This is a genomic window from Methylobacterium oryzihabitans (assembly GCF_004004555.2).
In the GTDB taxonomy this organism is placed as follows: Bacteria; Pseudomonadota; Alphaproteobacteria; order Rhizobiales; family Beijerinckiaceae; genus Methylobacterium; species Methylobacterium oryzihabitans.
The window spans coordinates 55711-111978 of the sequence record NZ_SACP01000010.1; the positions used below are offsets into that span (position 1 = coordinate 55711).

Consider the following 56268-nt stretch of genomic DNA (forward strand, 5'->3'; position numbering starts at 1 on the left):
ACGCACGACTCGACTCATCCCTGCACCCGTTGCCGCCACGCCGGCCCGGAGACGCGGCATCAGCCGTCCTCCAGGTAGAGAAGCGTGAGCGTACCGAGCAGACTCCCTACCACGGCGGGGAACCATGCCGCCACCGGAGTCGCGACGAGTCCGGCGGCGCCGAGCCCTTCCATGACCTGGCGTGCCACATAAAGCACGAACCCGGCGGTGACTCCGCCGAGCACCATCTTGCCGACACCACCAAAGCGGAAGAACCTTAACGAAACCGACGCCGCCACCAGCACCATGGCGAGGAACAGCAGCGGGCGGGCCATCAGCACGTCGTATTGCAGGCGGTAGCGCGTCGAATCGAGCCCGGCCCGCTCGGTGCGGGCGATGATGTCGTCGAGCTGCCAGAACGGCACCGAATCCGGCGGGGTGAAACGGCGGCGGATCTGGGCCGGCTCCAGGGTCGAGGCGACGAGGTAGGTGTCGTAGGTCTCGGGCTGGGCGTCCTTGGCAAGCACCCGGACGTTCTGCAACTCCCAGTAGCCGTCGTGCAGCACCGCCCGGTCGGCCTCCAGCCGCTCGGTGAAGGCGCCGGCCTCGTCGAAGGCGAAGACCGTGACGCCCGAGAGGGTGGTGGTGCCCTCGATCGCGGTGTCGGCCCGGATGATCGCCTGCCCGTCGAGGCTGCGCTGGCGCAGCCACAATTCCTTGTCGGTTGCCGACTTGCCGGTGCGGGCGAAGATCTTGGCCTCGATCTCGGTCGAGAGCTGCTTCAGGTGGGCCGAGACCGGGTTGTAGACCCCGACCGTGAACAGGCCGATGCCGAGGGCCACGAAGGCGCCGGGCTGGAGGAACTGCCAGGCCGAGATGCCGGCGGCGCGGGCGACCACCAGTTCGAGCTTGCGGCTGAGCTGGAGCAGGGCGGCCATCGCCCCGAACAGGATCGCGAAGGGCAGCACCTGCTCGGCCACCGCCGGGGTGCGGAACAGCGCGAGCCGCGCCATCGCGGCGGCCGAGGCGCCGGGCGCGTCGCCGGCCCGGCGCATCAGCTCGACGAAGTCGAGGGTGTAGACCAGGGCGAAGACGGTGAGGAACACGCCGAGGATCATGCGCAGGAAGCGCAGGGCGAGGTAGCGCCCGAGGGTCGCGCCGATCAGCATCGTCAGTTCGCCCGCACCGCGCGCCGCGGCAGCGCGGCGGCGAGCGCCCGGCCGCGCGCCGCGACCCGGGCGTTGAACGCCCGCACCCGGCCGCCCTGGAACGCCACGAGGAGCGACAGGCCGATCGCCAGCAGCGGCGCGCCGTAGACCGCCGCGACCGCTCCGGGGCTGCGCACCGCGGCGCTCGACGCCGCGAAGCCGGCGATGCGCAGGCCGACCACCGCCAGGATCGCGCCGGCCATCGCGAGGCCGCGGCCCTGGCGCGTGGTGCGCGGGTCGCCGAGCGCCGCGAAGGCGATCAGCCCGAGGGCGACCGGATAGAGCCACGACGACAGCCGGTCGTGCAGCTCGGCGCGGAAACGGCCCTTGGTCAGCTTGTAGTAGGCGTCGTTGGGGTTGGGGAACAGCAGTTGCAGCGTCGAGCGCTCCCGCGGCTTGTAGACCACCTCGGCGTCCGGCGGCGTGAAGGCGGCGAGGTCGACGGCGTAGCGCTCGAAGGTGATGATCGAGGCGTCGCGGGTGCCGGGCTGCTGGCGGTGGACGCTTCCCTTCTCCAGCACGAGGTAGGTCTGGCCGTCGAGGTCGACCGCCTGCCCGCGCTCGGCGAGGTAGGTCACGGTGCGCCCCGCCTCGCGCCGGTCCTGCATGAAGATGCCGAGCAGGGCGCCGTTGGGCGCGCGCTCGCGGAAATGGAACGTGATGCCGTTGTCGAGGCTGGTGAACTGCCCCTCCTTGACCACGTTGGCGATGAAGTCGCCCCGCACCCGGGTCAGCAGGTCGCGCAGTTCCTGGAAGCTCGACGGCATCACCTGGATGGTGAGGAAGCCGACCGCGGCGCTGACCACGAGGGCGAGGGTGAGGAACGGCCGCATCAGGTGGCGCGGCGACATGCCGGCGGCGCTCATCACGATCAGCTCGGAATCGCCGTTGAGCTTGTTGAGCGCGTAGACCACCGCGATGAACAGCGCGATCGGGGCGATCACCGTGACGAGGGTGGGCAGCGACAGGCCGGTGATCAGCAGGAAGATCAGCAGCGTCTGGCCCTTGGCGGTGATGAGGTCGAGCTCGCGCAGGGCCTGGGTGACCCAGATCACGCCGGTGAGGCCGATCAGGCAGGACAGGAACGCTCCCAGGGCGATCCTGAAGATGTAACGCTCGATCTGCTTCATCGGCCGCCGCGGTCGGGCCCCCTTCCGCTGCGCCTCCTTACGGCCTCGGTCGGCGTCGGCACAAGCGCAGCGGATCCTCAGGCACCCGGAAACCGGCGTTTTGCGGGCATTGTCCCCACGGCGCTGGAGGCCGGCTGGGCGCGCGCGCTCCGTTTACACCCGGCGGCGGCGGGGCTATCAAGCCGGCCACCCTCTGAACGAGCGAACCACACCAGATGCGCGCCGAGATCGAGCAACTCTCGGATGCCGCCAAGCAGTCGATCGGACTGCTGAGGAGGCATCTTTGACTGGGATACCGTCGACAAGCGTCTCGCGGAGCTGAACGCCGCGTCCGAGAACCCCGACCTCTGGAACGACCCGGAGGCGGCCCAGAAGGTCATGCGCGACCGCACCCAGCTCGAGGAGGCGGTCACATCGATCCGCCGCCTGGAGCAGGAGCTGGACGACGCCGCGACCCTGATCGAACTCGGCGAACTCGAAGGCGACGCCGCCACGATCCAGGAGGGCGAGGCGGCGATCCGCACCGTCCAGGCCGAGGCCGCGCGCCGGCAGATCGAGACCCTGCTATCGGGCGAGGCCGACGGCAACGACACCTATATCGAGGTCCATGCCGGCGCCGGCGGCACCGAGAGCCAGGACTGGGCCAACATGCTCCAGCGCATGTATGCCCGCTGGGCCGAGCGCCGGAAGTACAAGGTCGACATCGTCGAGTGGTCGGACGGCGAGGAGGCGGGCATCAAGGGCGCCACGCTCCTCATCAAGGGCCACAACGCCTATGGCTGGCTGAAGACCGAGTCGGGCGTGCATCGCCTCGTGCGGATCTCGCCCTACGATTCCAACGCGCGCCGGCACACCAGCTTCGCGAGCGTCTGGGTCTACCCGGTGATCGACGACCGGATCACGATCGAGATCAAGGAATCGGACTGCCGGATCGACACCTACCGGTCCTCGGGCGCCGGCGGCCAGCACGTCAACACCACCGACTCGGCGGTGCGCATCACCCACAACCCGACCGGGATCGTGGTGGCGTGCCAGCAGGAGCGGTCGCAGCACAAGAATCGGGCCACCGCCTGGAACATGCTGCGGGCGCGGCTCTACGAGCTGGAGCTGAAGAAGCGCGAGGAGAAGGCCAACGCCGAGGCCGCGTCGAAGACCGACATCGGCTGGGGGCACCAGATCCGCTCCTACGTGCTGCAGCCCTACCAACTGGTGAAGGACCTGCGCACCGGCGCGCAATCGACCAGCCCCGACGACGTGCTCGACGGCGAACTCGATCCGTTCATGGAGGCGTCGCTGGCGCAACGGGTCTATGGCGGCAGCGAGGCGGTCGAGGACATCGACTGACCGGCTGGCTTCGGACGCCGGAGTGATGCCACCGCTTTCCTGACGCTCTCCCCTCTGCGGGGGAGGGTGCCCGGCGGAGGCCGGGCGGGTCGGGACGAAGTCCCGCACGGGACGAAGTCCCGCAAGAGGGGAGCGCGACGGTGATCCAGGGTGCGCCCGTCGCCGCTGTCGCGACCTTTCCGGAAGCGTGGCTCCCCTCTCGGCGGGACTTCGTCCCGCTTCGCTCGCCATCCTCCCCCGCAGAGGGAAGGTGGTTTGAGCGCGCCTTTTAAGCCGCGCGCACCCGCACGGTATCCCCGCCGTTGCCGATCGTGCGGGTGTACAGGCTGGCGTAGTTCAGCGCCGCCTGATCCCAGCCGAAGGCGCGCGACATCGCGGTGCGGCGCATCGCGTTGAGGCGGCGCTTGGAGCCGAAGGCGTCGAGGGCGCGGCGGACCGCGCCGGTGAGGCCGCGCAGGCTCGCCTCGCCAAACAGGAAGCCGGTGACGCCGTCCTCGACCGTGTCGGCGAGGCCGCCGGTGCGGTGGGCGATCGGCAGCGAGCCGAAGCGCTGGGCGTACATCTGCGACAGGCCGCAGGGCTCGAAGCGCGACGGCATCAGCAGGAAGTCGCTGCCGGCGAACATCCGGTGGGCGTCGGTCTCGTCGAAGCCGATGCGCACGCCGACCGAGCCGGCATGGCGCCGGGCGAGGTCCGTGAAGGCCGATTCGAACCGCCCCTCGCCCTGGCCGGTGACGACGATCTGCCCGCCCTCGGCGACGATCGATTCCGCCGCCGCGAGGGTGAGGTCGACGCCCTTCTGGTGGACGAGGCGCGACACGATGGCGAAGAGCGGGCCGCGGGAGATGCCGAGGCCGAAGCGCTGGCGCACCGCGTCGGCGTTGGCACGCTTGCCCTTCCAGTCGTCGGGCTCGAACGGGGTGGCGAGGTGCGGGTCGGTGCGCGGGTCCCAGATCTCGTCGATGCCGTTGAGGATGCCGGCGAGCCGGCCCTGATGCGCGCGGGTGCGCAGCAAGCCGTCGAGGCCGCAGCCGAATTCCGGCGTGGTGATCTCGTGGGCGTAGGTCTGGCTCACCGTGGTGACGTGCGAGGCGTAGAACAGGCCGGCCTTGAGGAAGGACAGCTTGCCGTAGAACTCCACGCCGTCGATCTGGAACGCGCTTTCCGGCACGCCGAGGCGGCCGAGATTCTCCCACGGGAACAATCCCTGGTAGGCGAGGTTGTGCACCGTGAGGATGCTCGGCACGCGCAGGTTGCGCCACGCCAGGAAGGCCGGCGCCAGGGCGGTCTGCCAGTCGTTGAGATGCAGCAGGTCGGCGCGCCAGTCGGGATCGACCCCGAGGGCGAGTTCGGCGGCGGCGAGGCTGAGACGGCCGAAACGGATGTCGTTGTCGGCGAAGTCGCCCGATTGGTCGCCGTAGGGCGAGCCGCCGCGGTCGTAGAGATCCGGGTTCAGGAGGATGTAGACCGGCAGGCCGTCGGCGGTCTCGACGAGGCCGATGTCGCAGGGCGGGATGCCGTCCTGGCCGGGCGCCTGCGCGACCACCGGTATGTCGTCGAACTGCTCGGTGACCTGTCGGTAGCCGGGGATCAGGATGCGGACGTCGAAGTGCTGGCGCAGCGCCCGCGGCAAGGACGCCGACACCTCGCCGAGGCCGCCGGTCTTGAGAAAATCCGCCATCTCGGGCGTCGCGAACAGCACCTTCGGCTTCAGCGAGCGCCGCACCGCCTCGGCGGGCTGGAATCGTCGGGGGCTTTCGGTAACGGCGGTCGGTTCATGGGGCAGCGATCGGACCGACGCCGGAACATTCATGGTCAAGCCCCTCGTCCGCGCGCTCGCGATCGGCAGGACCGACGGCGCTGCGGTTTGCATCTGAGCCGTCAACGCGTGATCCCCCGATCGGTTCCGGTGCGGTGCACAATAACCGGGCGTTTTCAAATAACAAGTAAAATTCGCAGCTTAAGCTTCAGGGATATTCAAGAATGCTGCAACGCCGCGCTTAATCCAAGTTGTTGCGGGCGACCGCCGGAATCGCCGGCGTCCGTGCCGACGCGGTGCAGCGCCGGGCGACCGCGACGGATCACGGCCCGAGGATCAGCGCCTCCGATCCGGCGAGCGCGAAGCCGCCCTCCGTCGGCGCCTCGCCGGCCCGTCCCCCGGAGGTCGAAAGCAGGATGCGCCAGGGCTCGTCGGACACCAGCGCCGTGCAAGCTTCGTGCCCGAAGTTGAGGACGACCCGCAGGCGCTCGGTCCCGTGGATGCGTTCGTAGGTCAGCACGTCGCCGTCGGTCCCGACGGCACGGTAGCTGCCCACGCTCAGGGCCGGGTGCTCGCGGCGCAGGGTCAGGAGGCGCCGATAGAGCGTCAGGATCGAGCCCGGATCGTCGCGCAGGCGCTCGACGGTGCGGCGCCCGGCCTCCGGCGCCAGCGGCAGCCACGGTTCGACGGAGGAGAAGCCGGCATGCTCGCCCGCATCCCACTGCATCGGCGTCCGCTCCGGGTCGCGGCCGCGGCCCGGCTCATTGTGCTCCCACGGGTCGCGGACCCGGTCCGGCGGGATCGGCACCGCGCCGAGGCCGATCTCGTCGCCGTAATACAGCGTCGGGGTGCCGCGCAGGGTCAGCAGCAGCATCGCGGCGACCCGCGCCTGCGCGTCGCCGACCCGCGCGGCGATGCGCGGCTGGTCGTGGTTGCCGAGCACCCAGTTCGGCCATCCGCCGGGCGGCACAAGCCCCTCGTACCCCGCCACCAGCGCCGCCACGGCGTCGGCCCGCCACGGCGTCGAGATGAGCTGGAAGTTGAACGGCAGATGCGCCCCCGACAGGTCGGCGCCGTAATAGGCGACGAGGCGTTCGAGAGGCAGGTAGATCTCGCCGATCAGCACCCGCTCGTCGTATTCCTCCAGCACCCGCCGCATGCCGGCGATGACCTCCATCACCTCGGGCTGGTCGGCGGAGTATTGCTGCAGCAGACGGTTGATGTCGGCCTGCCCGGGTTGGTAGTCCGGATTCGGCGGGTTGTCCCGCAGGGTCTCGTCCTTGATGAGATGCCAGATCACGTCGACCCGGAACCCGTCGACGCCGCGGTCGAGCCAGAACCGCAGCACGTCGTGCATCGCCGCCCGCACCGCCGGGTTGCGCCAGTTCAGGTCCGGCTGCTCGCGCAGGAAGGCGTGATAGTAGAACTGGCCCGTGGCCGGATCGAGGGTCCAGGCCGGGCCGCCGAAATTGCTGATCCAGTTGTTCGGCGGCCCGCCGTCGGGGCCGGGATCGCGCCAGATGTACCAGTCGCGCTTCGGATCCTCGCGCGAGGACCGGCTCGCCCGGAACCACGGATGCTGCTCGGAGGTGTGGTTGGGCACGAAATCGAGGATCACCTTGAGCCTGTGGCGGTGCGCCTCGGCGACGAGCCGGTCGAAATCCTCCAGCGTGCCGAACAACGGGTCGATGTCGCAGTAATCGGCCACGTCGTAGCCGTAATCGGCCATCGGCGAGCGGAACACCGGCGACAGCCAGACCGCGTCGACGCCGAGCCACGCCAGGTAGCCGAGCCGTGCGGTGATCCCCGCGAGGTCGCCGACGCCGTCGCCGTTGGTGTCCTGGAACGAGCGGGGATAGACCTGGTAGACGGTCCCCGCCCGCCACCACAGGTCGTCCGCTTGGCTCCCTTCGGACATGGGTTCCGCTCCTGTTGGCCGACATGCCGCAAGGCAAGCCGCTCGGGCGTCGGCGGTTCCCGCATGTCCGCGTGTCGGCTTCGTGTCCCTGCGGAACGTCGTGCAATCCGGCAAGGAAGCGGAAGCCAAGACGGACGATTGCTGCGTCGCAACAAGGTGATGCACGAAGGGCACGCCGTTTCGTTCACCATCGCTTCAGATCCCGCGGACAAAATCAGGTCGTGTTTGCGTGCGAGCCCTGGTGGCGGAACCGCAAGCGCAGCCAGGGATTTGGAAGACGTTCCCCGAACCTTGCGGCGAGGACGGACTGATCCGAGACGACCGGCCATGCGCCGTCAGCAACGCGACGACGAGAGCGCGGGACGGCAGGGGAACAGGCCGGTTCAGAGAAGGGGGTTACCCAAGTGTTGAACGAGTCTCTGCTTGCCGGATACCGGCGCGACGACACCCCGAACGACGACGGCGCGCCGGCGTGGAAGCCGCCGCTGCCGCCGGCTCCCGCCGTCTCTGCGGGAACCGACGTCGAGGCGATGCGCGACGCGATCCTGGCCAAGCTCGCCTACGCGCTGGGCAAGTCGCCCGCCACCGCCCGCGGCCGCGACTGGTACGCCGCCACCGCGCTCGCCCTGCGCGACCGGGTGGTCGATGCCTGTCTCGCCAGCGGGGCCGAGGCGGTGCCGCCCAAGCGCGTCTACTATCTCTCGCTCGAATTCCTGATCGGCCGCCTGCTGTCCGACATGATGGGCAATCTCGGCCTCGCCGCGACCGTGAAGGCGGCACTCGGCCAACTCGGGGTCGACCTCGACGCCGTTGCCGAGGCCGAGCCCGACGCGGCTCTGGGCAATGGCGGCCTCGGCCGCCTCGCCGCGTGCTTCATGGAGAGCATGGCGAGCCTCGCGATCCCGGCCTACGGCTACGGCATCCGCTACGACCACGGCCTCTTTCGCCAGGAGCTCCATGACGGCGTCCAGCGCGAGGTGCCGGAGAGCTGGCTCGCCGAGGGCAACCCGTGGGAGTTCGAGCGCCCGGACGTGGCCTACGCGATCAGCTTCGGCGGCGACGTCGGCATGACGATGGGGCCGGACGGCGCGATCCGCCGCGTCTGGCGCCCGGCCGAGACCGTGCGGGCGGTCGCCTACGACACGCCGGTGATCGGCTGGCGGGCCAAGCACGTCAATGCGCTCCGCCTGTGGCAGGCCCGCGCCGCCGAGCCGGTCGACCTCGCGCTGTTCAACGGCGGCGACCATGTCGGCGCCGTGGCGGCCCGCGCCCGGGCCGAGGCCATCTCGCGGGTGCTCTACCCCAGCGACGGCACGCCGGCCGGGCAGGAACTGCGCCTGCGCCAGGAATACTTCTTCACCGCCGCCTCGCTCCAGGACCTCGTGGCGCGCCACGTCGCCGAGCGCGGCGACCTGCGCTCGCTGCCCGACCACGCCGCGATCCAGCTCAACGACACCCACCCGGCGATCGCGGTGCCGGAGCTGATGCGGCTCCTCGTCGACGAGCACGGCCTGTCGTGGGAGGACGCCTGGCACGTCACCACCCACACTCTGTCCTACACCAACCACACCCTGATGCCGGAGGCGCTCGAGACCTGGCCGGTGGAGCTGATGGAGCGGCTGCTGCCGCGCCACATGCAGATCATCTACCTGATCAACTGGATGCACCTGGAGCAGATCACCAAGCACCGGAAGATCGGTGCCGAGGAACTCGCCACCCTGTCGCTGATCGACGAGGAGCACGGCAAGCGGGTGCGGATGGGCCACCTCGCCTTCCTCGGCGCGCGCCGGGTCAACGGCGTCTCGGCGCTGCACACCGAGCTGATGCGCACGACGGTGTTCAAGCCGCTGCACCTCCTCGACACCGACCGCATCGTCAACAAGACCAACGGCATCACCTTCCGGCGCTGGCTCCACAACGCCAATCCGGGCCTCACCGCGCTCGCGGTCGAGGCGGTGGGGGAGGGCGTGCTCGACGACCCGACCCGGCTCGCCGGCCTCGCCGCCTTCGCCGACGATGCCGGCTTCCAGGCCCGCTTCGCCGCGGTGCGGCGCGAGCGCAAGGAGGCCCTGACCCGGGTGGTGCGCGAGCGGACCGGCATCGCGGTCGATCCGGCCGCCCTGTTCGACGTCCAGATCAAGCGCATCCACGAATACAAGCGCCAGCTCCTCAACATCCTGGAGACGGTGGCGCTGTATCAGGCGATCAAGGCCGAGCCCGGCCGCGACTGGCCGGCGCGGGTGAAGCTGTTCGCCGGCAAGGCGGCGCCGAGCTACCATCAGGCCAAGCTGATCATCCGGCTGGCCAGCGACGTCGCCAAGCGCGTCAACGCCGACCCGGACGTCGCCGGCCGGCTCACCGTGGCGTTCCTGCCGAACTACTCGGTCAGCCTCGCCGAGGCGATGATCCCGGCCGCCGACCTGTCGGAGCAGATCTCGACCGCCGGCCTCGAAGCCTCCGGCACCGGCAACATGAAGCTGGCGCTGAACGGCGCGCTGACGATCGGCACGCTCGACGGCGCCAACATCGAGATCCGCGACCATGTCGGGGCCGACAACATCTTCATCTTCGGGCTCGACGCCGCCGGGGTCGAGCGCACCAAGGCCGAGCCGGGCTACGCCGCCCGCGCCATCGCGGCCTCGCCGCGGCTGAAGGCCGCCCTCGACCTGATCGCCTCGGGCGGGTTCTCGCCGGCCGAGCCGGGCCGGTTCCTGCCCCTCGTCGACGAGCTGCGGCACGGCGACCGCTTCCTGCTCACCGCCGACTTCGACGATTACTGGCGCGCCCAGCGCGAGGTCGACGCGGCGTGGTGCCGGCCGCGGACGTGGTGGCGCTCGGCGATCCTCAACACGGCGCGCACCGCGTGGTTCTCGTCCGACCGCACCATGCGCGAATACGCCGACGACATCTGGCGCGTGCGCGTGGCCTGATCCCCGGGCCGGGCGCCCGCCGCCCGGCCCGCGTCCCCCGCGCGAATGCCTGACCCGCCCCGGTCGCTCTTCCGGGGCGGGCGCATTTCGTGCATGGATCGGACAAGGGGAGGTTGCACTCGGCAGGGAGCGGATGGCGGCGCGCCGTCCGGGCATCCGCGTTGTCGGCCGACCCGCCCGGCAGCCCGCGAGACGAAGAGCCCGATGTCCTCGATCAAGTCGCCCACCGCCCGTCCCCCGTCCCCGGCGTGGCGCGAGTTCAGCCACTCGCCCGTCACCTGCATCGAGGACCTGCGCAAGCTCGCCGAGCGGCGCGTGCCCAGGATGTTCTACGACTACGCCGATTCGGGCTCCTACACCGAGGGCACCTACCGGGCGAACGAGTCCGACTTCGGCAAGATCCGCCTACGCCAGCGCGTCGCCGTCGACATGACCAACCGGACCCTGGCCTCGACCATGGTCGGCCAGCCGGTCGCGATGCCGGTGGCGATCGCCCCGACCGGGCTCACCGGCATGCAGCACGCCGACGGCGAGATCCACGCCGCCCGCGCCGCCGCCCGGGCCGGGGTGCCGTTCACCCTCTCGACCATGAGCATCTGCTCGATCGAGGACGTCGCCGAGCACAGCGACCGGCCGTTCTGGTTCCAGCTCTACGTGATGCGCGACCGCGGCTTCATCGACCGCCTGATCGACCGCGCCAAGGCGGCGCAATGCTCGGCGCTGGTGCTCACCCTCGACCTCCAGATCCTCGGCCAGCGCCACAAGGACGTCCGCAACGGCCTCTCGACGCCGCCCCGGATGACGATCCCGAACCTCGTCAACCTCGCGACCAAGCCGCGCTGGTGCCTCAACATGCTGCGGACGCAGCGCCGCACCTTCCGCAACATCGTCGGCCACGCCCAGGGCGTCGGCGACATGCGCTCGCTGTCGTCCTGGACCGCCGAGCAGTTCGACCCGGCCCTGAACTGGGACGACGTCAAGCGCATCCAGGACCGCTGGGGCGGCAAGCTCATCATCAAGGGCATCCTCGACGAGGAGGATGCCGAGATGGCGGCGAACTCGGGCGCCGACGCGCTCATCGTGTCGAACCACGGCGGGCGCCAGCTCGACGGCGCGATGTCGTCGATCGCCGCCCTCCCGGGCATCGCCGCGGCGGTCGGCGACCGCATCGAGGTGCTGATGGACGGCGGCATCCGCTCGGGCCAGGACGTCATCAAGGCGCTGGCGCTCGGCGCCCACGGCGTCTTCATCGGCCGCGCCTTCCTGTACGGCCTCGGGGCCGGCGGCGAGGCGGGGGTGACCGAGTGCCTCGACATCATCCGGCGCGAGCTCGACGTCACCATGGCGATGTGCGGGCTGCGCGACGTGACCAGGGTCACCTCGGACATCCTGGTCGACAAGCCGGAGATGCCGCGGAACGTGTGATCCGGACGTCGCGCCGGCTGTACACTCCCCCTCTGCGGCAGGTCTGTCTGGGAAAATTCCCATGCAAGATCAAGCGCGGGATCCCCTCTCCCGAGTGGGAGAGGGGTAGGGGTGAGGGTGGAGACGGTGCCGGGTCGGGCTACAATGGTAGAGCCGCGCACCTCCACGCTCAGTGTTCATTACTCAAGCCGAGCCACCCTCACCCCCGGCCCCTCTCCCACTCGGGAGAGGGGAGGCGCGCCTCAACTTGTCCCGGATAGCTCTGCCGCTGCGCGGGGAAGGGCGACGAGAGCGCCATGCTCAAGCGGGCCCACCCCGCCAACCGTGAATTTTTTCTTGCCGCCCCGCGACCTTCGCCGTGGCTGCCGCGTTGCTCCCCCATAACCAGCCGGAACCACGGGGAGCGCGGCGATGAACGAGGGCGTCCAGATCAGGGCCGACGGCGACGGCACCTTCAGCCTCTACAGCGACGAGCGCGTCATCCTGCGCGGGCTGACCCGCGAGAAGGCCTACCGGCTCGCCTCGCGTCTCGGCGGGCTCGCCATCGCGTACTGAGCATGAGCGAGGACGACGTCCAGACCCTCAACGCCGCCCGCCGCCGCCTCGTCGCGCGGCAGGTCGCCCTCGCCCGCTCGATCGCGGTATCGGCGGCCGTGGCGATGGCGGAGGTCCACGACCTCACGGCGGTGACGGTCGCGATCGAGCATCTCGACCGCACGCTGGTCGATCTCGGGCGCCCGCACATGCCCGGCAACTACGACGAGCCGGGCTGACGCGCACTCTGGCACGCATCTTGTTAACGCCTGCACCGTGGCGCTTCCCCCGCGCGCCGCGGAGGTCGAGCCGATGCCGGTGTTTCTGATCGCGGTGCTGATCGTCGTGGTGCTGTTCGTCGTCGGCGTCAGCGCCAGCCAGCCCGACCGCCGGCAGGGCTCCGAAACCCGATACTGAGCCGGCGACGCGGTGCTTGACACCGCGGTCCCGGCCCGCCACACCCGTCCGCTCCCAGGGGAGCCTCGCGAGGAGGCTGAGATTCCGCCGGCACGGACGCGGTCCGGGCGACGCGGTGACCCTATGAACCTGATCCGGGTCATGCCGGCGTAGGGATGCGGGACCGCCGGCCGTCCAGGCTCACGACGCCGACCTTCGCGCACGTCTCCCCGTCATGATCTCCCCGGCCGGCGCCGGGGCGAACGGGGGTGGCCATGGCGGCAGAGACGACGGAGCGGGCCGAGATCGTCGGCGCCCTGCTGGACTTCCTGGCCCGGCCCAGCGCGACCGACGCCGAGTTCGAGGCGATGGCCCTGCGCGTCTTCGCCCACCAGTTCCGCCACAACGAGCCCTATCGCCGCTTCGCCCTCCGGCGCGGCCGCACGCCGCTCGCCGTCCGGCGCTGGCGCGACATCCCGGCGGTGCCGATCAAGGCGTTCAAGGACCTGATCCTGAGCTGCTGCCCGCCCGAGGCGGCCGAGCGGGTGTTCATGACCAGCGGCACGACCGGCGATGCCCGTGGCCGCAGCTACCACCCGACCATGGCGGTGTGGGACCGCTCGATGCGCGACAATTTCCGGGATCGGGTGATGCGCGGGCGCGCGCCGATCCGCATGGGAATCCTGTTTCCCGACGACGAGGCGCTGCCGAACTCCTCGCTCGCCCGCTACCTCACCCTCGCGCGCCGGGAGTTCGGCACGGCCGGCAGCGCGGGCCTCGTCGGCCCGTCAGGGCTCGACCTCGCCGGCCTCCTCACCGCCCTCGCCGACGCCGAGGCGGCGGGCGAGCCCTACGCCCTGCTCGGTGCCAGCTACGCCTTCGTGCCGGTGCTCGACGCCCTGGCGGCCTCCGGCCGGCGCTTCGCCCTGCCGGAGGGGAGCTTCGTCCTCGACACCGGCGGGTTCAAGGGCCGCTCGCGCGAACTCGACCCCGATGCGTTCTACGACGGACTGTCGGCGGCCTTCGGCATCGCGCGCTCGGCCTGCCTCAACATGTACGGCATGACCGAACTCAGCACGCAGTTCTACGACGACGGCAACGCGGTCTACCCCTCGGTGAAGTCCGGCCCGCACTGGATCCGCAGCCGCGTCGTCGATCCGCTCACCGGTGAGGATCTGCCGGCAGGCGAGCGCGGCGTGCTGGTCCACCACGACCTCGCCCATTTCAACGCCGTGTCGGCGATCCTGACCGAGGATGCCGGCGAGATCGTGCCGGGGGGCTTCCGCCTGCTCGGGCGGGTCGACGGCGAGGCTTCCAAGGGCTGCTCGGTCGCGGTGGCCGAATTCCTCGCCGCCGCCCGGGCCTGACCGGATGGCCGAGTTCGCCGGCCATTGCCCGGGCCTCGCGCGCGACGAGATCGGCTGGCGCATCGTCCGCCACGCGGCCTGGGGCGAGACCGTCGAGGTCGCGCTGCCGGAGCTGAGCGAGGCCCAGGCCGCCGCCCTGTGCGGGCAGATCCGCGAACGGGCGCGGACGGCGCTGCGGCGGATGGCGGTCGCCCGCATCGTGGAGGCCATCGACGGCGCCACCGCCCGCCTGCTCGACCGGAGCCACCCGGTCCGGCGCAAGGCCGAGGCGCTGCTGCCGGTCGTCACCGGCTATGACCGGGAGACGGTCCGGCTCGGCCTCACCGGGTTCCTGAAAACCTTCCGGCGGCCGCAGCTCCTGCGCTTCCTCGCCGAGGATTTTTCCGATCCCGGCCTGCTCGACGGCTTCCGCCCGGCGCCCAAGGGCGGCTTGGTGCGGGCACAGGGGCCGGACCTGCTGCTGCACGTCTGGGCCGGCAACGTACCGGCCCTGTCGCTGTGGAGCCTCGTCTGCGGCCTCCTGGTCAAGGCCGGCACGGTCGGCAAGCTCGCCTCGGCCGAGCCGCTGACCGCCGGCTGGTTCGCCGGCCTGATCGCCGAGCAGGATCCCGAACTCGGCGAGTGCCTCGCCGCCGTGTGGTGGAAGGGCGGGGAGGGCGCCTCCGAAAAGGTCTTCCTGCGCGAGGCCGACACGGTGCTGGCCTACGGCGACGACGCCACCCTGGCGGCTCTCCGCGAAAAGCTGCCGATCGGCACCCGCTTCCTGTCCCACGGCCACCGGATCGGCTTCGGGGTGATCGCCCGCGAGGCGCTCGACAGACGCCGCGCGCCGGCCCTGGCGCGGCTCGCCGCCCAGGACGTCGCGCGCTACGAGCAGCAGGGTTGCTACTCGCCGCAGATGCTGTTCGTCGAGCGCGGCGGCCTGGTCGCCCCGGCCGAGTTCGCCCGCTACTTGGCCCACGACCTCGCGGCGCTCGCCGCCCGCCATCCCCGCAGGCCTCTCTCTCCCGGAGAGGCCGCCGGGGTCGCGGCGTGGCGGCAGGCGCAGGAGCTCCGGGACACCGCCGACCTCCTCGGCGAGCCCGCCGACCCGTGGGGCGTCGTCGTGCTGGACGGCGACGACACGCTGCGCCCCTCGGGCCTCAACCGCACCGTCGCGGTGGTGGCGGTCGACGACCTCGACGCGGTGCCGGCGCGAGTGGCGCCCCACCGCGCCTTCCTGCAGACCGCCGGCGTCGCGGCATCCCCCGAGCGGCTGTTGCGCCTCGCCGACGGTCTCGCGGCAGTCGGGGTCAGCCGGATCACGGCCATCGGCGCCATGACCCGGCCGGAGGCCGGCTGGCACCATGACGGCCGCTTCAGCCTGCTCGACCTCGTCACCCTGACCGAGATCGAGGCCGGCGCCGAGGCGGCGGCAGAAGGCTTCGCGCCCTATGCCGACTGACCCGGATCCCGAAGGCTTCGTGGCGATCGAGGGCGTGCGCTACCGCTACGACGCGGGCGGGCCGGCGATCGTCAACGGCGTCGACTGGACCGTTCCGCGCGGCGCGATCCACTGCCTGCTCGGCCGCAGCGGCTGCGGCAAGACCACCCTGCTCAAGCTCGCCGCCGGGCTGCTGATGCCCGACGAGGGCCGCGTGCGCGTCGCCGGCGCGGTTTTGCGCGGACCCGCCCCGCGAGTCGGGTTCGTGTTCCAGGCGCCGACGCTGCTCGAATGGCTGAGCGCCCTCGACAACGTACTGCTGCCGCTCTCGCTCAAGCGCCGCCCCGGCCCCGCCGACCGCGAGGCCGCCCGCGACCTCCTCGCCCTGGTCGGGCTCGCCGACCATGCCGGCCGACACCCGGCCGCGCTGTCGGGCGGCCAGCAGAGCCGCGTCGCGGTGGCGCGGGCGCTGATCGGCGGGCCGGACCTGCTGCTCCTCGACGAGCCCTTCGCCGCCCTCGACGCGCTCACCCGCGAGGAGTTGCAGGACGACCTGCTGCGGCTCTGCGCCCTGCGCGGCACCGCGGCCCTGTTCGTCACCCACGACATCGCCGAGGCGGTCTATCTCGGCGACCGGGTCGCCGTGATGGCGGCCGGCCGCATCACCCATTCCGGCCCGGTCGCGCTGCCGCGCCCCCGTCCGCCGGGCCTGCGCTACGAGCCCGCCTTCGCGGCGGCCTGCCGCGCGTTGCGCGAGGCGATGGACCGCGGCGAGACCGTGCGCGAGCGGGCGGCGTGAGCGCCCGCCTCGCCTCCGGCCTGCTCCTCCTCGCCCTGCTCGCCGCCTGGGAGACGTGGTGCCGCGCCGCCGCGGTGCCGGCGCTGATCCTGCCGCCGCCGTCCGCGGTCGCCGCGACGCTGTGGGGCGAGGTGGCGTCGGGCCGGCTGTGGCCGCACCTCGCGGTCACGGCGGCCGAGATGACGCTCGGGCTCGCCCTCGGCGCCGCGGTCGGGCTCGGCGCCGGCATCCTGCTCGCCGAGAGCCCGGCGCTCGGCCGGGTGCTGCGCCCCTACATCCTGGCGAGCCAGCTCGTGCCCAAGCTCGCGCTCGGCCCGCTCCTCATCATCTGGTTCGGCTTCGGGCTGACCCCGACGGTGGTCGTCACGGCGCTGATCTGCTTCTTCCCGCTGATGGAGACCACGCTGACCGGCCTCGCCGAGGTCGATCCCGCCCGGCGCGAGCTCTTTCGGATGCTCGGCGCGAGCCGCCTCCAGACCCTGCTGCGGCTCAAGCTGCCGGCGGCCCTGCCGGTGATCCTCGCCGGCCTGCGGGTCGCGGTGGTGCTCGCCCTGGTCGGGGCCGTGGTGGGCGAGTTCGTCGCCGGGCGCGCCGGTCTCGGCGCCTCGATCATCGCCGCCCAGAGCGTGATGGATTCGAGCCTCATCGTCGCGCTGTTCGTCGTCATCACGGCGCTCGGCATGGTGTTCTACGAAGCCGTGCGGGCGCTGGAACGCCTCGCCCTGCGGCGCTACCGGAAAGGCTAGACATGCCGGGTTTGTCCCGCCGCCGCCTGCTGCCGCTGCTCGCACTGCCGTGGCTGCCCGTTCCGGCCCTGGCGCAGGCGCCCGAGAAGGTCGTGGTCGCCGGCTGGAGCCAGCCGATCAGCGAGATCACCAACCTCCTCGCCGAGCCCGACCACGGCCTGTTCAAGGCCCGCGGCATCGCTCTCGACTACGTCCCCGGCACCGGCGGCGGCTCGGCGATCCAGAACATCCTGACCGGGCAGGCCGACGTCGCCTTCACCGATCCGGCCGCGCTCTACCTCGCCCTCGACAAGGGCGCGGATCTGGTGGCGATCTACAACATCTACCCGCAGAACGTGTTCAACGTCGTGGCGCCGAAGGGCAAGGGCATCCGCTCGGTCGCCGACCTCAAGGGCAAGCGCGTCGGGGTCTACAGCCTGTCCAGCGGCACGCGCCAGAACCTCCTGCTGCTGCTGCACGAGGCCGGCCTGAGCGAGTCCGATATCCGGATCGAGGTCACCGGCCTCCTCAACTTCGCACCGCTGATCCAGGGGCAGGTCGACGCCACCGCGGCGACCGATACCGGGCTCCTCGTCGGCCGTGCCCGCGGCCTCGGCGAGGTCGAGGTGATCGAGGTCCGCGACCGCCTCAACCTGCCGAGCGACCTGTTCGTGGTCACCCGGGCGACCTACGAGGCGCGAAAGCCGGTTCTGGCCCGCTTCCTCGCCGGCTACCGCGACTCGGCCGCCTGGATGATCGCCAAGCCCGAGGAGGCGGCCCGGCTCGCGGTGACCCGCGCGATCAACGGCCGCGACGAGGCGGTCAACCTCGAGATCATCAAACTGCGCAACCTCGCCACCGTCTCGCCCACCACCGAGCGCGAGGGGCTGGGCCGCTTCGACCTCGACGTGCTGCAGAAGGGCGCCGACACCTTCCGCAGCCTCGGGCTGATCGCCCGCCCGATCGACATGAGCCGGGTCGTCCTCAGCGACCTGATCCCGCCGAAGGTGTCCGCGCCATGAGGTTCAGCGACCGGGTCATCCTCGTCACCGGCGCCAGCCGCGGCATCGGCGCGGCGATCGCCACCGCCTTCGCGGCCGAGGGCGGCCTCGTGATCGTCAACTTCCGCGAGAACGCCGCGGCGGCCGAGGCCGTGGTCGCGGCCTGCCGCGCCCGCGGCGGCGCGGCGCTGGCGATCGCCGCCGACGTGACCTCGCCCGAGGCGGTCGCCGAGATGGCGCGGCGGATCGGCGAGGAGGCCGGCCGGCTCGACGCCGTGGTCAACAACGCCTTCGCGCCCTACCGCTTCGACCCCGACAACCGGGTCCGCTTCGCCGAGACGCCGTGGTCGGCCTACCAGACGCAGTTCGACGGGGCGGTGCGGGCGGCCTACACGGTCGTGCAGGCGACGCTGCCGCTGCTGCGTGGCGGGGCGAGCATCGTCAACCTCGCCAGCGACCTCGTGTCCCGGCCGAGCATTCCCTACCACGACTACACCACCGCCAAGGCCGCCCTGGTCGGGTTCAGCCGCAACCTCGCGGCCGAACTCGGGCCGCTGGGCGTGCGGGTCAACTGCGTCGCGCCGGGCCTCGTCGAGGGGACGCAGGGCAGCCGCTTCACCGGCGAGGCGGTGCGCGAGACGCTCGTCGCCCAGACGCCCCTGCGCCGCCTCGCGACCCCGGAGGACGTGGCCGGGCCGGTGCTGTTCCTCGCCGGCGACGACAGCCGGTTCGTCACCGGGCAGGTGCTGCACGTCGATGGCGGGCTGGTGATGGGTTGACCGCCGCCCGGCTGCCCATCGTCGCATCATGGTCGAGCAGAAATTTTGCCGGCTCTTCCACCGAAAGAATGACGCGCGCCGCCAATCCCGGACCTACCAAGTCCTGGGAGAGGAGATCCTGAAATGCGTCTTCTGTTGAGCTTCATCCTGCTGCTTGCCGCGACCGCGGTGCCGCGCGCGAACGACCTCGACGATATGCCGGACCTCGCGTGTGCGCAGGCGTCGTCGGACGTCGAGCGGCAGCAACTCAAGTGCCGCGAGACGACCGGTTCGCTGGTCTTCTCGCAAGGGGCCGCGACCTCCGACCGCGCGCCGACGCGCTGGCAGAGCGCCTCGCCGCTCGATCGTTCGGAAGACGATTGATCCGGTCAGGCGCCGGCGCGATGTGCTGAGCTCGCGTCGGCGTCCGACGGCCCCGGCCGGGAGCGGCCGGGGCCGTGATCCGTTCCGGGCAGCCTGAGGGGGAGCGTGCCGCCCGGAACGGGGTTCAGAACGGCAGCAGGATGTCGAGATACTGCTGGCCGTAGCGCGGCTGCTGCACGTCGGTGATCTGGCCGCGGCCGCCATAGGCGATGCGGGACTGGGCGATCTTGGTCGAGTCGATGGTGTTGTCCGACTCGATGTCCTCCGGCCGGATCACGCCGGCCACCACCAGCTCGCGCATCTCGAAGTTGATCCGGATCTCCTGCTTGCCCTCGATCACGAGGTTGCCGTTCGGCAGCACCTGGGTGACGATCGCCGCGACGCTGGTGGTCACCGTCTCGGCGCGCTGGATCGAGCCCGAGCCGTCGTTGGCGGTGGTCGCGTCGGTGGTGAGGAGCTTTTCCGGGGTCGCCCCGCCGAGAAGCTTGGTGTTGGCCTCCAGGCCGAAGGCGTTCGGCACGCCGAAGGACTCGCTGCTGGAGCGCGAGCGCTTGGTCTCGTTGTTGAGGTTGGCCTTGTCGGTGACGTTGACCTTCACGGTCACGAGGTCGCCGACCCGGGCGGCGCGCTGGTCCTTGAAGAAGGCGCGCGAGCCGGTCCGCCACAGCGAGTTCGGGGCGTAGGACACCGCCTGCACCTCCGGCATCGGCAGGCGCACCGGCTTGTAGCCGGCCTGGGCGGTGGGATCCTCGATCGCCGACAGGACCGGGGCACGGCCGACATTGGCGAGGCGGTCGGCGGTGTTGCAGCCGGCGAGCGACAGCCCGAGGAGGGCCGGGGCGGCGAAGCGGGAGAGGCGCGGGCGCATGTCGGCCTTCCGTCAGCGCGAGGGCAGGGCTTCGGCGACGCGGCCGGGGGCCTGACCGCCCGGCGGTCCGACCATCACCCGGCCCGGCCCGATCACGGTGGCCTGGATCAGCTTCTTCGAGGCCGGGTTGAGCACCGAGACGACGGCGCCCATCGGCCCGCCCTCCTTCGCCTGCCCGCGCATCGACAGGGCGACGCCGGGCGTCTCGTACACGATGGTCACGGCCTCGCCGCGGGCGACGAGGTCGGGCCGGGCGAGGTCGCCGGCGCGCAGCGGCATCGCCGCCGGGAGCGGGCGCTGCGCCACCTGCCCGACCAGGGCGGAGGGGTCGGCGGCCGACTCGGCCGGCAGGCCGTCGCGCGGCCGGCGCTCGACCGCGACGTCGCCCGCTGCCACGGTCTCGCCGCGGGCGAGCGCCCGGACCAGCACCGCGACCTCGATCGTCTCGACCACCTGGCCGGCGACGCGCAGGGTCGCCTGCCGGTCGCCGACGCTGACCAGCGCCGTCACCCGGCGCAGGCGCGGGTCGTAGACCACCTCCGAGGCGGCGAGCGCGCCGTCGAGTTCGAGCGGCACGCTCAGGGACGGCGCCTCGCCCTCGAACAGCACCGAGACCGTGGCCGGGTCGAGCCCGCGAAGCCGCGCGAGCGACGCCTTCACGGCGGCCTCGATCTCCGGCGCGCCGATGCGCCGGGCGGCGCGCTGCACGCTGACCTGGAGCCGGCCGCCGCTCTCCGGCGCGTCGAGCCCCAGCGCCGCCACCGCCTCGGCGATGCGCCGGACCTGGATCGTGCCGGTGGCGCCGATGGCGGGCGCGCGGAACAAAGGCCGGTCGGCAAGGTCGGCGGGCGCGTCGGCGACGAGGTCGCCGAGGGTGATGACGTCGCGCTTTGCCGTGATGTCGCCGCGCAGGCTCGGGCGGGCCGGCTCGGCGAAGGCCGGAACGGCGAGGATCAGGGCGAGGCCGGTGGCGAGGAGGAGTTTCATGGCGAGCCTCAGCCGCGGAACATCTGCGAGGTGGTGGAGAGCATCTGGTCGGCGGCGGTCACGACCTTCGAGTTCATCTCGTAGGCGCGCTGCGCCGCGATCAGCGACGAGATCTCGGTGACGGCGTTGACGTTCGCCTCTTCGAGGTAGCTCTGCTGAAGCGAGCCGAACCCGTCGGTGGTCGGGTTGCCGACGACCGGCGGGCCGGAGGCCAGGGTCTCGACGAACAGGTTGTCGCCGACCGACTCGAGCCCGACCTTGTTGACGAAGCGGGCGACCTGGATCTGGCCGATCTGCTGCGGCGCGGTCTGGCCCGGCACCGTCGCCTGGACGATGCCGGAGCCGCTGATGGTGACGCCGGTGGCGTTGTTCGGCACCGCGATCGCCGGATTGAGCAGGTAGCCGTCGCGGGTGACGATCTGCCCCTGCGGGTCGAGGTCGAACGAGCCGTCGCGGGAATAGGCCGTGCGGCCGTCCGGCAGGGTGACCTGGAAGAAGCCCTCGCCGCGGATCGCGACGTCGTAGGTCTTCTCGGTCGAGGACAGGGTGCCCTGGGACATCACCCGGGCGGTCGAGGTCGTCTTGACGCCCGAGCCGAGGGCGAGCCCCGCCGGCAGCATGTTGTTCTGGTCCGAGGTCGCCGAGCCGGCCCGGCGCAGGTTCTGGTACAGCAGATCCTGGAAATGCGCCTGCTGGCGCTTGTAGCCGGTGGTGCGCAGGTTGGCGATGTTGTTGGAGATGACCTGGACGTTGAGTTCCTGGGCCGCCATGCCGGTGGCGGCGGCGTAGAGGGCGCGCATCGGGCCGGCTCCTTACGCGGTGCCGACATCGGCGAGGCGCTGGAGCGCCGTGCCGTGCAGCGTGTCGAGGCGCGACACCGCCTCGGCGATCATCGCGTAGGTGCGGTTGACCTCGATCAGCCGGCTCATCGCCAGGACCGGGCGCACGTTCGAGCGCTCCAGCGCCCCGGGCTCGATCCGGGCCTGCGCACCGGCCGGCACGGCGGGGGTCGTCGCGGCGTAGAGGTTGGCGCCGGCGTGGGTCAGGCCCTGCGGGTCGGCGAAGGTGACGAGGCGGACCTTGTCGCGGTTGCCGAGATTGGTCGAGACCGTGCCGTCGGTGCCGATCGTGGTGCCGGTCTCGCGGCTGTTGATCTGGATCGGCCCGCCCTGGCCGAGCACCGGGTAGCCGTCGCTGGTGACGAGCCGGCCCTCGGCGTCGAGCTCGAAGGCGCCGTTGCGGGTGTAGCGCTCGCCCTGCGGCGTCTGCACCGCGAAGAAGGCGTCGCCGCGGATCGCGACGTTGAGCGGGTTGCCGGTGCTCTCGATCGCGCCCTGGCTCATGTCGAGGGCGGTGCCGGCGTCGATGACGTAGGACAGGCGCCGGTCGGGGCGCTGGAACGTCTCGGCGCTCGCCTTCGGCATCAGGTATTCCTGGAACCGGGTCGAGCGCGCCTTGAAGCCGGTGGTCGAGGCGTTGGCCACGTTGTTGGCGATCACCTCCAGCTCGCGGCCGAGGGCGACCTGGGCCGACAGCCCGATCAGTTGCGCGTTCTGCATCGCGGTCCGACTCCCCGGACGTTGCGGTCACTCGCCGACCCGCCCCGCTCCCCAGCGGCCGGTCAGGCCCGCACCTCGTCGCAGGGCCCGTGCCAGCGGCGGATTTCTTATTTTCTCTCGCTGTCTCAGGGGTTTGGCGACTATCGCGATGGTGCCGGCCAGGGAGCGTCCCCCGCCGCCCGGCAGTTGCGTCCCGGCAGAATCTGCCGCCTTAACGAGGCGTTAACCATGATCGCCTACCCGTGGAGATCACCTCCCGGCGGGTCGCGCGGCGGGGGATCGAAGGACCTCAGGGGATGGCCAGGAAGCCGACGAAGGCGCCGGAGACCGAGGGCGACGAGGCCCCGGACGCGCCGCCGGCCGGCACCGGCCGCAGGAAGAAGCTGATCCTCGCCGGCCTCGCGGCGCTCCTGCTCGCCGGCGGCGGCGCCGGCGGGTTCATGGTGTGGCGCGGCCGGGCGGCGCATGCCGAGAAGCCGGCGGTCGAGACGAAGCCGATCGTCGCCTTCCTCGACATGCGCGAGATGATCATGAACCTCGCCTCCGACCCGGGCGGCGGGCAGCCGCGCTTCATCAAGCTGCGGGTGACCCTGGAGATGCGCGACGCCAAGGTCGCGTCCGAGGTCCAGCCGCTGATGCCGCGGGTCGAGGACACGTTCCAGGTCTACATCCGCGAATTGCGCCCGCCCGACCTCGAAGGCTCGATGGGGACCTACCGCCTGCGGGAGGAATTGCTGCGCCGGGTCAACGTGGCGGTCTACCCCGCCCGGGTCGACGCAGTGCTCTTCAAGGACTTCGTGATCCAGTAAGGACCCGCCGTGGCCGGACCCGACGACGACATCATCGACGACGACGACTGGGCGGCGGCGCTGATCGAGCAGGGCGGCGGCGGCGGCGACGCGTCCCTGGCCGAGGAGTGGGGCGCGGCGCTGGCCGAGCAGGGCACGGCGACCCACGCCAGCGACATGGCGGCCGAATGGGCCAACATGATCGACGAGGGCGAGTCGGACAACCTGCCCGAACTCGCCGGCAACGACCGCATCCTCAACCAGGAGGAGATCGACCAGGTCCTCGGCTTCTCGCTGAGGGAACTCACCGCGTCGGGTGCCGGCGGCATCCGCGCCATCGTCGATTCGGGCGTCGTCAGCTACGAACGCCTGCCGATGCTCGAGATCGTCTTCGACCGGATGATCCGGTTGTTGTCGACGAGCCTGCGCAACTTCTTCCAGGACAACGTCGAGGTCACCCTCGACAACATCACCTCAGTCCGGTTCGGCGACTACCTCAACTCGATTCCCCTGCCGACGCTGCTGGGCGTGTTCAAGGCCGAGGCGTGGGAGAATTCCGGCCTCGTCACGGTCGACTCGAACCTCGCCTACGCGACCCTCGACCTGCTGCTCGGCGGCAAGCGCGGCGGCACCACCGCCCGGCTCGACGGGCGGCCGTTCACCTCGATCGAGATGCAGCTCGTGCGCCGGATGCTGGAGATCATCCTCGGCGACCTCGAATCCTCGTTCCAGCCGCTGTCGCCGGTGCGCTTCGTCATCGACCGCATCGAGACCAACCCGCGCTTCGCCACCATCACCCGGCCGGCCAACGCCGCGATCCTGATCGACCTCAAGCTCGACATGGAGGGGCGCGGCGGCCTGCTCCAGATCCTGTTCCCCTACGCCACGATCGAGCCGATCCGCGACCTGCTGCTCCAGAGCTTCATGGGCGAGAAGCTCGGCCGCGACCACATCTGGGAGAGCCACCTCGCCACCGAGATCTGGCAGGCCGACGTCGCGGTCGAGGCGGTGCTGCACGAGATGATGCTGCCGCTCAAGCGCGTCCTGTCGCTGGAGGTCGGCGACACCATCATGTTCAACGCCAAGCCCTCCGACCTCATCACCCTGCGCTGCGGCGACTGGGCGATGTCGCAGGGGCGGATCGGCCGGCTCGACGACAACATCGCGGTGCAGGTGACGCGGCCGCTGCGCCGCGCCCGCACCACCTTCGCGGCCTTCGAGGCCTCGATGAAGAACCAGAAGGACGGCTGACCATGGCCGTCGCGCACGAGGAGCCCGGCCGGTGAGCCCGATCGTCAACATCCTGGCCGACGCGATGGTGGCGGTGCTGCTCGTCGCCAGCATCGTCTCCTCGGTGGCGCTCAGCCGGCGCATCACCCGGCTCAAGGCCGACGAGGCCGCCCTGCGCCACACCATCGGCGATCTGATGATGGCGACCGAGACCGCCGAGCGCGCCATCGCGGGGCTGCGCACGACGCTGGGCGAGTGCGACCGCACCCTCGCCGAGCGCCTGCGGGTCGCCGAGCGCTACGCCGCCGACCTCGCCGGGCAGGTCGCGGCCGGCGAGGAGGTGCTCGGCCGCATCGGCCGCATCGTCGCCCAGGCCCGGCCGGCGGCGCCGGCCCCGCGGCCGCCGCCGCGCGGGCGTTGAGCGAGCGCGCCCTGACCCGGCTCCAGGGTCAGGCGGCGTGACCGTCGCCGATCTCCTGCGCCGCCTCGCGGCCCTGCGCCTGCCCGGCACCGCGCCGCCGGCCCGGCCCGGCCGCGCCGTCGCCAAGTCGGCGAGGAAGGGATCGCCGACCAAGAAGGCATCCTGGCGCCCGCCTGCCCTGCGCCTGCGCCTCATCGATGCCGTGGCGCTCGCCGCCGGCGGGCTGCTGGTGCTCAAGCTCGGGGGCCTCGCGGTCGAGGATCCCGGCGGCCAGCCCGACTTCGCCCGGGTGCTCGCCCACGCCCGCAGCGGCTACCCCGATCCGGTGGTGACCGGCTCGACCGCGCCCAAGGAGCCGGCCGCCGGCGCGATCCGCCAGGGCCCGCAGGAGACGCCGCCGCCGGCGGCCCCGGACGTGTCCCTCACCGAGCGGGCGCTGCTGGAGAAGCTCGGCGCCCGGCGCGACGCGCTCCAGCAGCGCAGCCGCGACCTCGAGGCCCGCGAGCAGCTCATCGGCACCGTCGAGCGGCGGATCGAGGGGCAGATCGGCGACCTGCGCAAGCTGGAGACCCAGGAGGCCGAGGCCGCCAGGCCGAGCGAGGCCGAGGCCGCCGCCCTCAGGAACATCGTCACGATGTACGAGACGATGAAGCCGAAGGAGGCCGCGCGGGTGTTCGACCGGCTCTCCCTCGACGTGCTGGTGCCGGTGGTGCTCGGCATGAACCCGCGCAAGATGGCCGAGGTGCTGGCGGTGATGCAGCCCGAGGCCGCCGAGCGGCTGACCGTCGCCCTCGCCCAGCGCACCCGCAAGACGCCGCCCAAGGCCCCGGCGGCGAGCGCGAGCGCGCTGCCGCCGACCGAGCTCCCGGCGATCGGGCCGTCGGGGCGCTGACGCAAGCCGTCATCCGAAGCCGGATCGATCGCCAGGCGATCTCTGCGGGATCGTGGCGATCCTGCCGGATCGCATTCGCAAAGCGGAAATCGGCTTCGCTCCTGCGCCGCGCGGGCTTCGATGGGGTTTCCGGAACGGGTTGTCCGAACATCGTCTCGTACGACATCAGATTGATCGCTTCGCATCCGGACCGGGTCATTCCTCCCGCGACGGTACCGGCCCCGGCGCGGCGGCGACCGTCGCCTCGATCCAGGCCGCCGCGGCGCGGATCACCGGAACTCCGGCATCCTCGGGATGGCTGAGGAGATGGATCGGCCGGTCGAGGGTGAGACCGCCTTCGAGGCGCACGAGGCGCGGATCGGCCTCGGCCATGATCCGCGGCAGCAGGCCGCGCACGCCCCCGGCGAGGACGAGGCGGCGAAGGCTCTCCAGCCGCCCGGCCCGGTGCCGCGGCCCGGCCCGGCCGGCCGCCCGCTCAGTCGCGCGCACCTCCGGCAGATGGCCCAGCGCCCCGTCGAGACAGGCCCACGGCAGGACATCCGGCGGTTCGGCGCCGGTGGCCGCATAGGTCGCGTAGGCGAGGCGCCCGATCTCCCGGGCCTCCCGCGGCACGGCGCTCAGGGGGCCGAGCCGGAGGGCGAGGTCGGCCTCGCGGCGGGTCAGGCTGAGGTTGCGTTCCTCCGGGATCAGATCGACGCCGAGACGGGGCCGATCGGCGACGAGGCGCGGCACCGCGGGGGCGAGGAGGTGGTCGCACAGCACCGGCACGGCGGTGATGCGGATCCGCTGCCAGCCCGGCGCCTCCGCCGCGCCGCTCACGCCGCTTGCCGCCTCGCCGACGCCGCGCAGCGCCCGCTCGGCGGCGTCGAGCCCCGGCATCAGGTCGAGGCAGGCACGGGTCGGGACAAGCAGGCCGCCGCGGCGGGCGAGCAGCGGCCGTCCGATCCCGGCTTCGAGCCGCCGGATCCGCCGTCCCGCCGTGGTGGCGTCGATGCCGAGCGCGGCCGCGGCGCTGCCGAGCTGCCCCGCGCGGGCCACGGCGAGCAGCGTCTGCCACCCGTCCCAGTTCTGCATCCGGCGCCTCCGACCTGCATCCATGCAGGTCGCGGACCGTAACACGCCGCTGGTCCGGCGCAGATGCCCGTGGGACGACGAGGCCGCCGGACGCGCGATCCACTTCGTCCGGCGGCGCGGAGCCTCCGATGAGCGAACCCACTACCCTTCTCCAGCGCGCCGGGCTCAGCCTCGGCCCGGCCCGCCTCGCCGAGGCGACGCTGATCGTCATCGACGCCCAGGCGGAATACGCCGCCGGCGGCGGGGTGCCGCTCGCGGGGATCGACGCGGCGCTGGCCTGCCTCGCCGATCTGCTCGCCCGCGCGAGGGCGGCCGGGGCGCCGGTGGTCCACGTCGTCCATCGCGGCCGGCCCGGTGGCCTGTTCGACGGCGAGCGCGCCGCGATCCTGCCCGAGGCCGCGCCGCTTCCAGGGGAGGCGGCCGTCGCCAAGACGCTGCCGAACGCCTTCACGGGCACCCACCTCGCCGCGCACCTCACCCGTCACGGCCGCCGCGACCTCGTCCTGGCGGGCTTCATGACCCACAACTGCGTCAGCGCCACCGCCCGGGCGGCTCTCGATCTCGGCTACCGCGTCACCGTGGCGGCGGATGCGACCGCCACCCGCGACCTGCCGGATCCCCTCGGCGGGGCGCCGCTGACGGCCGACGCGATCCAGCGGGCGGAACTGGCGGCGCTCGCCGACCGAACGGCCCACGTCGCCGCCGCGGCCGCCGTCGTGTGACCATGTCCCGGCATGACCGGCTCCCCCGGGTCGGCTATGCCTCGGCTGGCCCGAGGAGCGAGGAGCCAGCGATGCCGGACTACGACCCCCGGATGCCGACCCGGCGCGACCTCGTCGAGCAGGCCCTCGCCCGGCTGGCGCCGCGGGTGCCGGATTTCGAGGCCGAGGCGATCGTCGACCGGGCGCTGGCGAGCCCGGGCCTGCGCGGGGCCGCGCCGGAGACCGGGGCGTGGCTCGCGATGGTCGCCTATGCCCGCCACGTCTTCACCGAGTACGACGCCCTGCTGGACGAGGGCTACGACCAGGACAGCGCCCGCCACTTCGTCCTCGACGACCTCAACGCGGTCCTGGCCGAATGGGGCGTGCGCCGGCGCATCGGCGAGGAGCCGGACGAGGCGTGAGCCGCGGGCGCCTCGTGCCTATATGAGGACGATCCGCGTCCGACCCCCGCATCCCCGATGAATGCCGCTATCGCCGACGTCCTGATCCCGCTCGCCCTCGACACCGCCTACAGCTACGCGGTGCCGGCCGGGCTCGACCTCGCCGAGGGCGACGTGGTGCAGATCCCGCTCGGCCCGCGCGAGACCGTCGGGGTGGTGTGGGGCCTGCGCGACGGGGCGGCGGGCTCCAACCTGCGCAAGGTCACGGCGCGGATCGCCGACGAGGGCATGGCGCCTCCCCTGCGCCGTCTCGTCGACTGGATCGCCCGCTACACCCTGGCGCCGAAGGGCTCGGCGCTGGCGATGGCGCTGCGCCTGCCCGAGGACGGCCCGCGCACCGAGACCGCGAAGGTCGGCGTGCGGGCGACCGGCGCCGCGCCCAGCCGGATCACCGCGGCCCGGTCGAAGGTGGTGGCGGTGGCCGCCGACGGCGCGGTGCGCGGCAAGCGCGCCCTGGCGCTGGAGTCCGGCGTCAGCGCCGGCGTGATCGACGGGCTGATCGACGACGGCGTGCTGGAGACGGTGACCCTCGCCCCCGAGCGCGTCGCCGAGCCGCCCGATCCCGATCATCCGCACCCGCCGCTCTCGGGCCCGCAGCGGACGGCGGCGGAGGCCCTGATCGCGACGCTGACCGCGCCGCCGGCCGGCGGCGGGCCGGCTGGGGAGGGGGGCGTGACTCTGCTCGAAGGCGTCACCGGCTCGGGCAAGACCGAGATCTACTTCGAGGCGGTGGCGGAGGCCGTGCGCCGGGGCGTGCAATCCCTGGTGCTGATGCCCGAGATCGCCCTGACCGCGCAGTTCCTCGACCGCTTCACCGCCCGGTTCGGCGCCCGTCCGGCGGCGTGGCATTCCGGCATCGGCGGGCGGCGGCGCGAGCGCATCCGGGCCGGGGTGCTCGCCGGCGAGATCCCGGTCGTGGTCGGCGCCCGCTCGGCGCTGTTCCTGCCGTTCCGCCACCTCGGCCTCGTCGTCGTCGACGAGGAGCACGAGGCCGCCTACAAGCAGGACGACGGCGTGTGCTACCACGCCCGCGACATGGCGGTGGTGCGCGGCAAGCTCGAGAACGCCGCGGTGGTGCTGGCCTCGGCGACGCCGTCGATCGAGACCCGGGTCAACGCCGCCCGCGGCCGCTACCGCCGCGTCGTGCTGCCCGAGCGCTTCGGCGGCCGGCGCCTGCCGGAGATCCGGGCGATCGACATGCGCCGCGAGGCGATCCCGCGCGGGCGCTACCTGTCGCCGACCCTGACCGCCGCGGTCGCCGAGACCAATGCCCGGGGCGAGCAGGCGCTGCTGTTCCTCAACCGCCGCGGCTACGCGCCCCTGACCCTGTGCCGGGCCTGCGGCCACCGCTACCAGTGCCCGAACTGCTCGACCTGGCTCGTCGAGCACCGATTCCGCCGCGCCCTGGTCTGCCACCATTGCGGCCATGCCGAGCGCCGGCCGGACGCCTGTGCCGAATGCGGCACCGTCGACAGCCTCACCGCCTGCGGCCCCGGCGTCGAGCGCATTGCCGAGGAGGTCGCCGCGACCTTCCCGGACAAGCGGGTGATCGTGCTGTCGAGCGACTTTCCCGGCGGGGCCGAGCGGCTGCGCGCCGAGTTGCAGACCGTCGCCGAGGGCGGCTGCGACATCGTCGTCGGCACCCAGCTCGTCGCCAAGGGCCACAACTTCCCGCTCCTGACCCTGGTCGGCGTGCTCGACGCCGATATCGGGCTCGCCTCCGGCGACCCGCGGGCGGCGGAGCGGACGTTCCAATTGCTGCAACAGGTCACCGGCCGTGCCGGCCGCGGCGAGAAGCCCGGCCGGGCGCTGGTCCAGACCTACCAGCCCGAGCACCCGGTGATCGCGGCGCTGATTTCCGGCGACGCCGAACGGTTCTACGAGGAGGAAACGGCGGCCCGCGAGGTGGCGGGCCTGCCGCCGTTCGGCCGGCTCGCGGCGCTGATCGTCTCGGCGGCCGAGCGCGAGGCGGCGGAAGCCCACGGTCAGGCGCTCGCCCGCGTCGCCGAGCCTCCGCCAGGGGTGATGGTGCTCGGCCCCGCCGAGGCGCCTCTCGCCCTGGTGCGCGGGCGCCACCGCTTCCGCCTGCTGGTCAAGGCGGAGCGCGAGATCGACATCCAGAGCTACCTGCGCGACTGGATCGCCCGCGGGCCGAAGCCGAGGGGCAACGTCAGGGTGGCGATCGACGTCGACCCGCAGAGCTTTCTGTGAAGGGGCGCACTACTCCGCCAGCGGCCGGGCCTCTTCCGGCAGCATGATCGGGATGCCGTCGCGGATCGGATAGGCGAGCTTGGCCGAGCGGCTGATGAGTTCCTGGCGGCCGGCATCGTATTCCAGCCGGTCCTTGGTCAGCGGGCAGACCAGCAGTTCGAGCAGCTTCGGGTCGATCCGGGTCGCCTCGACCGGAGCGGGGTTGTCGGCCATCGGGTGTCCTCACGCGAAAAATTCGGCTGGGCTGTGCGCCTTCCTGCCGGCTCTGACAAGCCGGAGCCGGCTCCGACGAGCCGTCGGCGGCTCCGTCACTGCAGGGTCGGCTCGGAGCCCGAGCCACGCACCAGCTCCATCTCGGTCACGGCGATCAGCACCTCGGCCCGGGTCTTGAGGTCGGGAGCTTCCAGCATCGCCTGCTTCTCGCGGGCGCCAAACGGGCTCATCATGCAGAGTGCATTGACCAGCGCCTCGTTCGGCGCCTCCTCGATCCCGGCCCAATCGACCCGCAGGTCGTTGGCCTCGACGAAGTCCTTCAGCGCCCGCAGCACGCCGGCGCGGTCGACCGCCTCCTCGCCGGCGCGAGCCTGGAAGTCGGTCGCGAACGGCTCGAACGAGACCCGGCAGCGCCGGTAGATCGAGGTCGTGGTCAGTTCCTCCTCGACCCGGAACCGCGCCACCCCGGTGAGCGAGATGAGATAGCGGCCGTCGCCGGTCTCGGCGAATTGCGTGATCCGGCCGGCGCAGCCGACGCGGAACAGCTTCGGGCTCAGCGGCGACTCGCCGGTCTCGGCGTCGGGCTGGATCATCCCGATCATCCGGTCGGTGCGCAGCGCGTCGTCGATCATCGCGAGGTAGCGCGGCTCGAAGATGTTGAGCGGCATCTGCCCGCGCGGCAGCAGCAGGGCGCCGGGGAGCGGGAAGACCGGGATCGCGACGGGGCAATCCGCCGGGCCCTTGTAGGCGACGTTCATGCTCATGGCGTGCGGCTCCCTCGATCGTCGCACTTCGAGCCGGGCGTTCCCCGGCGGAGGTGGCTCGCACGTCCTCGCCGGAGGCGGTGTCGTCCGATCGCCCGGGATCGGCGGCGCCCCGGCGGGGCGCCGGACCGGACGTCAGGCGAACATCAGCGTCGACAGGCGGCGGCGGCCGCGGATCGTCATCGGATCCATCGGCCCCCAGGCCTCGAAGAACTGGAGCATTTGCTTGCGGGCGCCGTCGTCGTTCCAGCTCCGGTCCCGGCGCACGATCTCGATGAGGTGGTCGATCGCGTCCTGGCGGCGGTCGAGGGCGGCGAGGCCCAGCGCGAGATCGAAGCGGGACTGATGGTCGGCCGGATCGGCCTCGACCTGCCGCTGAAGCGTCCCCAGGTCGCCGAGCGAGGCGGCCTGCTCGGCCAGCTCGATCGCGGCGCGCACCCCGGCGATGGCCGGATCCTTCGCCTTCTCGGGCGGCACCGCGTCGAGGAAGCGCTTGGCGCCCTCGACATCGCCGCGGTCGAGGACGAGCTTGGCCAGGGCCGCGATGGCGCCGACATGCTCGGGCTCCTGGGCCAGCACCGCGGCGTAGAGCTCCGCCGCCGCGTCGGCGTCGCCCTCCTGCGCCACCGCCGCCGCCTCGGCCATGATCTCCTCGACCTGCGACACGACCGGGCCGACGAGGCGCTCGATGAACGCCTTCACCTGACTCTCCGGCAGCGCGCCCATGAAGCCGTCCACCGGCTGGCCGCGCTGGAACGCGATCACCGCCGGGATCGACTGGATGCCGAGCTGGCCGGCGATCTGCGGATGCTCGTCGATGTTCATCTTGACGAGCTTGACCTTGCCGCCCGCGTCGCGGACCGCCTTCTCGATCACCGGCGTGAGCTGCTTGCACGGCCCGCACCACGGGGCCCAGAAGTCGACCAGCACCGGCTGCTGCAGCGATTCCTGCATCACGTCCTGACGGAACGTGGCCGTGGTGGTGTCCTTGATGAGGGCGTCCGCGGAAGCCTGTCCGGCGAGACTGGCCGGAGTCGTGTCGGTGAGCATGGAGACCTCGAGAAACGTCGCGCGGCCCGGAGACTACGATTCGGGCAGAGATGGGGCCGGAAGCCCGGCTTGACCAGTGCGACATGCCCGGTTCGGTGCCCGCCGTCGAGGTCGGCGATGCGCCTCGGGCCCGTGGGCGACCGGGCACGCGGGCGGAGATGATCCCGGTCGACGATCGGCGGATTTGTAGAACTTTATTCTCTTGATCCGCGAGTATTCCCCGTAACGCGGATGGAGAAGCGCCGATATCTCGACGGCTGTAGGGTTTTGGTCTACCGCTGCGGCCGATCGGGCCTCGACGGCCCCGACTGGCAGGAGCATTCGAGACATGGCCGACGCCGCTTCCCCGACCAAGGCCGGACACGGCAGGGTCTACGAATCCATCACCGAGACCATCGGCAACACGCCGCTGGTGCGCCTCAACCGCCTCGCCAGGGAGCGCGGCGTCGAGGCCGACATCCTCCTGAAACTCGAATTCTTCAACCCGATCGCCTCGGTCAAGGACCGCATCGGCGTCAACATGATCGACGCCATGGAGGCGGCCGGCGCGATCAAGCCCGGCGGCACGCTGGTCGAGCCGACCTCCGGCAACACCGGCATCGCGCTGGCCTTCGTGGCGGCGGCCCGCGGCTACCGGCTGATCCTCGTGATGCCCGAGACGATGTCGCTCGAGCGGCGCAAGATGCTCGCCTTCCTGGGCGCCGAGCTCGCCCTCACCCCCGGCCCCCAGGGCATGAAGGGCGCCATCGCCAAGGCCGAGGAGCTGCTCAAGGAGATCCCCGGCTCGGTGATGCCGCAGCAGTTCAACAACCCGGCCAACCCGGAGATCCACCGCAAGACCACCGCGGAGGAGATTTGGAACGACACCCACGGCGAACTCGACGCCTTCGTGTCCGGCGTCGGCACCGGCGGCACCATCACGGGCGTCGGGCAGGTCATCAAGGGCCGGCTGCCGCACCTGAAGGTGTTCGCGGTCGAGCCGGTAGATTCCCCGGTCCTGTCGGGTGGCCAGCCCGGCCCGCACAAGATCCAGGGCATCGGCGCCGGCTTCGTCCCCGGCGTGCTCGACCGCGGTGTGATCGACGAGGTGCTCACCGTCTCGAACCAGACCGCCTTCGACACCGCCCGGCTGCTCGCCCGCGTCGAGGGCATTCCCGGCGGCATCTCGACCGGCGCCAACGTGGCGGCGGCGCTCGAGGTCGCGGCGCGGCCCGAGTTCAAGGGCAAGCGCATCGTGACCGTCGCGTGCTCGTTCGCCGAGCGCTACATCTCGTCGGCGCTGTTCGAGGGCGTGGGCGCGTAAGCCGATCCGGCCCTCCCTCGGCTGCGGGGGAGGGCCGGCGCGGGATGGGCACGAGACCTTTCCGTCTCCCGCCCCGCCGGTCTCACCCCCGGAACCGCCACACGCTGCTGCGCTTGATCTCGGCATCCTCCAGCGCCCGGGTCACCGGCACCGCGTAGGTCGCGAGCGGCTCCAGCCGGTCGCGCGGCAGGTAGGAGCGGCCGGGATCGCCGATCACCACCCGGGTGCCGCCGGCGTGCAGGCGGGCGAGCCAGTCCCCGACCCGGGCCGCGGTGTCGCGCTCGTAGAAGATGTCGGCGGCGAGCACGCAGTCCCAGCCGCCGTCCTGCCCGACGAGATCCGAGCCGTCGGGCACGATCCTCCCGGCGACGTCGTTCTCGGCCGCGTTCAGGCCGATCGCCGCCAGGGCGAAGCGGTCGAGGTCGCTGGCGACCACCGAGGCCGCGCCCGCCTTCGCCGCCGCGACCGCGACCAGCCCCGACCCCGAGGCGAAGTCGAGCACCCGCGCCCCGGCCACCGTCTCCGGATGGTCGAGGAGGTAGCGGGCGAGCGCCTGCCCGCCCGCCCAGGCGAAGGCCCAGAACGGCGGCGGCAGCCCGATCTCGCCGAGTTCCTCCTCGGTCCGGCTCCACAGCTCGGTCGCCTCGTCGGCGACGTGCAGCCGGATCTCCGGCGCGTGCGGCACCGGGCGCAGGCGGGTCTGGGCGAGGATGAAGGCGGTCGGATCCGGCGCCATCACAGCAGCTCCGCGTAGATCCGCATCACCGCCGCCGCGACCGCCGCCTCGGTGAAGCCGCCCTCCAGGATGCGCTGCCGGGCGGAGGCTCCCATCCGGGCGACGAGATCCGGGTCGGCGGCGAGTGCCGCGATGGCGTCCGCCAGGGCGCCGGGATCGCCCGGCGGCACCACGCGGCCGTCGAGGCCGTCGCGGACGAGCGTGCGGCAGCCCGGCACGTCGGTGGTGAGCAGCGCCCGGCCGCAGGCCGCCGCCTCCAGCAGTGCCCGCGGCAGGCCCTCGCCGCCACGCGAGGGCAGGCAGGCGGCGTGGCAGGCGGCGTAGGCGCCGGCGACGTCGGCGGTGGCGCCGGTCCAGGCGACGCCGTCGCGGGCCATCTCCCGCAACGTCGCCTCCGGGACGGTGCGGCGGTTCGACGGGTCGGGCGCGCCGTGGAGCGCCAGTTCGACCGCGACGCCGCGGCCGCGGGCGATCCGCACCGCCTCGACGGCGGTGTCGATCCCCTTCGACCACAGCATCCGGGCCACCAGCGCGAGCCGCAGCGGCGGCTGGCCGGGCAGCGGCGCGGGCGCCCAGGCCGCGGGATCGACCCCGGCGCCGCCGACCATCGTCACCCGCGCCTCGGCGGGATCGAGCCCGAGCAGGGCGGCGTCGTCGGGATTCTCGAACAGGTAGCGGGTGCGGGCGGTCTCCAGCGGCCCGCGGACGAGATGGCGCAGCCCGGTGCGGGCGAGCCGGCCGGCGCGGTCCTGCCGGGCCCCGATCAGGCCGAGGCCGGTCAGGGCGTAGACCCGGCGGGGAATCCCCGCCATCGCGGCGGCGGTGCCGCCGATCAGGATGCCGCGCAGCGCGATGCAGTGGACGAGGTCGGCCTTCAGCGCCTTAAGGATCGCCGCGAGCTGGCCGGCGGCGTAGCCGGCGCCCATCGGGTTGAGGCTCGACCGCTCGGCCTCCAGCGCCACCACCCGGGCGCCGGTCGCCTCGATCGCGGCCCGGTGCGCCCGCACCCGGGTGACGACCGCGACCGAGTACCCCGCCGCCACGGCGGCCCGGGCCATCGGCAGGAAGTGGGAGGCGAAGAACCAGTCCTCGGTGACGACGTAGGCGATGGTCCGGGTCCGGCCGCCGGTGGGGTCGTGTTCCTGTGCCGCCACGCGGTCGTCTCCTGGTTCGATGACGGCGGGATATAGAGCCGGGGACGAGCGAGCGCGAACCGGAACCTCGCCCTGAATCCACCGGTTGAGTGGTCCCGGGGGAGAAGGTTGCAATGCCGGCACAGAACCAGCACGCCCAGGACCAGAACGCCGAAGAGCGCGTCGAGACCCGGGAGGCCGCCCGCGCCGTCGGCCTGCGCTACGTCAGCGACGAGGAGCCGGGCTACCGCCGCAAGCGCAGCGGTCGCGGCTTCCGCTACCTCGACGCCGAGGGCCGGACGCTGCGCGACGCGGCGGAACTCGCCCGCATCAAGGCGCTCGCGGTGCCGCCGGCCTATTCCGACGTGTGGATCTGCCGGCACGCCAACGGCCATATCCAGGCCACCGGCCGGGACGACCGCGGCCGCAAGCAGTACCGTTACCACCCGGACTTCCGGCAGGCGCGCGACTCGACCAAGTTCCAGCACATGATGAGCTTCGCGCAGGTGCTGCCGTCCCTGCGCGCCACCATCGCCGAGCATATGGGCCGGCGCGGCCTGCCGCGGGAGAAGGTGCTGGCGACCGTCGTCCACCTGCTGGAGACGACCCTGATCCGGGTCGGCAACGACGACTACGCCCGCACCAACAAGAGCTACGGCCTCACCACCCTGCGCGACCCGCATGTCCGCATCGAGGGCCAGGAACTGACCTTCCGCTTCAAGGGCAAGAGCGGCAAGACCTGGAACCTGTCGGTCAACGACCGCCGCATCGCCCGCATCGTCAAGGCGTGCCAGGACCTGCCGGGCCAGGAGCTGTTCCAGTACATCGACGGGGACGGAACCCAGCGCGACGTGACCTCGGCGGACGTCAACGCCTACCTGCGCGAGATCTCGGGCCGGGACATCACCGCCAAGGATTTCCGCACCTGGTCGGGCACGGTGCTGGCCGCGATGGCGCTGCAGGAATTCGAGGCGTTCGACAGCGACGCCAGGGCCAAGCGCAACGTCAAGCAGGCGATCGAGCGGGTCGCCGAGCGCCTCGGCAACACGCCGACGGTCTGCCGCAAGTGCTACGTGCACCCGGAGATCCTGACCTGCTACCTCGAAGGCGGGCTGCTGGAGCAGGTCCGAGACACGGTGCGGACCGAGCTGCGCGAGGAGATCGCCGAGCTGCGGCCGGAGGAGAGCGCCGTCCTGGCGCTGCTGGAACGCCGGCTCAGCCGCGAGGCCGCCGAGGCGAAGCCCCGCAGCACCGGAGGCCGCAGCCGCAAGTCGGCGGCGCGCGGCGGGGAGACCGCCCGCCGGGCGGCCTGATCGGGGGCGCCCGCGGGAGCGCCCCCCGGGCTCAATGCCCCCAGGGGCTCAATGGGCCACGGCCCGGTGCAGACCCATCCGGGGCGCCGGCCGGGCGGCCGGCGGCTCGGCGTCGACCACCGGGGCGAGGCCGAGCTGGCGGGCGAGCTGGACCAGGTCCTTGAGCCGACCGGTCTTGGTCTTGCGCCGCAGGTTCAGGCGGTGCGTCTCGACGGTGCGGACGCTGACCGCGAGCCGCCGCGCCACCTCCTTGTTGCTGAAGCCGGCGCTGAGGAAGCGCAGCACCTCCGCCTCGCGCGCGGTGAGGCCGAGCGCGCCGGCCGCCTCGTCCTGCGCGGCCTCGGCCTTCGCATCGGCGTCCAGCGCGGCCCCGCGGCCGAGGGCCAGGATCGCGCCGCAGACCTCGGCCGGCGTCGCGCCGCGGGCCACGAAGGCGTCGGCGCCGGCGGCGACGATCCGCGCCACCTCGGCGGCGTCAGCGACGAGGAACGACACCAGGACCCGGATCTCCGGGAAGCGCGCCCGCAGGGCGGCGATGCGCTCCGGCCCGCGCCCCGGCGCGAACACCAGCGCCACCGCCTCGCTCGACCCGTCGAGGTCCTCCTCGGCCACCGTCCGCAGGGCGGGGGCGTGTTCCAGCGTCGCCCGAAGCGTCTCGCCGAGTTCGACCGGCTCGTCGACGATCAGCACATTGACGGCGTCACTCATGCCGCGGATCTCCGTTCCAGCGCCGGACAGGCGCGGTGTGTTCGCGGTCTTCCCATCAAGCCACGTTCCAGCCGGGCTGTGTCATTTCGGGAATCAGGCCTCGCAGGCGGAAATCCCGGCAGTGACCGGAGCAGCACCGCCGCTGCCTGCATCAGTTTGTCGCAATCCGTAATGACAACGGAGGCGCCGGCGGAGCCGCGCCGGCTCGGGCCGGTCGTGCGCCGCGCCTCAGAATGGCACAGCCGCCGCGGGACGGTCCGAAAAGACACGCCGCCGCGGGAAAACCGCGGCGCGGGAACCCTCCGGCAAGCCAAGCCTTGCCATAAGCGTTGCCATACCGCCCGTTCCGGCCGATGGTGGGAGCGAGGCGGCGTGCAGTTTGTAGGGTGGAGTTCTCGTGTCTGCTCGATCGAACCCGGTCCGCGGCCTCGCGGCTCTGCTGGTGACCGCCCAGGTCGCCGCCTGCGCCTCGGCGCCGCGCGTGCCCTACACGGCGGCGGAAGCGACCGCCGCGGTCGTTCCGGGCCAGCCGGACGTCCGCTACTGGGCCGACGGGCCGACCCGCGCCTTCGCGCGCGTCACGGAAACGACGGCGTCGAGCCGGACACCGTTCAGCTACCTCGCCCTGTCGGGCGGCGGCGGCGACGGGGCCTACGGCGCCGGCGTGCTCAACGGCTGGACCGAGACCGGGCGGCGGCCGAGCTTCACCCTCGTCTCCGGCGTCTCGACCGGGGCGCTGATCGCGCCGTTCGCGTTCCTGGGCCCGGCCTATGACGGGATGCTGCGCGACCTCTACACCAGCGGCGCGGCCGAGGGCCTCGTGCAGTCGCCGAGCGTCGTCAACGTGCTGCTCGGCGACGGCCTGTTCGGCGACCAGCGCCTGCGCGGCCTCGTCGGGCGCTACGTCACGCCCGAACTGCTCGCGGCGGTGGCCGAGGAGCACGCCAAGGGCCGCCGCCTGCTCGTGGTCACGACCAACCTCGATGCGCAGCGGGCGGTGATCTGGGACATGGGCGCGATCGCGGCGAGCGGCCAGCCCAACGCCGTCGCGCTGTTCCGCGACGTGCTCACCGCATCGGCGAGCGTGCCGGCGGTGTTCCCGCCGATGCTGATCGACGCCCAGGCCGGCAACCGCGCCTTCCAGGAGATGCACGTCGACGGATCCGTCGTCACGCCGGTGTTCACCCTGCCGGAGGCGTTCCTGGTCCAGGACGGCCGCATCGAGACCAGCCGCGGCAAGCCCAACATCTACGTCATCATCAACGGCCGCATCGAGCCGAGCTTCCGCGTCGTCGAGAACGGCACCCTGCCGATCGCCACCCGCACGCTCTCGACCCTCGGCCGCTCGCGCTCGCGCGAGACGCTGACCAGCACCTATGCCTTCGCGCGGCGCAACGGCATGGGCTTCAACCTCACCTATATCGACCGGCGCATCCCCGAGGTCCCGGCCGACAAGGGCTTCGACACCGCCTACATGCGCCGCCTGTACGAGGACGGCTACGAGAAGGGCCGTTCCGGCGCCGTGTGGCAGAACGCGCTGCCGCGCGAGGAGTCCGTCGCCGACCTCCAGGCGAGCGTGCCGGCCCGCTGACCGACCCGCGGCCCGTGGGACGGGCCGCCCTCAGGCCGCCCCGCGGCGGGGACGGGCGAGGTCCGCCGCGGCGTCCGGCCGGCCGTCCTGCGACAGCGGGGCCGGCCGGCCGATGAGGTAGCCCTGCACCTCGCTGCAGCCCTCCTCGCGCACCAGCGCGAGCTGCTCGGCGGTCTCGACGCCCTCGGCCACCGTCGCGACGCCGAGACGGCGCCCGAGCGCCGCGATGACGCCGACGACCGCGCGGCATTCGGGCCGCTGCACCGCGTCGCGCACGAACGACCCGTCGATCTTGATCCGGTCGAACGGGAAGGTCCGGACATGGGCCAGCGACGAGAACCCGACCCCGAAATCGTCCAGCGCGATGCGCACCCCCATCTCGCGCAGGACGCGCAGGTCGGTGAGGGTGGCGGCGTCGCCGCCGAGCAGCGTCGTCTCGGTGATCTCGAGTTCGAGCCGGTCGACCGGCAAGCCGCTGCGCAGCAGCGCCGACAGCACGAGATCGGGCAGGACGCCGCCGCCGAGCTGGCGTGGCGAGACGTTGACGGCGACGCGGGCCCCATCGGGCCACGCCGCCGCCTCGCGGCAGGCCCGCTCCAGCACCCAGGCGCCGATCTCGCGGATCTGGCCGGTCTGCTCGGCGACCGGGATGAACAGGTCCGGACTGGTCCAGCCGCGCTCCGGCGAGTACCAGCGCAGCAGCGCCTCCCGGCTCGTCACCCGCCCGGTCTCGAGGTCGGTGATCGGCTGGTAGTGCAGGACGAACTGATCCTTCGCCAGGGCCTGATCGAGGCCGCGTTCGATCGAGGCCGTTTCCTGACGCGCCGCCTCCATCTCGGGCGAGAACAGGCGCCAGCGCGCCTTGCCGGCGTTCTTGGCCGAGTAGAGCGCGTAATCGGCCTGGGAGAACAGCAGGTCGGGGTTGCGGCTCCCGGTGGCGATGCCGAGGCTGGCCGAGATGTGCGTCACCTGGGCGCCCGGCAGGTCGTAGGGCTCGCCGAGCCGGCGCACCAGCCCGTCGGCGGCGTCCGCGATCCGGTCGCCGTGCCCGGCGAGCAGCACTGCGAACTCGTCGCCGCCGAGGCGGGCTGCGAAGCCGTCCGGAAGCGTTCCGCGCAGGCGCTCCGCGACCTGCTGCAGCACGGCGTCCCCGGTCGTGTGGCCGAGAGCGTCGTTGACCGCCTTGAAGCCGTCGAGGTCGAGGAGCAGCAGGGCGATGTCGGCCTCCGCCGGAGCCGCCTCGCAGGTCCGGCGCACGAGGGTCCGGAACGCCGAGCGGTTGGCGAGGCCGGTGAGGTCGTCCTGGTGCGCCAGCCGGGCGATCTCCCGCTCGGCCGCCTGCTGGCGGGTCACGTCCTCGAAGGTGGTGACGAGCGCCCCGTTCATGATCCGGCGGTGGGAGATCGACACCGAGAATCCGCCGCGGAAGATCTCGACCACCGGTGCCGCCGCGCCGGCCTCGATCAGCGCGCGGTGGCGCTCGAGCATCGCATCGCCGGCCTCCGTGGACCGGGGCTCGCGCGGCCCGTCGCCCGCGACCATCCGGGCCCAGATCTCCGGCAGGCTGCGCCCGATCAGGGTGGAATGATCGGACAGCCCGAAGATCTCCGAGAACCGCCGGTTGACCAGCCGCAGCCGCTGGTCGCCGTCGAACAGGCACAGCCCCTGCGAGATGTTCGACAGGGCGAGGTCGAGCAGCCGGGTGATGCCGAGGGCGCGATCGCCGTCGTGCTTCTGCTGCGTGATGTCGCGGGTGATCTTGGTGAACCCGATCAGCACGCCGTCGCGCCGGATCGCCTCGATGACGACGTGAGCCCAGAACCTGGAGCCGTCGCGGCGCACCCGCCAGCCTTCGGTCTCGACCCGGCCGGCCTCCCGCGCCCGGGCCAGGATCTCCTCCGGCCGTCCGGCATCGCGGTCCTCGGGAAGGTACAGCACCGAGAACGGCCGGCCGACGATCTCGTGTGCCTCGAACCCCTTGGCGCGCTGGGCGCCGGCGTTCCAGTCGGCGATCGTGCCGTCGTCCTTGAGCGTGAAGATCGCATAGTCCGTCACGCTCTCGATCATCGTCCGGAAGGTCGTGTCGAGGTCGGAAGGCCCGGGGCCGGGAGCGGCCGGAAACGGCAGGTGGCCGTGATTCATCGCCGATGCCCGCCCGGGACTGCGACGGAGGCCTCAAGCGGGACGATGCCCGTCGCCCCGGCATGAGGCTCCGTCCGGTTCGTGTGCATCCCCGTCCTCCACTCGCCTCCAGCATGCCGGCCAAGCGTGAGCTTTCTGTTACCGCAGGGAATGCGGCCTTCGGATCCCGGCGGCTTCCGCTGCGGCGTCCCGCCGACGGCGACGTTTCTTGCCTTCTCGTCCCCCATCGCCTAGCGGTCCGCCGAGATCCGCCCGTCCAGCGCCAGGAGCCCGTCGATGATCCCCCGCTACAGCCGGCCCGAGATGACGGCGATCTGGTCGCCGGAGACGCGCTTCCGGATCTGGTTCGAGATCGAGGCCCATGCCACCACCGCGCTCGCCGAACTCGGCGTGGTGCCCAAGGAGGCCGCCGACCGGGTGTGGGAGAAGGGCCGGGACGCGGTGTTCGACGTCGCGCGCATCGACGAGATCGAGCGCGTCACCAAGCACGACGTGATCGCGTTCCTCACCCACCTGTCCGAGATCGTCGGGCCCGAGGCGCGCTTCGTCCACCAGGGCATGACCTCTTCGGACGTGCTCGACACCTGCCTCAACGTCCAGCTCGTGCGGGCGACCGACCTGCTGATCGCCGACGTCGACGCGCTCCTCGCCGCGCTCAGGCGCCGCGCCTTCGAGCACCGGCTCACCCCGACGATCGGGCGCTCGCACGGCATCCACGCCGAGCCGGTCACGTTCGGGCTCAAGCTCGCCCAGGCCCATGCCGAGTTCGCCCGCTCCCGCGAGCGCCTCGTCGCGGCGCGCAAGGAAGTCGCGACCTGCGCGATCTCGGGGGCGGTCGGCACCTTCGCCAACATCGACCCGCGGGTCGAGGAGTACGTCGCCCGCCAGATGGGCCTGACGCCCGAGCCGGTCTCGACCCAGGTCATCCCCCGCGACCGCCACGCGATGTACTTCGCGACGCTCGGCGTCGTCGCCTCGTCGATCGAGCGGCTGGCGACCGAGATCCGCCACCTCCAGCGCACCGAGGTGCTGGAGGCGGAAGAGTTCTTCTCCGAGGGCCAGAAGGGCTCCTCGGCGATGCCGCACAAGCGCAACCCGGTCCTGACCGAGAACCTCACCGGCCTCGCCCGGATGGTGCGCGCCTACGCCCTGCCGGCGATGGAGAACGTCGCGCTCTGGCACGAGCGCGACATCTCGCATTCCTCGGTCGAGCGGATGATCGGCCCGGACGCGACCGTGACCCTCGACTTCGCGCTCGCGCGCCTCACCGGCGTCGTCGACAAGCTGCTGATCTATCCCGAGAGCATGCAGCGCAACCTCGACCGCCTCGGCGGCCTCGTCCACTCGCAGCGGGTGCTGCTGGCCCTGACCCAGGCCGGCGTCTCGCGCGAGGACGCCTACCGGCTGGTCCAGCGCAACGCGATGCCGGTCTGGCGCGGCGAGGGCGAGTTCCTGGCCCTGCTCCAGGCCGACCCGGAGGTGACCGCCGCGCTGTCGCCCGAGGCGATCGCCGACTGCTTCGACCTCGGCTACCACTACAAGCACGTCGACACGATCTTCGACCGGGTGTTCGGGCCGCAGGCGGGCTGACCGCGGCGCGCGTCCTCCCAAGGACGCGCGATACCGGCTTGCCGAGGCGGTCGGGGCGGTGCTTGAAGAGCGGGTCACCGCACGCCCGAGGATCCCCATGTCCCGCATCGTCTACGTCAACGGCCGCTTCGTTCCCTACGAGGAGGCCACGATCTCGATCATGGACCGGGGCTTCCTGTTCGGCGACGGCATCTACGAGGTCAGCGCGGTCGTGAACGGCCGGCTGGTCGACAACGAGGCCCATCTCGCCCGCCTCGACCGCTCGCTGGGCGAGATCGGCATCCGCAACCCCCACGACGCCGCCGGCTGGACCCGCCTGGAGGAGGACCTCGTCGCCCGCAACGGGCTGACCGAGGGCCTCGTCTACATGGAGGTGACCCGCGGGGTTCACGAGCGCGACTTCCCGTTCCCCCCCGCCGAGGTCGCGCCGACGGTCGTGATGTTCACCCAGGCGAAGACCATCCTGGCGAGCCCGCTCGCCGAGCGCGGCGCCAAGGTCATCACCGTCGAGGACCTGCGCTGGAAGCGGCGCGACATCAAGTCGGTGGCGCTGCTCGCCCAGGTGCTCGCCAAGCAGCAGGCCGCCGCCGCCGGCGTCGCCGAGGCGTGGATGCACGAGGACGGGCTGGTCACCGAGGGCGGCTCGTCGACCGCCTTCATCATCACCGAGGACGGCCGCATCGTCACCCGGCCGCTCTCGACCGCGCTGCTGCCCGGCATCACCCGCCGGGCGGTGATGCGCCTCGCCGAGGAGAACGGCCTGACCGTCGAGGAGCGCGCCTTCACGGTCGAGGAGGCGCTGTCCGCGGCGGAAGCGTTCTATACCAGCGCCTCGGCCTTCGTGATGCCGGTGACCGAGATCGACGGGACGCGCGTCGGCGGCGGCCAGCCCGGGCCCCTGACCCGGCGCCTGCGCGGGCTGTATTTGGAGATGGCGGGCGCCGGCTGACGCACCATACGGCTTCGCTCGATCGCCGCGCGGGCCTCGATCCGGCTTCGGAACCATTCGTCCCGCCACCATTTCGGCGCAAGCGCGGCCGGAACCCTGGCCGAGCCGACCGGTTTCCTGAGGGAAATCTCCCGAGGAGACACCCATGTCGAAGCTGATGCGCGGGGCCGTGCTGCTCCTGACCGGCATCACCGCCACCGCGGCCCTTGCGCAGTCGCCGGACGTGCCCCTGCGGGGCCGCGACCGCGACCCGAACCTGCCGCCGCTCAACCAGACCATTCCCGAGAAGGTCCGGCCCCAGGAGCCGACGAGCGAGAAGGGCGACACGACCGGCTCGACCCTCAGCGACAAGCTCCAGCAGTCGGACGGCGTCATCAAGCCCCCGGCGACCGGCGCCCCCGACATGAGCGTCACGCCGCCGGAGCCCAATCCGAACTCGACCCCGGTCATCCGCCCCGGCGAGCTGCCCGGCCGCGGTCCCGGCACCGAGGCGAAGTAGTCGCGGATCGTCCTGCGGTCGCCCGAAGGGCGCCCCGCGGCGCGGGAGCCGAAGGAGCAGGCGCGACCGCCGACGCCCGAGGCCAGGCTATGAGCCGGGGCCCTCGCTTGATTTCGCGCGGGGGATCGCCCAAGACCGCGCGGACGCACCCCAGCGAGCATCAGGTCCGGCCGAACAGGCCAGGGCCTGTCTCGGCATGACAGGACAGGTTGGATGGCGAACGTCGTCGTCGTGGGCGCCCAGTGGGGCGACGAGGGCAAGGGCAAGATCGTCGACTGGCTCTCGGAGCAGGCGGACGTCGTCGTGCGCTTCCAGGGCGGGCACAATGCCGGCCACACCCTCGTCATCGACGGCACGACCTACAAGCTGTCGCTGCTGCCCTCCGGCGTGGTCCGCGGCGGCACCCTGTCGGTGATCGGCAACGGCGTCGTGGTCGATCCCTGGCACCTCGTCGAGGAGATCGCCCGCATCGGCCAGCAGGGCGTGGCGGTGACGCCCGAGACCCTGCGGGTCGCCGATAACGCCACCCTGATCCTGCCGCTGCACCGCGAGCTCGACCATTACCGCGAGACCGCCAACGCGGCGCTGAAGATCGGCACGACCAAGCGCGGCATCGGCCCGGCCTACGAGGACAAGGTCGGGCGCCGGGCGATCCGGGTGGTCGACCTCGCCGATCCGGACGTGCTCGACGCCAAGATCGCCCGCCTGCTCGCCCACCACAACGCCCTGCGCCGGGGGCTCGGCATCGACGAGGTCGACGCCGTGGCGCTGAAGGCCGAGCTGGTGGCGATCGCCCCGAAGATCCTGCCCTACGCCGACACGGTGTGGTCGCTCCTCGACGAGGCGCGCCGCTCGGGCAAGCGCATCCTGTTCGAGGGCGCGCAAGGGGCGCTCCTCGACGTCGACCACGGCACCTATCCCTACGTGACCTCGTCCAACATCGTCGCGGCGCAGGCGGCGACCGGCTCGGGCCTCGGCCCGTCGGCGATCGGCTACGTGCTCGGCATCGTCAAGGCCTACACGACCCGGGTCGGCGAGGGGCCGTTCCCGACCGAGCTGACCGACGCGATCGGCGAGCGGATCGGCGAGCGCGGGCGCGAGTTCGGCGTCGTCACCGGACGCAAGCGCCGCTGCGGCTGGTTCGACGCCGCCCTGGTGCGCCAGACCGTGCGCACCTCGGGCATCGACGGCATCGCGCTGACCAAGCTCGACATCCTCGACGGCTTCGACACGATCAGGATCTGCACCGGCTACCGCCTCGACGGCCACGAGATCGACCACCTGCCGGCCAGCCAGGGCGACCAGGCCCGGGTCGAACCGATCTACGAGACGATCGAGGGCTGGCACGAGACCACCGCCGGCGCCCGCTCCTGGGCCGACCTGCCGGCGCAGGCGATCAAGTACGTGCGCCGGATCGAGGAGCTGATCGGGGCGACGGTGGCGCTGCTCTCGACCTCGCCGGAGCGCGACGACACGATTCTGGTCCACAACCCGTTCGACGATTGAGTCGAGGCTGGTTCGAGCGCTGCAGGTTGCGGGGTCACACCGCCGCGATCTCGGCCAGCAGCCCGTCGCCGATCCTCAGCCCCTCGGCCCGGGCCCGCTCCCGCGCGGCGAGGCGGCGGCTGCCGGGGAGGCGGGCGCCGTCCTGGGACTCGACCGCCTCCGCGAGCAGCCCGAACCGGGTCACGGCGCCCTCCGCGAAGGTGCCGGGATCGACGGCGAGGATCAGTTGGCCGACCGAGGGCGGGCCTCCGGTCGTGTCGAGGAACGACGACGCCTCGGCGGCGAAGCGGCCGCCGGTGAGGCCGGCGGCCAGAAGCTCGACCATCAGGGCCAGAGCCGTCCCCTTGGCATCGCCGAGCGGGACCATGGTGCCGGCGAGCGCCGCGTCGGGGTCGGTGGTCGGGCGACCCGCGGCGTCGAGGGCCCAGCCCTCGGGGATCGGCTCGCCGCGCTTCTGCGCCGCCACGATGTGGCCGCGGGCGACCTTCGACAGCGCGAGGTCGATGACGATCGGGTCGCGGCCCGGCAGCGGGCACGCGAAGGCGACCGGGTTGGTGCCTAACAGCGGCACCGTTCCGCCCCACGGCGCCATCGCGGCCGGGGCGTTGGCGAACAGCAGCGCGACGAGGCCCTGCGCGGCGAGGGATTCGACGACCAGCCCGGCGGCGCCGCAATGGTGCGAGCGCCGGATCGGCGCGGCGGCCAGCCCCTCGGCGCGGGCGACCTCCGGCAGCGCCGCACAGGCGGCCTCCAGCGCCGGATAGGCGAAGCCGTGGCCGGCATCGACCGCCACGATCGCCGGGCGCGGCCGGTCGACCGAGGGCCGCGCCCGGCCGTCGATCTTCCCCGCCCGCACCTGCGCGCCGTAGGACGGCACCCGCCCGATCCCGTGGGTCGGCAGGCCGGCGGCCTCGGCGCCGACGAGGGCGCGGGCGACCGGGGCGGCGTTGTCCGCCGCGGTGCCGCAGCGGATCAGCGCCTCGGCCACGAGCGCATGGGCCTCGGCGAGGGAGAGGACGGGCACGGGCGGAACTCCTGCGGCTGGCCCGGCGGCGCCGGCCGCGGCGGGATCATGTCGGCGGCAGCACAATCAGGCCGGGTGGCGGGGCGCAAGGGCGGAGCACCGGTGCCGCGTCCGGCGCGCCGTGGCCGGGGTCATGCCGGGGGAGCGAACCCGGGAGAGCGCAGTATTCCGGAGCCGGGGACGGGAGCGCGCAGCGCCGCAGGCGGGGCGCCGGCGCGGCTGCTCCGCGGCGACCCGCCCGATCCGCGCCGCGCGCGGCGGCCCGGCGCTCACGCCGCCGGCGGCGGCTCCCGCAGCATGAAGTCGAAGTCGCAGCCCTCGTCGGCCTGGGTCACGGTGTCGTGGAACAGGCGGGCATAGCCGCGCGCGGCCCAGTCCGGGCGGGCGGCCTCCGGCAGCGCCGCGGCGCGCGCCGCCAGCTCGTCCTCCTCGACCAGGAGGTCGATGCGCCGTGCCGGCACGTCGAGGCGGATGCGGTCGCCGGTGCGCACCAGGGCGAGCGGGCCGCCGACCGCCGATTCCGGCGTGACGTGGAGCACGATCGTCCCGAAGGCGGTGCCGCTCATCCGCGCGTCCGAGACCCGCACCATGTCCTTCACCCCCTGCCGGGCGAGCTTCTTCGGGATCGGCAGGTAGCCGGCCTCGGGCATGCCGGGTGCGCCCTTGGGGCCGGCGTTGCGCAGCACCAGCACGTCGTCGGCCGCCACGTCGAGATCGGGATCGTCCACCCGGGCGGCGAGGTCGGCGAGCGAGTCGAACACCACCGCCCGCCCGGTATGGCTGAGCAGACCCGGCGTCGCGGCCGAATGCTTGATGACCGCGCCGCGGGGCGCGAGATTGCCGCGCAGCACCGCCATCGCGCCGATCGGCTTGATCGGGTGGTCCGGCGAGCGGATCACGGTCTGGCCCGGCACCTCCTCGGCCCCCGCCACCACGTCGCGCAGGGTGCCGCCGGCGACGCTCGGCGCGTCGAGGTCGATGAGGTCGGCGAGTTCGCGCAGCAGCTTCGGCACCCCGCCGGCGTGGTGAAAATGCTCCATGTAGTGGTCGCCGGACGGCTTGAGGTCGACCAGCACCGGCACCTCGCGCCCGACCGCGTCGAAGGCGTCGAGGTCGACCCGGGCGGCGACGCGGTTGGCCATCGCCGTGAGGTGGATCAGGCCGTTGGTCGAGCCGCCGATCGCCTGCATCACCACCTGGGCGTTGCGGAAGGCGCGCGGGGTCATGATCTCGCTCGGGCGCGGGCCCCCGGCGACCGCCAGCTCGGCGGCGCGCCGGCCGCTCGCCTCGGCGAGGCGGATCCGCTCGGCATGGGGCGCGGGGATCGTCGCGCTCATCGGCAGCGACAGGCCCATCGCCTCGATCATGCAGGCCATGGTCGAGGCGGTGCCCATCACCATGCAGGTGCCGACCGAGGGGGCGAGGCGGCCGTTGATGGTCTCGATCTCGGCCTCGTCGATCGTGCCGGCCCGGTGCGCGCCCCACAGCCGCCGGCAATCGGTGCAGGCGCCGAGCACCTCGCCCTTGTGGTGGCCGACCACCATCGGGCCGACCGGGATCACGACGGTCGGCAGGTCGACGCTCGCCGCCGCCATGATCTGCGCCGGCAGGGTCTTGTCGCAGCCGCCGATGACGATGACCGCGTCCATCGGCTGGGCGCGGATCATCTCCTCGGTGTCCATCGCCATCAGGTTGCGCAGGAACATCGAGGTCGGGTGGGCGAAGCTCTCGTGGATCGAGATGGTCGGGAACGCCATCGGCATCGCGCCGGCCAGCATCACCCCGCGCTTGGCCGCCTCGATCAGCGCCGGCACGTTGCCGTGGCAGGGATTGTAGTCGCTGTAGGTGTTGGTGATGCCGACGATCGGGCGGTCGAGGGCGTCGTCGGAATAGCCCATCGCCTTGATGAAGGCCTTGCGCAGGAACAGCGAGAAGCCGGCATCGCCGTAATTGGTCAGTCCCTTCCTCAAGCCGCGGCCCATCCGGCATCCTCCCGTTCGTGGTTCCGACCGGTTCTAAGGATGCGGGGCCGGGTTGCACACCGCTTTTCGGGCGGTCCGTGCCTGCACGACCCGCACGGGTCGCCGCCTCTCCGGGCTCGCCTCCCTGCGGGCTTTGGCGTAGGTCGGAGCCAGCGCTGCCAGCGAGGATCGATCATGCGTCTCGACGCCCAAGCCGCCGGGGTCTTCCCTATCGCCCCGACCCCGTTCCACCCGGACGGGCGCCTCGACGAGGGCTCGATCGACCGCCTGTGCGAGAGCTACCGCGGCGCCGGGGCGACCGGCGTCACGGTGCTCGGCATCATGGGCGAGGCGCCCAAGCTCGAGCCAGAGGAATCGCTCGCCGTGGCGGCGCGGTTCATCGCGGGGATCGGCCTGCCGGCGATCGTCGGCGTCTCGGCCCCGGGCTTCGCCGCCATGCGGTCCCTCGCCCGGGCGGTGATGGAGCGGGGGGCGGCCGGCGTGATGATCGCCCCGGTGCCGTCCCTGCGCACCGACGAGCAGATCCTCGGCTACTACCGCGGCGCGGTCGAGGCCATCGGCACCGACATCCCGTTCGTGATCCAGGATTATCCGCTGACGCTGTCGGTCCAGATGACCCCGAAGGTCATCCGCGCCATCGTCGAGGAGCACCCCTCCTGCGTGATGCTGAAGCACGAGGACTGGCCGGGACTGGAGAAGATCTCGGCCCTGCGCGGCTTCCAGGCCGACGGCTCGATGCGGCCGATCTCGATCCTGACCGGCAACGGCGGCCTGTTCCTCGACTTCGAGATGGAGCGCGGTGCCGACGGCGCGATGACCGGCTACGCCTTCCCGGAGATGCTGATCGACGTGGTGCGGCTCCAGAAGGCCGGCCGCCGCGACGAGGCCCACGACGTGTTCGACGCCCACCTGCCGCTGCTGCGCTACGAGCAGCAGCCCGGCATCGGGCTCGCGGTGCGCAAATACGTGCTGATGCGCCGCGGCCTGATCGCCAGCGACGCCCAGCGCAAGCCCGGCAGCGCCCTATCGGCGACGGCCCGGGCCGAGGTCGACTTCCTGCTCGCCCGGCTCGCCCGGCACGAGGGCCTGAACCTCGGCGGCTTCACCGCCCGCTGAGGGACCCGGCGCCCGCGACGGCGGCGCCCTCCGCCGCCTCGTCGCGGTAGATCTGGGTCAGGGTGCGGGGCTGCTCGCTCCGCCCTCCGGCGATGCGCTCGCCGATCGCGACGCCGGTCGCCAGCAGGGCGACGCAGCCGACGAGCATCAGCCAGGTCCGCGGCTCCGCCGGATCGAGGGCGCCGGCGGCGGCGAGGATGCAGGACAGCGCCAGCGCGGCACTGAGCGCGAGCTTGCTCTCGGCGAAGGTCATGGCGGCGCCCCTCGTGCTGACCGGTTCCCGGATCCGCACGAGACTCGCAGTCGGGCGTTAAAATGTCATTAACCCTGTCGGAGGGGAAGCCGCGGATCCGCCTCTCAGGTGCCCCTCGGTTTCGCCCGGGTGGTCGCCGGGGCGGTGAGGGGATCCTCCGGCCACGGGTGGCGCGGGTAGCGCCCGCGCATCTCGGCCCGCACCGCCGCCCACGACCCGCGCCAGAAGCCCGGCAGGTCGCGGGTGATCTGGATCGGCCGGTGGGCGGGCGAGAGCAGGTGCAGCACGAGCGGCACCCGGCCGCCGCCGATCACCGGGTGGTGCGACAGGCCGTAGAGTTCCTGCACTCGCACCGCCAGCACCGGCCCGCCCTCGGCGCCGTAATCGACCGGGATGCGCGAGCCGGTCGGCACCGCGACGTGGGTCGGCGCCTCGGCGTCGAGCCGCGCCCGCAGCGACCACGGCAGCAGCGCCTGGAGCGCGTCGAACAGGCGGTCGGCGCCGATCTCGTCCCGCCGCGCGATCCCGACGAGATGCGGGGCGAGCCAGTCCTCGACGGTGCCCGCGAGGTTCCCGTCGGACAGGTCCGGCCACGGCTCGCCTTCGGCGTCGCGCAGGAACCGCACCCGCTCGCGCCACTGCGCCGCCGCCTTCGACCACGGCAGGCGCTCGATTCCCTGCCCGGCGAGGCCGCGGGCGAGGATGCGGGCGGCCTCCTCGGTCGCCGGCACCGGCAGCACCCGCTCGCCGAGGACGGCGGCGCCGAGGCGGCGCAGGGCGCGGGCGCGCAGGGAGCCGGATTCTGGATCGAAGCTCACCACCTCGCGGTTGTCGATCCGGTCGGCGAACGCCGCCTCGATCGCCGCGAGGTCGATCGGCGCGGCGGCGAGGACGCGGCCGGCGGCGGCCTTGCCGACGAGTTCCGCCACCACCAGGAACGGCGCGCGCGCCAGCGCCGAGGCCGGATCGAGGGCGCCGCCGCGGCCGTTGGAGAGCACGAACTCGCCCGCCCGGCCGCGGGCGCGGGCGCGGGCGATCCGGTCGGGATAGGCGAGGGCGAGCAGTTCGCCGAAGCCGGGCGCCCCACCGGAGGAGGGGCCCCCACCTGAGGAGGAGCCCCCGCCGGAGGAGGGGCCCCCACCGGAGGCGGGCGCCGGCGCGCCGCGTCCGGCCTCCCGGGCCCAGCCGGCGGTGAGGCGGCGCATGTCCTCGGCCCGTCCGGCCCGGTCGCGCCGGAATCGCTCGACCCGCTCGGCGAGGTCGACTCCGTCGCCGCCGAGCCCGCGCTCGACCAGCACCGCCGCGAGGTCGGCGGCGTCCCGCGCCGCCTCGCGGCCGTGGCCGGCGGCGCCCACCACCATCCGGGCGAGGCGCGGCGGCAGGGGGAGGGCGCGCAGGCGCGCGCCCTGCGGGGTCAGCCTGCCGTCGCCGTCGAGGGCGCCGAGGCCGGCGAGCAGCGCCTTCGCCTCGGCCAGGGCCGGGGCCGGGGGCGGATCGAGGAAGGCGAGGGTCGTGGGGTCGGCGACGCCCCAGGCGGCGCAGTCGAGGACGAGGCCGGCGAGGTCGGCCGACAGGATCTCGGGCCGGGTGAAGGGTTCGAGGGCGCCGGTCGCCGCCTCGGGCCACAGGCGGTAGCACACGCCCGGCTGCGTGCGGCCGGCGCGGCCCCGGCGCTGGTCGGCGGCGGCGCGCGAGGCCCGCACGGTGACGAGGCGGGTGAGGCCGAGATCGGGCTCGTAGACCGGCACCCGGGAGAGGCCGGAATCGACCACCACCCGCACGCCCTCGATGGTGAGCGAGGTCTCGGCGATCGAGGTCGCGAGCACCACCTTGCGCCGTCCGGCCGGGCTCGGGCGCACCGCCCGGTCCTGCTCGCCCCGCTCCATCGCGCCGTAGAGCGGCGCGAGGTCGACATCGGGATGCCCGTCGAGCCGGCCGCGCAGGAGCGTCTCGGCGCGGCGGATCTCGCCCTGGCCGGGCAGGAAGGCGAGGACCGAGCCGGGCTCGGCCCGGAGCGCCCGCATCACGGCGTCCGTCACCGCCTCCTCGATGCGCCGCTGCGGGTCGCGGTCGAGGTGGCGGGTTTCGACCGGGAAGGCGCGGCCCTCCGATTCGATCACCGGCGCGCCGCCCATCCGTGCCGCGACGCGGGCGCCGTCGAGGGTCGCCGACATGACCAGCAGGCGCAGGTCCTCGCGCAGGCCACCCTGTGCATCGAGGGCGAGGGCGAGGCCGAGGTCGGCGTCGAGGGAGCGCTCGTGGAACTCGTCGAACAGCACCGCGGCGATGCCGGTGAGTTCGGGGTCGTCGAGGATCATCCGGGCGAAGACGCCCTCGGTCACGACCTCGATCCGGGTCCGGGCCGACACCTTCGAGCCGAGCCGCACCCGCAAGCCCACCCGACCGCCGACCTCCTCGCCGAGCGTCGCGGCCATTCGATCCGCCGCCGCCCGGGCGGCGAGGCGACGGGGCTCCAGCAGGATGATCCGGCCGTCGCCGCGCCAGGGCGCGTCGAGCAGCGCGAGCGGCACCCGGGTGGTCTTGCCGGCACCCGGCGGAGCCACCAGGACGGCGTTGGGGCCGGCCGCGAGGGCGGCGGCGAGGTCGCCCAGGACGGCGTCGATCGGCAGCGGAGGCGGAGAGGGCGGCATGGCCGCGGTGATGACGCGGCGCGGCCGGCGCGGCAAGGCCGGTCCGGCCGGCGGAGAAGATCGACCGCCCGTCAGTCTGACCGAGAGTACCCCGTTCCGGACAAGCCGGACGGACTTGAAAGAATCTTCCGTCCACTGCGGAACCACGCTGCGCACCGATGCTTGTTGGTGCGGTGAGCCGAGAGCGCACCTGATGAGAGTGGGATCGATGAAGACGCTGACCCTGACCCTCGCCGCCACCGTCGTGCTCGGTGCCCTCGGGTTCGCCGCCCCGGCCTCCGCCGCCGTGACGACCCCGGCCGGCGTCTCGGCCGAGACCTCGATGGTCGAGCACGTCGCCATGCGCCGGCATCACATGATGAAGCGAGACCGCCATATGCGCCGGATGATGCGCCGCAACAGCCGCATGAAGGGCGATCCGAACGCCCGCAACCCGGAGCGCCCCGGCTACATGCAGCAGAAGGGCAATACCTCGGGCGGCCCGCGCTACTGATCCGGCCGAGAGCCGTTCCACCCCGGTTTCGAGGCTGCCGTGGCTCGCGCTGCGGCGGCCTTTCCCCGTGGCCGCGCCTGCCGTAGGCGGCCGGGACCGTCCCCGCCCGGACGGCGAAGAGGCGCGAGACATAGGCCGAATACGCCTCCGCCCGGCGCGGCCCCCTCGCCATCGCGCTGATGTCGCCCGGCTACCCGATCGGCGGGGCGTTCTCGTCCCGCCTCGTCGCAACGTTCGGCTGGCCGTGGGCCTCCGCGGTCGGCGGCCCCGTCGTCCTGGCGCTGGTGCCGGCGGTGCCCGCCTTCACGTTTCGCGAAATCTGCGAAGGGGAGGATGCGCCGTCGCCGCAGCACCCCATGCGGGCGACGTCGGCCTGGAACGATACGATTGTCGGACGACCAGTTCCGAAAATCGTCTCACCAGCCCGTGCGGCACTTGAGCAAAGCTGGTTTCCGCATCGCGAAGCGATCAATCGGAAACCGGATGACCGCTCAGCCGTCCGCCTCCACCCGCACCCGCGGCGCTCCGGCCTCGACCCGGCCGATGATCGCCGCCTCGGGATAGCCGGCCTCCCGGATCCGGGCGAGGATCGCCCCGGCCCGGTCGGCGGTGCAGGAGACCAGCAGGCCGCCGGAGGTCTGCGGGTCGGTGAGCAGGTGGCGCTGCCACTCGGCGAGCCCGGCCGGCAGGTCGGCCTCCTCGCCGTAGGATTCCCAGTTGCGGTGCGAGGCCCCGGTGACGAAGCCGTCGCGCACCAGCGCGGCGGCGGCGGGCAGGAACGGCACCGCGCCGAAATCGACGGCGAGGCCGCAGCCCGAGCCGCGGGCGACCTCTAACCCGTGGCCGAGGAGCCCGAACCCGGTCACGTCGGTCATCGCGTGCACGTCCGGGTCGGCGGCGAGGTCGTGGCCGATCCGGTTGAGACGGGTCGTGGTCGCCAGCATCGCGGCGTAGCCCTCCGCCGGCAGGGCCTCGCGGCGGAACGCCGCCGAGTAGACGCCGACCCCGAGGGGCTTGGTCAGGATCAGCGCGTCGCCGGCCCGGGCGTCGCCGTTGCGGCGCACCCGCTCGCGCGGGCAGGTGCCGATCACCGCGAGTCCGTAGATCGGCTCGGGGGTGTCGATCGAGTGGCCGCCGGCGACCGGGATCCCGGCGCCGGCGCAGGCCGCCGCCCCGCCCTCCAGGATCCGCGCGACCACCGCCGGCTCGATCTTGCCGAGCGGCATCCCGAGGATCGCCAGCGCCAGGATCGGCGCGCCGCCCATGGCGTAGACGTCCGAGATCGCGTTGGTCGCGGCGATGCGGCCGAAATCGTGCGGGTCGTCGACGATCGGGGTGAAGAAGTCGGTGGTGGCGACGAGGCAGGTCCGCCCGTCGAGGTCCCACACCGCGGCGTCGTCGGCGCCTTCGTTGCCGACGAGCAGGCGCTCGAACGGCCCGGCCGCCGGCTGGCGGCCGAGGAGGTCGCGCAGCACCGAGGGCGCGAGCTTGCAGCCGCAGCCGCCGCCATGGGCGAGACTCGTCAGGCGGACCGGATTCATGGGCAGGGACTCCCGGACGGGGGCCGGGCGGTCGCCGCGGCCCGAGCCGGCAAAGTGGCGTCGCACCGGCGAGCCGGCAACCGGGCACCGGACTTGCTCCGCGGCCGATCCGGCCGCAGCATCGCCGCCTCGTGCGGTCGGGGGAGGATGACGCGATGCCCGGTTCGTTCCTGCGGCGACTGCTCGTCGGCCTGTGCGGCCTCGCGGCGCCGCTCCCGGCCCTGGCCGAGGAGCGCGTGCCGCCGCCGGCTGCCGCGACCCACCCGATGGACGCCCTGACCGCCGACGAGATCCGCGCCGCCGCGGCGATCCTGCGCCGGGACGGCCGGCTCGACGGCGGCGCCCGGATCGTCTCGCTGACCCTGGACGAGCCGGCCAAGGCGGCGGTGCGCGCCTGGACGCCCGGCGCGCCGATCGCCCGCCGCGCCGTCGGGGTGGTGCTGACCGGGGCGGGCCTGGGCGAGGCCCGCATCGACCTCGCGGCCGCCCGCGTCGCCGAGTGGAAGCCGGTCGGGAACCGGCAATCGTCGCTGCTGGTCGAGGAGATGCTCGGCGCGAGCGAGTTGCCGAAGCGGGACCCGCGCTGGCAGGACGCGATGCGCCGGCGGGGCATCACCGACTTCGCCAACGTGTTCTGCCTGCCGCTCGCGGTCGGGCCGGAGGCCGACCCGGCGATGGCCGGCCGGCGGCTGCTCAACGTGCCCTGCGTCGACACGACCGGCGCGGTCAACAACCTGTGGGGCCGGCCGATCGAGGGCGTGATGGCGACCGTCGACATGGCGGCCGGCACCGTGCTGTCGGTCACCGATCTCGGCGTCGTGCCGCCGCCGCCGGAGACGCCGAGCCACGCCTACGCCGAGTCGAGCCGCTACCGGCCGGCGCCGAAGCCGGTCGGGATCAGCGCGCCGCAGGGCGGCAACATCCGCGTCTCCGGCGGGCAGGTGGCGTGGGACAACTGGTCGTTCCATGTCCGGCTGGAGCCGCGCCTCGGCACGATGCTGTCGCTGATCCGCTACGACGACCACGGCACGGCGCGGGACGTCGCCTACCAGCTCTCGGCGAGCGAGATGTTCGTGCCCTACATGGACCCGGCGCCGACCTGGTCGTTCCGGGCCTACATGGATGTCGGCGAGTACGGCTTCGGGGCGCTGGCGACCCAGCTCCGCCCCGGCCACGACTGCCCCGACAGCGCGACCTACCTCGACCTCGTGATCGCCGACGCCAAGGGCGAGCCGGTGGGCCAGCGCGGCGTCGTCTGCCTGTTCGAGCGGCCGACCGGCGACCCGGTCTGGCGCCACGACGAGTTGGTCAACGGCTCGGTCGAGACCCGGCCCAACACCGAGCTGGTGGTGCGGATGGCACCGGTCGTCGGCAATTACGACTACCTCGTCGACACCATGTTCGACCGCGCCGGCAGCATCGACGTGCGGCTCGGCGCC

Annotated in this window: 51 protein-coding genes and 1 riboswitch (2 of these 52 cut by a window edge); of the genes, 29 read left to right on the forward strand and 22 right to left on the reverse strand. The window is 72.7% G+C overall.

Features of this window, described 5'->3' with window-relative positions; genetic code table 11:
* The 3 genes in view from EOE48_RS11775 to lptF are tightly spaced (at most 41 nt apart) and all read right to left on the reverse strand, a layout consistent with a single transcriptional unit that may run on beyond the window.
* On the reverse strand, nt 1–18 hold the 5' portion of the coding sequence (locus tag EOE48_RS11775) for an LPS-assembly protein LptD (RefSeq protein WP_425463653.1). 2601 nt of this gene lie to the left of the window's left edge; 18 of the gene's 2619 nt are visible here — the first part of the coding sequence; it begins with the start codon at nt 16–18; its stop codon lies beyond the left edge, outside the window.
* Nucleotides 19–59: 41 nt separating this feature from the next.
* A complete protein-coding gene (gene lptG / locus EOE48_RS11780) occupies nt 60–1148 on the reverse strand; it encodes an LPS export ABC transporter permease LptG (protein ID WP_127729168.1) in 1089 nt (362 codons plus the stop codon).
* Nucleotides 1149–1150: 2 nt separating this feature from the next.
* Nucleotides 1151–2317, reverse strand: coding sequence for an LPS export ABC transporter permease LptF (gene lptF / locus EOE48_RS11785; RefSeq protein WP_127729169.1), 1167 nt, complete (start codon nt 2315–2317; stop codon nt 1151–1153).
* Nucleotides 2318–2532: 215 nt separating this feature from the next.
* Here lptF and prfB point away from each other — a divergent pair.
* Nucleotides 2533–3661 (forward strand): peptide chain release factor 2 gene (gene prfB / locus EOE48_RS11790; RefSeq protein WP_127729171.1). Its coding sequence is split into 2 segments (ribosomal slippage): nt 2533–2601 and nt 2603–3661, totalling 1128 coding nucleotides; the frame shifts between segments, so codons are not numbered across the junction.
* A gap of 268 nt (nt 3662–3929) precedes the next feature.
* On the opposite strand, the gene glgA is transcribed toward prfB, so the two are convergent.
* Together glgA and EOE48_RS11800 are read right to left on the reverse strand one after the other, a co-directional pair.
* Entirely contained in the window at nt 3930–5474 is a 1545-nt protein-coding gene (gene glgA, locus EOE48_RS11795; RefSeq protein WP_127729173.1) for a glycogen synthase GlgA, read from the reverse strand.
* Nucleotides 5475–5742: 268 nt separating this feature from the next.
* A complete protein-coding gene (locus tag EOE48_RS11800; RefSeq protein WP_127729175.1) occupies nt 5743–7338 on the reverse strand; it encodes an alpha-amylase family glycosyl hydrolase in 1596 nt (531 codons plus the stop codon).
* 404 nt (nt 7339–7742) lie between these two features.
* Here EOE48_RS11800 and EOE48_RS11805 point away from each other — a divergent pair, with 404 nt between their 5' ends.
* From EOE48_RS11805 to EOE48_RS11845, 11 genes are all read left to right on the forward strand, one after another.
* A complete protein-coding gene (locus EOE48_RS11805; RefSeq protein ID WP_127729177.1) occupies nt 7743–10268 on the forward strand; it encodes a glycogen/starch/alpha-glucan phosphorylase in 2526 nt (841 codons plus the stop codon).
* A 204-nt stretch (nt 10269–10472) separates the two neighbouring features.
* Nucleotides 10473–11693 (forward strand): alpha-hydroxy acid oxidase, encoded by a 1221-nt coding sequence (locus EOE48_RS11810; protein WP_127729179.1) that lies wholly within the window; start codon nt 10473–10475, stop codon nt 11691–11693.
* A gap of 411 nt (nt 11694–12104) precedes the next feature.
* A complete protein-coding gene (locus EOE48_RS29180; RefSeq protein ID WP_187371394.1) occupies nt 12105–12248 on the forward strand; it encodes a hypothetical protein in 144 nt (47 codons plus the stop codon).
* A 2-nt stretch (nt 12249–12250) separates the two neighbouring features.
* Nucleotides 12251–12466, forward strand: a complete 216-nt coding sequence (locus tag EOE48_RS11815; protein ID WP_127729181.1) for a hypothetical protein — start codon at nt 12251–12253, stop codon at nt 12464–12466.
* Between the two features lie 224 nt (nt 12467–12690).
* Nucleotides 12691–12818, forward strand: a riboswitch (TPP riboswitch).
* 80 nt (nt 12819–12898) lie between these two features.
* On the forward strand, nt 12899–13990 hold the full coding sequence (locus EOE48_RS11820; protein WP_127729183.1) for a LuxE/PaaK family acyltransferase: 1092 nt from the start codon (nt 12899–12901) through the stop codon (nt 13988–13990).
* A gap of 4 nt (nt 13991–13994) precedes the next feature.
* Nucleotides 13995–15434 (forward strand): acyl-CoA reductase, encoded by a 1440-nt coding sequence (locus tag EOE48_RS11825; RefSeq protein ID WP_127729185.1) that lies wholly within the window; start codon nt 13995–13997, stop codon nt 15432–15434.
* Nucleotides 15424–16212, forward strand: a complete 789-nt coding sequence (locus EOE48_RS29610; protein WP_210249564.1) for an ABC transporter ATP-binding protein — start codon at nt 15424–15426, stop codon at nt 16210–16212. Before EOE48_RS11825 ends, EOE48_RS29610 begins: the two co-directional genes overlap by 11 nt.
* Complete coding sequence (locus tag EOE48_RS29615) at nt 16209–16958, forward strand: ABC transporter permease (protein WP_210249565.1); 750 nt, start codon at nt 16209–16211, stop codon at nt 16956–16958. Before EOE48_RS29610 ends, EOE48_RS29615 begins: the two co-directional genes overlap by 4 nt.
* 2 nt (nt 16959–16960) lie before the next feature.
* On the forward strand, nt 16961–17959 hold the full coding sequence (locus EOE48_RS11835) for an ABC transporter substrate-binding protein (RefSeq protein ID WP_127729189.1): 999 nt from the start codon (nt 16961–16963) through the stop codon (nt 17957–17959).
* Nucleotides 17956–18717, forward strand: coding sequence for an SDR family oxidoreductase (locus EOE48_RS11840; protein WP_127729191.1), 762 nt, complete (start codon nt 17956–17958; stop codon nt 18715–18717). Before EOE48_RS11835 ends, EOE48_RS11840 begins: the two co-directional genes overlap by 4 nt.
* Nucleotides 18718–18840: 123 nt before the next feature.
* A complete protein-coding gene (locus tag EOE48_RS11845) occupies nt 18841–19080 on the forward strand; it encodes a hypothetical protein (RefSeq protein WP_127729193.1) in 240 nt (79 codons plus the stop codon).
* Between the two features lie 124 nt (nt 19081–19204).
* Here EOE48_RS11845 and flgH read toward each other — a convergent pair whose 3' ends face one another.
* The 4 genes from flgH to flgF are packed head-to-tail and all read right to left on the reverse strand — an operon-like array spanning nt 19205 to nt 22494.
* Nucleotides 19205–19948, reverse strand: a complete 744-nt coding sequence (gene flgH, locus EOE48_RS11850; RefSeq protein ID WP_127729195.1) for a flagellar basal body L-ring protein FlgH — start codon at nt 19946–19948, stop codon at nt 19205–19207.
* 12 nt (nt 19949–19960) lie between these two features.
* Nucleotides 19961–20935, reverse strand: a complete 975-nt coding sequence (gene flgA / locus EOE48_RS11855) for a flagellar basal body P-ring formation chaperone FlgA (protein ID WP_127729197.1) — start codon at nt 20933–20935, stop codon at nt 19961–19963.
* An 8-nt stretch (nt 20936–20943) separates the two neighbouring features.
* The gene (gene flgG / locus EOE48_RS11860; RefSeq protein WP_127729199.1) at nt 20944–21735 is read right to left on the reverse strand and encodes a flagellar basal-body rod protein FlgG; all 792 of its coding nucleotides are present in this window, start codon (nt 21733–21735) and stop codon (nt 20944–20946) included.
* A 12-nt stretch (nt 21736–21747) separates the two neighbouring features.
* Nucleotides 21748–22494, reverse strand: coding sequence for a flagellar basal-body rod protein FlgF (gene flgF, locus EOE48_RS11865; protein WP_127729201.1), 747 nt, complete (start codon nt 22492–22494; stop codon nt 21748–21750).
* 296 nt (nt 22495–22790) lie between these two features.
* Between flgF and fliL the strand changes: the two genes are divergently transcribed.
* From fliL to EOE48_RS11885, 4 genes are read left to right on the forward strand one after another with little or no spacing between them, the layout of a single operon-like run.
* Nucleotides 22791–23303 carry a flagellar basal body-associated protein FliL gene (gene fliL / locus EOE48_RS11870; RefSeq protein WP_127729203.1) on the forward strand — a complete coding sequence of 171 codons (513 nt, stop codon included), beginning with the start codon at nt 22791–22793 and terminating at the stop codon, nt 23301–23303.
* A 9-nt stretch (nt 23304–23312) separates the two neighbouring features.
* Nucleotides 23313–24533 carry a flagellar motor switch protein FliM gene (gene fliM, locus EOE48_RS11875; protein ID WP_127729205.1) on the forward strand — a complete coding sequence of 407 codons (1221 nt, stop codon included), beginning with the start codon at nt 23313–23315 and terminating at the stop codon, nt 24531–24533.
* A gap of 31 nt (nt 24534–24564) precedes the next feature.
* Complete coding sequence (locus EOE48_RS11880) at nt 24565–24933, forward strand: DUF6468 domain-containing protein (protein WP_342791837.1); 369 nt, start codon at nt 24565–24567, stop codon at nt 24931–24933.
* Between the two features lie 37 nt (nt 24934–24970).
* On the forward strand, nt 24971–25825 hold the full coding sequence (locus tag EOE48_RS11885) for a MotE family protein (RefSeq protein WP_246154191.1): 855 nt from the start codon (nt 24971–24973) through the stop codon (nt 25823–25825).
* Nucleotides 25826–26020: 195 nt separating this feature from the next.
* Here EOE48_RS11885 and EOE48_RS11890 read toward each other — a convergent pair whose 3' ends face one another.
* On the reverse strand, nt 26021–26899 hold the full coding sequence (locus EOE48_RS11890) for a LysR family transcriptional regulator (protein WP_127729207.1): 879 nt from the start codon (nt 26897–26899) through the stop codon (nt 26021–26023).
* Between the two features lie 128 nt (nt 26900–27027).
* On the opposite strand from EOE48_RS11890, the gene EOE48_RS11895 reads away from it, so the two are divergent.
* From EOE48_RS11895 to EOE48_RS11905, 3 genes are all read left to right on the forward strand, one after another.
* Nucleotides 27028–27621: an isochorismatase family protein gene (locus tag EOE48_RS11895; RefSeq protein WP_127729209.1), complete on the forward strand. Its 594-nt coding sequence runs from the start codon at nt 27028–27030 to the stop codon at nt 27619–27621.
* Between the two features lie 71 nt (nt 27622–27692).
* Complete coding sequence (locus EOE48_RS11900) at nt 27693–28022, forward strand: DUF2293 domain-containing protein (RefSeq protein WP_127729211.1); 330 nt, start codon at nt 27693–27695, stop codon at nt 28020–28022.
* 57 nt (nt 28023–28079) lie between these two features.
* Entirely contained in the window at nt 28080–30272 is a 2193-nt protein-coding gene (locus tag EOE48_RS11905; protein ID WP_127729213.1) for a primosomal protein N', read from the forward strand.
* 9 nt (nt 30273–30281) lie between these two features.
* On the opposite strand, the gene EOE48_RS11910 is transcribed toward EOE48_RS11905, so the two are convergent.
* The 3 genes from EOE48_RS11910 to trxA form a co-directional block, all read right to left on the reverse strand.
* Nucleotides 30282–30485 carry a Trm112 family protein gene (locus EOE48_RS11910; RefSeq protein WP_127729215.1) on the reverse strand — a complete coding sequence of 68 codons (204 nt, stop codon included), beginning with the start codon at nt 30483–30485 and terminating at the stop codon, nt 30282–30284.
* Between the two features lie 95 nt (nt 30486–30580).
* Nucleotides 30581–31249, reverse strand: coding sequence for an LON peptidase substrate-binding domain-containing protein (locus EOE48_RS11915; RefSeq protein ID WP_127729217.1), 669 nt, complete (start codon nt 31247–31249; stop codon nt 30581–30583).
* Nucleotides 31250–31384: 135 nt separating this feature from the next.
* Nucleotides 31385–32299, reverse strand: coding sequence for a thioredoxin (gene trxA / locus EOE48_RS11920; protein ID WP_127729218.1), 915 nt, complete (start codon nt 32297–32299; stop codon nt 31385–31387).
* A gap of 328 nt (nt 32300–32627) precedes the next feature.
* Here trxA and cysK point away from each other — a divergent pair, with 328 nt between their 5' ends.
* Nucleotides 32628–33602: a cysteine synthase A gene (cysK, locus tag EOE48_RS11925; RefSeq protein WP_127729220.1), complete on the forward strand. Its 975-nt coding sequence runs from the start codon at nt 32628–32630 to the stop codon at nt 33600–33602.
* Between the two features lie 82 nt (nt 33603–33684).
* Here cysK and EOE48_RS11930 read toward each other — a convergent pair whose 3' ends face one another.
* Both EOE48_RS11930 and EOE48_RS11935 read right to left on the reverse strand, forming a co-directional pair.
* Nucleotides 33685–34338 (reverse strand): class I SAM-dependent methyltransferase, encoded by a 654-nt coding sequence (locus EOE48_RS11930; RefSeq protein ID WP_127729222.1) that lies wholly within the window; start codon nt 34336–34338, stop codon nt 33685–33687.
* Nucleotides 34338–35492 carry a glycosyltransferase gene (locus EOE48_RS11935; RefSeq protein WP_127729224.1) on the reverse strand — a complete coding sequence of 385 codons (1155 nt, stop codon included), beginning with the start codon at nt 35490–35492 and terminating at the stop codon, nt 34338–34340. Before EOE48_RS11935 ends, EOE48_RS11930 begins: the two co-directional genes overlap by 1 nt.
* 113 nt (nt 35493–35605) lie before the next feature.
* On the opposite strand from EOE48_RS11935, the gene EOE48_RS11940 reads away from it, so the two are divergent.
* A complete protein-coding gene (locus EOE48_RS11940; protein WP_127729226.1) occupies nt 35606–36784 on the forward strand; it encodes a DNA topoisomerase IB in 1179 nt (392 codons plus the stop codon).
* Between the two features lie 48 nt (nt 36785–36832).
* On the opposite strand, the gene EOE48_RS11945 is transcribed toward EOE48_RS11940, so the two are convergent.
* The gene (locus tag EOE48_RS11945; RefSeq protein ID WP_127729228.1) at nt 36833–37492 is read right to left on the reverse strand and encodes a LuxR C-terminal-related transcriptional regulator; all 660 of its coding nucleotides are present in this window, start codon (nt 37490–37492) and stop codon (nt 36833–36835) included.
* Nucleotides 37493–37889: 397 nt separating this feature from the next.
* Here EOE48_RS11945 and EOE48_RS11950 point away from each other — a divergent pair, with 397 nt between their 5' ends.
* Nucleotides 37890–39083, forward strand: a complete 1194-nt coding sequence (locus EOE48_RS11950) for a patatin-like phospholipase family protein (protein WP_127729230.1) — start codon at nt 37890–37892, stop codon at nt 39081–39083.
* A 30-nt stretch (nt 39084–39113) separates the two neighbouring features.
* Here EOE48_RS11950 and EOE48_RS11955 read toward each other — a convergent pair whose 3' ends face one another.
* Nucleotides 39114–41225: a putative bifunctional diguanylate cyclase/phosphodiesterase gene (locus tag EOE48_RS11955; protein ID WP_127729232.1), complete on the reverse strand. Its 2112-nt coding sequence runs from the start codon at nt 41223–41225 to the stop codon at nt 39114–39116.
* A 276-nt stretch (nt 41226–41501) separates the two neighbouring features.
* On the opposite strand from EOE48_RS11955, the gene purB reads away from it, so the two are divergent.
* The 4 genes from purB (at nt 41502) to EOE48_RS11975 (ending at nt 45769) form a co-directional block, all read left to right on the forward strand.
* A complete protein-coding gene (purB, locus tag EOE48_RS11960) occupies nt 41502–42815 on the forward strand; it encodes an adenylosuccinate lyase (protein WP_127729234.1) in 1314 nt (437 codons plus the stop codon).
* Nucleotides 42816–42912: 97 nt separating this feature from the next.
* Nucleotides 42913–43764, forward strand: coding sequence for a D-amino-acid transaminase (locus EOE48_RS11965; RefSeq protein ID WP_127729236.1), 852 nt, complete (start codon nt 42913–42915; stop codon nt 43762–43764).
* 145 nt (nt 43765–43909) lie between these two features.
* Nucleotides 43910–44263 (forward strand): hypothetical protein, encoded by a 354-nt coding sequence (locus tag EOE48_RS11970; RefSeq protein ID WP_127729238.1) that lies wholly within the window; start codon nt 43910–43912, stop codon nt 44261–44263.
* A gap of 213 nt (nt 44264–44476) precedes the next feature.
* Nucleotides 44477–45769, forward strand: a complete 1293-nt coding sequence (locus EOE48_RS11975) for an adenylosuccinate synthase (RefSeq protein WP_127729240.1) — start codon at nt 44477–44479, stop codon at nt 45767–45769.
* Nucleotides 45770–45803: 34 nt separating this feature from the next.
* Here the strand turns inward: EOE48_RS11975 and EOE48_RS11980 are convergent, their stop codons facing one another.
* Nucleotides 45804–46793, reverse strand: coding sequence for an Ldh family oxidoreductase (locus EOE48_RS11980; protein ID WP_127729242.1), 990 nt, complete (start codon nt 46791–46793; stop codon nt 45804–45806).
* 269 nt (nt 46794–47062) lie between these two features.
* On the reverse strand, nt 47063–48775 hold the full coding sequence (locus EOE48_RS11985) for an IlvD/Edd family dehydratase (protein ID WP_127729244.1): 1713 nt from the start codon (nt 48773–48775) through the stop codon (nt 47063–47065).
* A 174-nt stretch (nt 48776–48949) separates the two neighbouring features.
* On the opposite strand from EOE48_RS11985, the gene EOE48_RS11990 reads away from it, so the two are divergent.
* Nucleotides 48950–49891 carry a dihydrodipicolinate synthase family protein gene (locus EOE48_RS11990; RefSeq protein WP_127729245.1) on the forward strand — a complete coding sequence of 314 codons (942 nt, stop codon included), beginning with the start codon at nt 48950–48952 and terminating at the stop codon, nt 49889–49891.
* Here the strand turns inward: EOE48_RS11990 and EOE48_RS11995 are convergent.
* A complete protein-coding gene (locus EOE48_RS11995) occupies nt 49878–50144 on the reverse strand; it encodes a hypothetical protein (RefSeq protein WP_127729247.1) in 267 nt (88 codons plus the stop codon). The two genes, EOE48_RS11990 and EOE48_RS11995, sit on opposite strands and share 14 nt — an antisense overlap.
* Nucleotides 50145–50248: 104 nt before the next feature.
* Nucleotides 50249–52795 (reverse strand): ATP-dependent helicase HrpB, encoded by a 2547-nt coding sequence (gene hrpB, locus EOE48_RS12000; RefSeq protein WP_127729424.1) that lies wholly within the window; start codon nt 52793–52795, stop codon nt 50249–50251.
* A gap of 208 nt (nt 52796–53003) precedes the next feature.
* On the opposite strand from hrpB, the gene EOE48_RS12005 reads away from it, so the two are divergent.
* The gene (locus EOE48_RS12005) at nt 53004–53288 is read left to right on the forward strand and encodes a hypothetical protein (protein ID WP_127729249.1); all 285 of its coding nucleotides are present in this window, start codon (nt 53004–53006) and stop codon (nt 53286–53288) included.
* 491 nt (nt 53289–53779) lie between these two features.
* On the opposite strand, the gene selD is transcribed toward EOE48_RS12005, so the two are convergent.
* Nucleotides 53780–54829, reverse strand: coding sequence for a selenide, water dikinase SelD (gene selD / locus EOE48_RS12010; RefSeq protein WP_210249566.1), 1050 nt, complete (start codon nt 54827–54829; stop codon nt 53780–53782).
* Nucleotides 54830–54984: 155 nt separating this feature from the next.
* On the opposite strand from selD, the gene EOE48_RS12015 reads away from it, so the two are divergent.
* Nucleotides 54985–56268: the 5' portion of a copper amine oxidase gene (locus tag EOE48_RS12015; RefSeq protein WP_127729251.1), read on the forward strand. Its footprint extends 723 nt past the window's final position; only the first 1284 of its 2007 coding nucleotides appear in the window; it begins with the start codon at nt 54985–54987; its stop codon lies off the right edge, out of view.

Bases quoted from the DNA above. Each gene is read 5' to 3' on its own strand.
- hrpB (WP_127729424.1), bottom strand. From the start codon at position 52,795: ATGCCGCCCTCTCCGCCTCCGCTGCCGATCGACGCCGTCCTGGGCGAC.
- EOE48_RS11800 (WP_127729175.1), bottom strand. From the start codon at position 7,338: ATGTCCGAAGGGAGCCAAGCGGACGACCTGTGGTGGCGGGCGGGGACC.
- trxA (WP_127729218.1), bottom strand. From the start codon at position 32,299: ATGCTCACCGACACGACTCCGGCCAGTCTCGCCGGACAGGCTTCCGCG.
- EOE48_RS11845 (WP_127729193.1), top strand. From the start codon at position 18,841: ATGCGTCTTCTGTTGAGCTTCATCCTGCTGCTTGCCGCGACCGCGGTG.
- EOE48_RS11955 (WP_127729232.1), bottom strand. From the start codon at position 41,225: ATGAATCACGGCCACCTGCCGTTTCCGGCCGCTCCCGGCCCCGGGCCT.
- EOE48_RS11890 (WP_127729207.1), bottom strand. From the start codon at position 26,899: ATGCAGAACTGGGACGGGTGGCAGACGCTGCTCGCCGTGGCCCGCGCG.
- EOE48_RS11815 (WP_127729181.1), top strand. From the start codon at position 12,251: ATGAGCGAGGACGACGTCCAGACCCTCAACGCCGCCCGCCGCCGCCTC.
- flgF (WP_127729201.1), bottom strand. From the start codon at position 22,494: ATGCAGAACGCGCAACTGATCGGGCTGTCGGCCCAGGTCGCCCTCGGC.
- EOE48_RS11995 (WP_127729247.1), bottom strand. From the start codon at position 50,144: ATGACCTTCGCCGAGAGCAAGCTCGCGCTCAGTGCCGCGCTGGCGCTG.
- purB (WP_127729234.1), top strand. From the start codon at position 41,502: ATGATCCCCCGCTACAGCCGGCCCGAGATGACGGCGATCTGGTCGCCG.
- flgH (WP_127729195.1), bottom strand. From the start codon at position 19,948: ATGCGCCCGCGCCTCTCCCGCTTCGCCGCCCCGGCCCTCCTCGGGCTG.
- EOE48_RS11970 (WP_127729238.1), top strand. From the start codon at position 43,910: ATGTCGAAGCTGATGCGCGGGGCCGTGCTGCTCCTGACCGGCATCACC.
- cysK (WP_127729220.1), top strand. From the start codon at position 32,628: ATGGCCGACGCCGCTTCCCCGACCAAGGCCGGACACGGCAGGGTCTAC.
- EOE48_RS11905 (WP_127729213.1), top strand. From the start codon at position 28,080: ATGAATGCCGCTATCGCCGACGTCCTGATCCCGCTCGCCCTCGACACC.
- EOE48_RS11915 (WP_127729217.1), bottom strand. From the start codon at position 31,249: ATGAGCATGAACGTCGCCTACAAGGGCCCGGCGGATTGCCCCGTCGCG.
- fliL (WP_127729203.1), top strand. From the start codon at position 22,791: ATGGCCAGGAAGCCGACGAAGGCGCCGGAGACCGAGGGCGACGAGGCC.
- EOE48_RS11975 (WP_127729240.1), top strand. From the start codon at position 44,477: ATGGCGAACGTCGTCGTCGTGGGCGCCCAGTGGGGCGACGAGGGCAAG.
- lptG (WP_127729168.1), bottom strand. From the start codon at position 1,148: ATGCTGATCGGCGCGACCCTCGGGCGCTACCTCGCCCTGCGCTTCCTG.
- EOE48_RS11910 (WP_127729215.1), bottom strand. From the start codon at position 30,485: ATGGCCGACAACCCCGCTCCGGTCGAGGCGACCCGGATCGACCCGAAG.
- EOE48_RS12005 (WP_127729249.1), top strand. From the start codon at position 53,004: ATGAAGACGCTGACCCTGACCCTCGCCGCCACCGTCGTGCTCGGTGCC.
- selD (WP_210249566.1), bottom strand. From the start codon at position 54,829: ATGAATCCGGTCCGCCTGACGAGTCTCGCCCATGGCGGCGGCTGCGGC.
- EOE48_RS11820 (WP_127729183.1), top strand. From the start codon at position 12,899: ATGGCGGCAGAGACGACGGAGCGGGCCGAGATCGTCGGCGCCCTGCTG.
- EOE48_RS29610 (WP_210249564.1), top strand. From the start codon at position 15,424: ATGCCGACTGACCCGGATCCCGAAGGCTTCGTGGCGATCGAGGGCGTG.
- EOE48_RS29180 (WP_187371394.1), top strand. From the start codon at position 12,105: ATGAACGAGGGCGTCCAGATCAGGGCCGACGGCGACGGCACCTTCAGC.
- glgA (WP_127729173.1), bottom strand. From the start codon at position 5,474: ATGAATGTTCCGGCGTCGGTCCGATCGCTGCCCCATGAACCGACCGCC.
- EOE48_RS11895 (WP_127729209.1), top strand. From the start codon at position 27,028: ATGAGCGAACCCACTACCCTTCTCCAGCGCGCCGGGCTCAGCCTCGGC.
- flgG (WP_127729199.1), bottom strand. From the start codon at position 21,735: ATGCGCGCCCTCTACGCCGCCGCCACCGGCATGGCGGCCCAGGAACTC.
- EOE48_RS11810 (WP_127729179.1), top strand. From the start codon at position 10,473: ATGTCCTCGATCAAGTCGCCCACCGCCCGTCCCCCGTCCCCGGCGTGG.
- EOE48_RS11945 (WP_127729228.1), bottom strand. From the start codon at position 37,492: ATGAGTGACGCCGTCAATGTGCTGATCGTCGACGAGCCGGTCGAACTC.
- EOE48_RS11930 (WP_127729222.1), bottom strand. From the start codon at position 34,338: ATGGCGCCGGATCCGACCGCCTTCATCCTCGCCCAGACCCGCCTGCGC.
- EOE48_RS11840 (WP_127729191.1), top strand. From the start codon at position 17,956: ATGAGGTTCAGCGACCGGGTCATCCTCGTCACCGGCGCCAGCCGCGGC.
- lptF (WP_127729169.1), bottom strand. From the start codon at position 2,317: ATGAAGCAGATCGAGCGTTACATCTTCAGGATCGCCCTGGGAGCGTTC.
- EOE48_RS11985 (WP_127729244.1), bottom strand. From the start codon at position 48,775: ATGGGCCGCGGCTTGAGGAAGGGACTGACCAATTACGGCGATGCCGGC.
- EOE48_RS11825 (WP_127729185.1), top strand. From the start codon at position 13,995: ATGGCCGAGTTCGCCGGCCATTGCCCGGGCCTCGCGCGCGACGAGATC.
- EOE48_RS11835 (WP_127729189.1), top strand. From the start codon at position 16,961: ATGCCGGGTTTGTCCCGCCGCCGCCTGCTGCCGCTGCTCGCACTGCCG.
- flgA (WP_127729197.1), bottom strand. From the start codon at position 20,935: ATGAAACTCCTCCTCGCCACCGGCCTCGCCCTGATCCTCGCCGTTCCG.
- EOE48_RS11940 (WP_127729226.1), top strand. From the start codon at position 35,606: ATGCCGGCACAGAACCAGCACGCCCAGGACCAGAACGCCGAAGAGCGC.
- EOE48_RS11990 (WP_127729245.1), top strand. From the start codon at position 48,950: ATGCGTCTCGACGCCCAAGCCGCCGGGGTCTTCCCTATCGCCCCGACC.
- EOE48_RS11965 (WP_127729236.1), top strand. From the start codon at position 42,913: ATGTCCCGCATCGTCTACGTCAACGGCCGCTTCGTTCCCTACGAGGAG.
- EOE48_RS11900 (WP_127729211.1), top strand. From the start codon at position 27,693: ATGCCGGACTACGACCCCCGGATGCCGACCCGGCGCGACCTCGTCGAG.